The sequence below is a fragment of the Enterococcus sp. 7E2_DIV0204 genome, from assembly GCF_002140855.1.
Taxonomy (GTDB): domain Bacteria; phylum Bacillota; class Bacilli; order Lactobacillales; family Enterococcaceae; genus Enterococcus_L; species Enterococcus_L lemimoniae.
Genome location: NZ_NGKY01000001.1, coordinates 864,488 through 922,158 on the forward strand (window position 1 = coordinate 864,488; position 57,671 = coordinate 922,158).

50 protein-coding genes (1 of these 50 cut by a window edge) are annotated in these 57,671 nt (G+C 36.6%); 14 read left to right on the forward strand and 36 right to left on the reverse strand.

Annotation, left to right across the window (positions count from 1 at the left end):
* Positions 1-496: 496 nt before the first annotated feature.
* Positions 497-4,030 carry a transcription-repair coupling factor gene (gene mfd, locus A5819_RS04155; protein ID WP_086276930.1) on the reverse strand — a complete coding sequence of 1,178 codons (3,534 nt, stop codon included), beginning with the start codon at positions 4,028-4,030 and terminating at the stop codon, positions 497-499.
* Between the two features lie 393 nt (positions 4,031-4,423).
* The gene (gene pth, locus A5819_RS04160) at positions 4,424-4,990 is read right to left on the reverse strand and encodes an aminoacyl-tRNA hydrolase (protein ID WP_086276932.1); all 567 of its coding nucleotides are present in this window, start codon (positions 4,988-4,990) and stop codon (positions 4,424-4,426) included.
* A 338-nt stretch (positions 4,991-5,328) separates the two neighbouring features.
* Here pth and A5819_RS04165 point away from each other — a divergent pair, with 338 nt between their 5' ends.
* A complete protein-coding gene (locus A5819_RS04165; protein WP_025873392.1) occupies positions 5,329-6,309 on the forward strand; it encodes an L-lactate dehydrogenase in 981 nt (326 codons plus the stop codon).
* Positions 6,310-6,352: 43 nt separating this feature from the next.
* On the opposite strand, the gene A5819_RS04170 is transcribed toward A5819_RS04165, so the two are convergent.
* From A5819_RS04170 to A5819_RS04185, 4 genes are all read right to left on the reverse strand, one after another.
* Positions 6,353-7,849 (reverse strand): aldehyde dehydrogenase family protein, encoded by a 1,497-nt coding sequence (locus A5819_RS04170; protein ID WP_176271355.1) that lies wholly within the window; start codon positions 7,847-7,849, stop codon positions 6,353-6,355.
* A 274-nt stretch (positions 7,850-8,123) separates the two neighbouring features.
* Positions 8,124-8,642 carry a transcription repressor NadR gene (locus A5819_RS04175; protein ID WP_086276934.1) on the reverse strand — a complete coding sequence of 173 codons (519 nt, stop codon included), beginning with the start codon at positions 8,640-8,642 and terminating at the stop codon, positions 8,124-8,126.
* Positions 8,643-8,662: 20 nt separating this feature from the next.
* Positions 8,663-9,505 (reverse strand): chorismate mutase, encoded by an 843-nt coding sequence (locus tag A5819_RS04180; protein ID WP_086276936.1) that lies wholly within the window; start codon positions 9,503-9,505, stop codon positions 8,663-8,665.
* Position 9,506: 1 nt separating this feature from the next.
* Complete coding sequence (locus A5819_RS04185; protein WP_086276939.1) at positions 9,507-10,223, reverse strand: NAD-dependent protein deacylase; 717 nt, start codon at positions 10,221-10,223, stop codon at positions 9,507-9,509.
* A gap of 192 nt (positions 10,224-10,415) precedes the next feature.
* Between A5819_RS04185 and A5819_RS04190 the strand changes: the two genes are divergently transcribed.
* On the forward strand, positions 10,416-10,715 hold the full coding sequence (locus A5819_RS04190; RefSeq protein WP_086276943.1) for a hypothetical protein: 300 nt from the start codon (positions 10,416-10,418) through the stop codon (positions 10,713-10,715).
* A gap of 84 nt (positions 10,716-10,799) precedes the next feature.
* Here the strand turns inward: A5819_RS04190 and queG are convergent, their stop codons facing one another.
* Positions 10,800-11,945 (reverse strand): tRNA epoxyqueuosine(34) reductase QueG, encoded by a 1,146-nt coding sequence (gene queG, locus A5819_RS04195; RefSeq protein ID WP_086276946.1) that lies wholly within the window; start codon positions 11,943-11,945, stop codon positions 10,800-10,802.
* Positions 11,946-12,251: 306 nt separating this feature from the next.
* Here queG and A5819_RS04200 point away from each other — a divergent pair, with 306 nt between their 5' ends.
* On the forward strand, positions 12,252-14,216 hold the full coding sequence (locus A5819_RS04200; RefSeq protein WP_086276948.1) for a MucBP domain-containing protein: 1,965 nt from the start codon (positions 12,252-12,254) through the stop codon (positions 14,214-14,216).
* Between the two features lie 132 nt (positions 14,217-14,348).
* Here the strand turns inward: A5819_RS04200 and A5819_RS04205 are convergent, their stop codons facing one another.
* Positions 14,349-15,395, reverse strand: a complete 1,047-nt coding sequence (locus A5819_RS04205) for a zinc-binding alcohol dehydrogenase family protein (RefSeq protein ID WP_086276952.1) — start codon at positions 15,393-15,395, stop codon at positions 14,349-14,351.
* A gap of 225 nt (positions 15,396-15,620) precedes the next feature.
* On the opposite strand from A5819_RS04205, the gene A5819_RS04210 reads away from it, so the two are divergent.
* The 4 genes from A5819_RS04210 to A5819_RS04225 all read left to right on the forward strand — a co-directional run bounded on the left by A5819_RS04210 (position 15,621) and on the right by A5819_RS04225 (position 20,092).
* Entirely contained in the window at positions 15,621-16,562 is a 942-nt protein-coding gene (locus tag A5819_RS04210; protein WP_086276955.1) for a MoxR family ATPase, read from the forward strand.
* Between the two features lie 2 nt (positions 16,563-16,564).
* Entirely contained in the window at positions 16,565-17,641 is a 1,077-nt protein-coding gene (locus A5819_RS04215; RefSeq protein ID WP_086276958.1) for a DUF58 domain-containing protein, read from the forward strand.
* On the forward strand, positions 17,631-19,787 hold the full coding sequence (locus A5819_RS04220; RefSeq protein WP_086276962.1) for a transglutaminase family protein: 2,157 nt from the start codon (positions 17,631-17,633) through the stop codon (positions 19,785-19,787). The genes A5819_RS04215 and A5819_RS04220 overlap by 11 nt, the downstream gene beginning before the upstream one ends.
* Positions 19,788-19,987: 200 nt before the next feature.
* Positions 19,988-20,092 carry a putative holin-like toxin gene (locus tag A5819_RS04225; RefSeq protein ID WP_086276965.1) on the forward strand — a complete coding sequence of 35 codons (105 nt, stop codon included), beginning with the start codon at positions 19,988-19,990 and terminating at the stop codon, positions 20,090-20,092.
* Positions 20,093-20,441: 349 nt separating this feature from the next.
* Here the strand turns inward: A5819_RS04225 and A5819_RS04230 are convergent, their stop codons facing one another.
* The gene (locus A5819_RS04230) at positions 20,442-21,503 is read right to left on the reverse strand and encodes a C45 family peptidase (RefSeq protein WP_086276968.1); all 1,062 of its coding nucleotides are present in this window, start codon (positions 21,501-21,503) and stop codon (positions 20,442-20,444) included.
* Positions 21,504-21,532: 29 nt separating this feature from the next.
* The gene (locus A5819_RS04235; protein WP_086276971.1) at positions 21,533-23,179 is read right to left on the reverse strand and encodes a peptide ABC transporter substrate-binding protein; all 1,647 of its coding nucleotides are present in this window, start codon (positions 23,177-23,179) and stop codon (positions 21,533-21,535) included.
* A 234-nt stretch (positions 23,180-23,413) separates the two neighbouring features.
* Between A5819_RS04235 and A5819_RS04240 the strand changes: the two genes are divergently transcribed.
* Positions 23,414-24,514: an FAD-binding oxidoreductase gene (locus A5819_RS04240; protein ID WP_086276974.1), complete on the forward strand. Its 1,101-nt coding sequence runs from the start codon at positions 23,414-23,416 to the stop codon at positions 24,512-24,514.
* A 48-nt stretch (positions 24,515-24,562) separates the two neighbouring features.
* Here the strand turns inward: A5819_RS04240 and A5819_RS04245 are convergent, their stop codons facing one another.
* Positions 24,563-24,943, reverse strand: coding sequence for a YbgA family protein (locus tag A5819_RS04245; RefSeq protein WP_086276977.1), 381 nt, complete (start codon positions 24,941-24,943; stop codon positions 24,563-24,565).
* 212 nt (positions 24,944-25,155) lie between these two features.
* On the opposite strand from A5819_RS04245, the gene A5819_RS04250 reads away from it, so the two are divergent.
* Complete coding sequence (locus A5819_RS04250) at positions 25,156-26,625, forward strand: peptide MFS transporter (protein WP_086276980.1); 1,470 nt, start codon at positions 25,156-25,158, stop codon at positions 26,623-26,625.
* A 56-nt stretch (positions 26,626-26,681) separates the two neighbouring features.
* On the opposite strand, the gene A5819_RS04255 is transcribed toward A5819_RS04250, so the two are convergent.
* The 6 genes from A5819_RS04255 to fabF form a co-directional block, all read right to left on the reverse strand.
* Complete coding sequence (locus A5819_RS04255; RefSeq protein WP_086276984.1) at positions 26,682-27,845, reverse strand: cation:proton antiporter; 1,164 nt, start codon at positions 27,843-27,845, stop codon at positions 26,682-26,684.
* A 145-nt stretch (positions 27,846-27,990) separates the two neighbouring features.
* The gene (gene efp, locus A5819_RS04260) at positions 27,991-28,554 is read right to left on the reverse strand and encodes an elongation factor P (protein WP_086276987.1); all 564 of its coding nucleotides are present in this window, start codon (positions 28,552-28,554) and stop codon (positions 27,991-27,993) included.
* 359 nt (positions 28,555-28,913) lie between these two features.
* Entirely contained in the window at positions 28,914-29,237 is a 324-nt protein-coding gene (locus A5819_RS19685) for a cytosine permease (protein ID WP_254907215.1), read from the reverse strand.
* Between the two features lie 52 nt (positions 29,238-29,289).
* Positions 29,290-29,493, reverse strand: coding sequence for a hypothetical protein (locus A5819_RS19690; RefSeq protein WP_254907216.1), 204 nt, complete (start codon positions 29,491-29,493; stop codon positions 29,290-29,292).
* Positions 29,494-29,866: 373 nt separating this feature from the next.
* Positions 29,867-30,301 carry a 3-hydroxyacyl-ACP dehydratase FabZ gene (gene fabZ, locus A5819_RS04270; RefSeq protein WP_086276992.1) on the reverse strand — a complete coding sequence of 145 codons (435 nt, stop codon included), beginning with the start codon at positions 30,299-30,301 and terminating at the stop codon, positions 29,867-29,869.
* Positions 30,302-30,303: 2 nt separating this feature from the next.
* A complete protein-coding gene (fabF, locus tag A5819_RS04275; RefSeq protein WP_086276995.1) occupies positions 30,304-31,542 on the reverse strand; it encodes a beta-ketoacyl-ACP synthase II in 1,239 nt (412 codons plus the stop codon).
* 298 nt (positions 31,543-31,840) lie between these two features.
* Here fabF and fabI point away from each other — a divergent pair, with 298 nt between their 5' ends.
* Positions 31,841-32,593: an enoyl-ACP reductase FabI gene (fabI, locus tag A5819_RS04280; RefSeq protein ID WP_086276997.1), complete on the forward strand. Its 753-nt coding sequence runs from the start codon at positions 31,841-31,843 to the stop codon at positions 32,591-32,593.
* A gap of 69 nt (positions 32,594-32,662) precedes the next feature.
* Here the strand turns inward: fabI and A5819_RS04285 are convergent, their stop codons facing one another.
* The 11 genes from A5819_RS04285 to A5819_RS04330 form a co-directional block, all read right to left on the reverse strand.
* Complete coding sequence (locus tag A5819_RS04285) at positions 32,663-33,700, reverse strand: acyltransferase (RefSeq protein WP_254907297.1); 1,038 nt, start codon at positions 33,698-33,700, stop codon at positions 32,663-32,665.
* A gap of 263 nt (positions 33,701-33,963) precedes the next feature.
* Complete coding sequence (locus A5819_RS19175) at positions 33,964-34,119, reverse strand: hypothetical protein (protein WP_176271356.1); 156 nt, start codon at positions 34,117-34,119, stop codon at positions 33,964-33,966.
* Entirely contained in the window at positions 34,116-34,700 is a 585-nt protein-coding gene (locus A5819_RS04290; RefSeq protein ID WP_086277002.1) for a DUF1700 domain-containing protein, read from the reverse strand. The genes A5819_RS19175 and A5819_RS04290 overlap by 4 nt, the downstream gene beginning before the upstream one ends.
* Complete coding sequence (locus tag A5819_RS04295) at positions 34,693-35,010, reverse strand: PadR family transcriptional regulator (protein ID WP_086277005.1); 318 nt, start codon at positions 35,008-35,010, stop codon at positions 34,693-34,695. Before A5819_RS04295 ends, A5819_RS04290 begins: the two co-directional genes overlap by 8 nt.
* Before the next feature lie 116 nt (positions 35,011-35,126).
* Positions 35,127-35,936, reverse strand: coding sequence for a helix-turn-helix transcriptional regulator (locus A5819_RS04300; RefSeq protein ID WP_086277008.1), 810 nt, complete (start codon positions 35,934-35,936; stop codon positions 35,127-35,129).
* 177 nt (positions 35,937-36,113) lie between these two features.
* The gene (locus tag A5819_RS04305; RefSeq protein WP_086277011.1) at positions 36,114-36,941 is read right to left on the reverse strand and encodes an N-acetyltransferase; all 828 of its coding nucleotides are present in this window, start codon (positions 36,939-36,941) and stop codon (positions 36,114-36,116) included.
* A gap of 48 nt (positions 36,942-36,989) precedes the next feature.
* Complete coding sequence (locus A5819_RS04310) at positions 36,990-37,379, reverse strand: FAD-dependent oxidoreductase (RefSeq protein WP_086277014.1); 390 nt, start codon at positions 37,377-37,379, stop codon at positions 36,990-36,992.
* Between the two features lie 11 nt (positions 37,380-37,390).
* Positions 37,391-38,932: an ABC-F family ATP-binding cassette domain-containing protein gene (locus A5819_RS04315; protein ID WP_086277015.1), complete on the reverse strand. Its 1,542-nt coding sequence runs from the start codon at positions 38,930-38,932 to the stop codon at positions 37,391-37,393.
* Between the two features lie 785 nt (positions 38,933-39,717).
* Complete coding sequence (locus tag A5819_RS04320; RefSeq protein ID WP_086277017.1) at positions 39,718-41,145, reverse strand: helix-turn-helix domain-containing protein; 1,428 nt, start codon at positions 41,143-41,145, stop codon at positions 39,718-39,720.
* Complete coding sequence (locus tag A5819_RS04325; protein ID WP_086277020.1) at positions 41,146-41,751, reverse strand: hypothetical protein; 606 nt, start codon at positions 41,749-41,751, stop codon at positions 41,146-41,148. It abuts the gene before it with no gap.
* Positions 41,752-41,853: 102 nt separating this feature from the next.
* Positions 41,854-46,329: a bacterial Ig-like domain-containing protein gene (locus A5819_RS04330; RefSeq protein ID WP_086277024.1), complete on the reverse strand. Its 4,476-nt coding sequence runs from the start codon at positions 46,327-46,329 to the stop codon at positions 41,854-41,856.
* Positions 46,330-46,606: 277 nt separating this feature from the next.
* On the opposite strand from A5819_RS04330, the gene A5819_RS04335 reads away from it, so the two are divergent.
* Positions 46,607-47,278, forward strand: coding sequence for a hypothetical protein (locus A5819_RS04335; RefSeq protein ID WP_086277026.1), 672 nt, complete (start codon positions 46,607-46,609; stop codon positions 47,276-47,278).
* Entirely contained in the window at positions 47,278-48,168 is an 891-nt protein-coding gene (locus A5819_RS04340; protein WP_086277029.1) for a sce7725 family protein, read from the forward strand. The genes A5819_RS04335 and A5819_RS04340 overlap by 1 nt, the downstream gene beginning before the upstream one ends.
* A 45-nt stretch (positions 48,169-48,213) precedes the next feature.
* Here A5819_RS04340 and A5819_RS04345 read toward each other — a convergent pair whose 3' ends face one another.
* The gene (locus A5819_RS04345) at positions 48,214-49,410 is read right to left on the reverse strand and encodes a DUF998 domain-containing protein (RefSeq protein ID WP_086277033.1); all 1,197 of its coding nucleotides are present in this window, start codon (positions 49,408-49,410) and stop codon (positions 48,214-48,216) included.
* Between the two features lie 207 nt (positions 49,411-49,617).
* On the opposite strand from A5819_RS04345, the gene A5819_RS04350 reads away from it, so the two are divergent.
* Both A5819_RS04350 and A5819_RS04355 read left to right on the forward strand, forming a co-directional pair.
* Complete coding sequence (locus tag A5819_RS04350) at positions 49,618-49,935, forward strand: hypothetical protein (protein WP_176271357.1); 318 nt, start codon at positions 49,618-49,620, stop codon at positions 49,933-49,935.
* Positions 49,936-49,998: 63 nt separating this feature from the next.
* Positions 49,999-51,024, forward strand: a complete 1,026-nt coding sequence (locus A5819_RS04355) for a YdcF family protein (protein ID WP_086279648.1) — start codon at positions 49,999-50,001, stop codon at positions 51,022-51,024.
* 187 nt (positions 51,025-51,211) lie between these two features.
* On the opposite strand, the gene A5819_RS04360 is transcribed toward A5819_RS04355, so the two are convergent.
* The 7 genes from A5819_RS04360 to A5819_RS04390 form a co-directional block, all read right to left on the reverse strand.
* The gene (locus tag A5819_RS04360) at positions 51,212-51,679 is read right to left on the reverse strand and encodes a GNAT family N-acetyltransferase (RefSeq protein ID WP_086277036.1); all 468 of its coding nucleotides are present in this window, start codon (positions 51,677-51,679) and stop codon (positions 51,212-51,214) included.
* Positions 51,680-51,851: 172 nt separating this feature from the next.
* Positions 51,852-52,127, reverse strand: a complete 276-nt coding sequence (locus tag A5819_RS04365; RefSeq protein WP_086277038.1) for a hypothetical protein — start codon at positions 52,125-52,127, stop codon at positions 51,852-51,854.
* 309 nt (positions 52,128-52,436) lie between these two features.
* A complete protein-coding gene (locus tag A5819_RS04370; RefSeq protein ID WP_086277041.1) occupies positions 52,437-53,540 on the reverse strand; it encodes an NADH-dependent flavin oxidoreductase in 1,104 nt (367 codons plus the stop codon).
* An 87-nt stretch (positions 53,541-53,627) separates the two neighbouring features.
* Positions 53,628-53,996 carry a MarR family winged helix-turn-helix transcriptional regulator gene (locus tag A5819_RS04375; protein ID WP_086277044.1) on the reverse strand — a complete coding sequence of 123 codons (369 nt, stop codon included), beginning with the start codon at positions 53,994-53,996 and terminating at the stop codon, positions 53,628-53,630.
* Positions 53,997-54,134: 138 nt separating this feature from the next.
* The gene (locus A5819_RS04380; protein WP_086277047.1) at positions 54,135-55,448 is read right to left on the reverse strand and encodes an NCS2 family permease; all 1,314 of its coding nucleotides are present in this window, start codon (positions 55,446-55,448) and stop codon (positions 54,135-54,137) included.
* A 209-nt stretch (positions 55,449-55,657) separates the two neighbouring features.
* Positions 55,658-56,578 (reverse strand): phosphatase PAP2 family protein, encoded by a 921-nt coding sequence (locus A5819_RS04385; RefSeq protein WP_086277050.1) that lies wholly within the window; start codon positions 56,576-56,578, stop codon positions 55,658-55,660.
* Positions 56,579-57,192: 614 nt separating this feature from the next.
* Positions 57,193-57,671: the 3' portion of a DUF4767 domain-containing protein gene (locus A5819_RS04390; RefSeq protein ID WP_086277053.1), read on the reverse strand. The gene runs 445 nt beyond the window's last position; 479 of the gene's 924 nt are visible here — the last part of the coding sequence; its start codon lies beyond the right edge, outside the window — the gene reads right to left on this strand; it ends in the stop codon at positions 57,193-57,195.

Consider the following 57,671-nt stretch of genomic DNA (forward strand, 5'->3'; position numbering starts at 1 on the left):
CGATAAACTGCACTTAACACTTTGGCAATAAACGATGCGACCGTTAAAATCGCCGCCCCTTGCATCATCGACCGCATTTCTTTGTGCGCCATTGCATTACCTCCGATTCTAAAAGCTGAATGAGCCCGTTTAGTCTCGACTGAAAAATAGAAAAAATCGATTGAGGTGCTTTTGCCTCACTCTATTTTTATCTTTTTCCCGAGAGACTAGCTCATGAAGCTAGATAAGTTTAAAAGCTGAACAGGCTCGTTTAGCTCTGACTGGAAAATAGGAAAAATTGACTGTGACGCTCTTGGTCACATGCGATTTTTATCTTTTCCCCGAAGAGCTAGCCTGTGAAGCTGGATAAGTTTAAAAGCTGAATGAGCCCGTTTAGTCTTGACTGGAAAATAGGAAAAATCGATTGAGGTGCTTTTTGCCTCACTCTATTTTTATCTTTTTCCCGAGAGACTGGCTCATGAAGCTAGATAAGTCTAAAAGCGTAACAGCCCCGTTTTCATTTTGCCTTAACAGTTACAGTCTTATACTTTTCTTGTCTCAAAGCTGTCGTAAACAAGGCAACTTCTTGCAGCCAAGTAGCTTCTTTCATGTCTTTAGGCAATTTCAAACGAATCGACATTTTTTCATTATCAACAGCAAGATCTGCTTTTAACTGAGTGTGTGATAATGCTTCAAAAATTTGTTCTACATTATACGTTTTCGTCCCGATTTTACTCAAGGTAAACGTAATTTCTTGTTGCCTCTTACGGATTGTTTCCACTAAGGCGCGATCACCATCCATTTTAATTTGCCCAGTTGTTAATAAATGAGCGACTTCATCGGGATATTCGCCAAAACGATCAAGAAGATCTGCTTCAAGTTCATCATACATATCTCTATTTTCAAGTTGACGAATTCGTTTGTAAATTTCAATTTTTTGACGTTCATCCGAAATATAACTAGTTGGTAAATAAGCGTCAATTCCTAGATCGATCTCAACAGATGTTTTTTGATCTTGAATAGTTTTCCCTTGTTTACGGGCAACTGCTTCTGAAAGCATTTGTGAATACATGTCAAACCCAACTGAATCGATAAAGCCATGTTGTTGAGCACCTAATAAATTTCCTGCTCCACGAATCGATAAATCCCGCATCGCAATTTTAAAGCCTGATCCTAGTTCAGTGAAGTCTTTGATCGCCTCTAATCGTTTTTCACTAACTTCGTTTAAAATCTTTTGCTGTTCGTACATAAAATAGGCATACGCTACACGATTGCTTCGACCAACTCTACCACGCAATTGATACAAGGTTGATAAGCCCATGTAATCAGCATTTTCTACAAATAACGTATTCGCATTTGGAATATCAACACCCGTTTCAATAATTGTGGTCGTCACTAACACATCGTATTGCCGTTCAATAAAATCAAACAAGGTATTTTCAAGTTGAACCTCGGTCATTTGCCCATGTGCATAAGCAATTCTAGCCTCTGGAACCAAGGCTTGGATTTCTTCCACTTTTTGCTCAATCGTATCTACACGATTATAGAGATAAAAAACTTGTCCATCTCGCGCCATTTCTCTTTCAATCGCTTCTCTAATCGCACCTGGATTATGCTCCATTACATAAGTTTGGATCGGATAACGATTTTCCGGTGGCGTTTCAATGACAGATAAATCACGTACGCCAAGCATCGACATATGCAGAGTCCTTGGAATCGGTGTTGCGGTCAAGGTTAAAACATCCACTTGTGCCCGCAGTTGTTTTAAACGTTCTTTATGTTTTACACCAAAGCGTTGTTCTTCATCGATCACCAGTAAACCTAAATCGCTAAATTGCACATCTTGAGAAAGTAAACGATGTGTTCCTACAACAATATCCAATTGACCATGTTTGATTTTTTCGATGGTTTCACTTTGTTGTTTTTTCGTTCTAAAGCGGCTTAATAAGCCTACTTCCACCGGAAACCCTTCAAAGCGATCCAACATCGTTTCATAATGTTGCTGAGCTAAAATCGTGGTTGGAACTAGAAAGGCAACTTGTTTATTGTTATTGATAGCTTTAAAAGCCGCACGTAAAGCGACTTCTGTTTTCCCATACCCCACATCACCAACTAATAAACGATCCATTGGTCGCGTTTTTTCCATATCATGTTTAATTTCAGCCGTACTACGTAACTGATCATCTGTTTCACTATAGGGAAATGCATCTTCAAATTCTTTTTGATACGCATCATCTGGTGGAAAAGCATAGCCTTTTTCCGATTCTCTGGACGCATATAATTGAATCAAATCATCTGCAATATCTTCGATTTTAGACGTAACTTTCCGCTTAGTTTTACTCCATTCACTACCGCCTAGTTTATTGACTTTCGGCGATTTCGCTTCCGAAGCAACGAATTTCTGAATCAGGTTTAGCTGAGTAACTGGAATAAACAACTTATCATCGTTTTGATATAAAATCGTGATGTAATCTTGGTGAACGCCATCGACTTCCAATGTCTGCATCCCAATATACTTACCGATCCCATGATTCGCATGAACAACATAATCGCCGTTCTTCAAATCACTATAGCTTTTTAATCTCTCTGCATTAGAAACAGTTTGACGTCTGGCTCTTTTTTTAGTCGTTGTATGGAAAATTTCTTTTTCTGTGATTGCTACGATTTTTTCAACAGGCAATTCAAACCCTGATTGCAATGAGCCTTCAACAATTTGAATTTTCCCTTCTATTAAACTATCGGCTGCAGCTGTCACACTTGCAATGTCAAAATCCCGAAACAGTTCTTCAACTTTTTGGCTCCGTTCTTTAGTTGGTACGAATACTACAACCGTTTGATCTTGTTTTTGCCAACGATCCATTTCGGTTTTTAACAATGGCATTTGACCAAAAAATTGTTGCATTGAACGATATTGAACATTATGGATTGCTTGAAAACGGAGATTGCCCATGCCTTTTTGAAATAACGAAAAGAAGGTTGTTGCAAAAGTCAATTTCCGTACCTGCCCATGAAACTCTAAACCAAAAGTCTGTTCAGGAAAAATGCGCATTTCTTCTAATTTAAGAACTTGCCATTCATTTTCTTCACGAATTATCTCACGTTCTGCCTCTAAGATACGAGCATAGTCATCAATAAAGACCAAGCTATCTTCTGGTAGATAATCAAGCAAGGTTGTTTTCGTTTCATATAGAAGGTCCGTGTAGTAATGGGCTGTATCGGTAGGAATCCCTTGATTCCAGGATGTTGCCAACTGACCAAAATAATCTTGGAGAAAGTCTTTTTCAGCAGCGTCTTTCGCAATTGCCACTCGTCTTTCTAAAGCATTCGTTAATTGTTTTTCCCCATGACTCAAGTCTGCTTTTGAAAAGACTAAGTCTGTCATCGGTGAAAGCGTCACAGATTCAATAGTACCAACCGAGCGTTGTGTATCTGCTTCAAAATAACGCAGTGAATCAATTTCAATATCAAACAACTCTGCTCGAACTGGATATTCTGAATTCAACGGATAGACATCGACAATACTGCCTCGAATACTGAAATCACCAGGTTTGCCCACTAAGGACTCACGTTGATAGCCCATTAAGACCAATTGCTGCGCTAAGGTATCTAGCTCAATTTCACCACCAAGTTCCCAGTGAAGCTGAGCTTGTTCCCAAGTCTGTTTACTCGGCAAGTACTTTCTTAACCCAGCTACAGGCACCACGATGATTCCCGCTTGATCTGTCAAAAGAAAGTTTAGAGCTGCAACCCTCTCTGCCCTAGCTTCCGGCGAAGAAAAAGCCATTTCAGCTGATAAAACCTCATCTACAGGAAATAGGTACACTTCTTCATCTGATAAAATATTACGAAAATCTTCGATTAGCTGATTCCCATAATAAAGATTTGGAACAGCCACAACGACTTTTTTATTTTTTTGTTTAAACCCACTGGTCATAACCAATGTCTTGGCTGAGCCTGCTAAACCCGTAATCAATTGGCGGGTATTTCCAGCTAGTTGCATTTGCCAATCTCGGACCAACTCACTTGCACCAATTCGTTCAATGATGTTCACGTTAGACTCCTCCTTATTTTAAAAGCGTAGCGAAACGCTAAGTTCCTGAACAATTTTAGGAAATCAACTTAAAGACGCTTTTGGTCTTTCAGATGATTTATCTAATTGTTGAGGGAACTGTTTCGCGAAGCTAGATAATTTTAAAAGCGGAACAAATCGGTTAATCCTGTAGAAAATTAGGAAATTGGCGTTGAAACGTTCTTTGTTTCACTGACAATTTATCTATTTTCATAAGAATTGATTTGTGTAGCTAGATAGTTTAAAAGCATAGCGGGCTCGTTCAGCTCCGACTGGAAATAGGAAAAATCGATTGTGGTGTCCTTTACCACAAACTATTTTTATCTTTTTCCCGAGGAGCTAGCCCGTGCAGCTAGACAACCGTTACCATTCTATTTATTTCCCATTAAATTGATTCATCGTATCAACAAACGTATGACCTTCACACGTATAAATCGCTGCATCAGCTGCATTTTTCACGGCTAATAAAATCTCTTCATGCTTGTCTTTAGGAAACCCAGTCAGTACGTGATGAACGACTGTGTTACTCCCGATAGGACGACCAATGCCAATCTTGATTCTTGGAAACACATTTGTTCCCAGATGTGCAATCAAACTTTTAATGCCATTATGTCCGCCAGCACTACCTTTTTCACGTAACCGAATTTTCCCAATTTCCAAATCCAAGTCATCATAAATCACAATCAATTCTTCCTCTTCAACACCGTAATAGGTCATTAAAGGGCCAACAGAACGACCCGATTCATTCATAAAGGTCAGCGGTTTGACCAACATGACCTTTTCTGTTCCTATAAAAAACTCAGCAATATCTGCTTCAAACTGGCTTTTATTAAATGTGGCATTGTAGCGCTGAGCAATCTCGTCTACCGTGATAAAACCAATATTATGTTTTGTTTCTTGATACTTACTTCCTGGATTGCCTAATCCAACAATCATTTTCATCTATCTATATTCTCCTTAACGAACGGTGCTTTTACCACCATTATTCATTCTCCAACACAAAATACCCGAGCAGGAAAATCCTCTGCCCAGTTTTTTTACAATTATACCATAAAACAAACCTTTGCCGATGCTTTTAAATTCTTAAAAAAGCTGTAAGCTTCATTTTACAGAAAGAAACGCTGGCAAAATCACAAATAGTGAAATAACGCACATGAAAGAGTTTTCTTATGAAACACCTTGAAAAACTGTATTAATTTAAAAAACAAAAAACGTGACAAACCTCACAAACGGTGGTATTATCATTGTGATAAAACAATTATCTGAAAGGAATGATACACATGACTGCAGCAGTTGGGAACAAAGACCACCAAAAGGTAATTTTAGTTGGAGATGGCGCTGTCGGATCTAGTTATGCTTTTGCCTTAGTCACTCAAAATATTGCTCAAGAAGTTGGTATTATTGATATAGATACAAAGAAAACTGAAGGAGATGCCGCTGACTTATCTCATGCATTAGCTTTTACTTCTCCTAAAAAGATTTATGCCGCAACATATGACGACTGTCACGATGCTGACCTTGTTGTTTTAACAGCAGGTGCCGCTCAAAAACCTGGTGAAACACGGATCGATTTAGTCCATAAAAACTTGAAAATCAACAAACAAATTGTTACAGCAATCGTTGATTCTGGTTTTAGTGGAATTTTCTTAGTCGCTGCTAATCCAGTTGATATTTTAACCTATTCTACATGGAAGTTCTCAGGATTTCCAAAGGAACGCGTTATTGGTTCTGGAACTTCACTTGATTCAGCTCGTTTCCGTCAAGCAATCGCTGAATTGGTAGATGTAGATGCTCGTAACGTACATGCTTATATTTTAGGCGAACACGGCGACACTGAATTTCCAGTTTGGTCACACGCTAACGTTGCCGGCTTACAAATTTACGAATGGGTTAAAAACAATCCAGATGTCGATGAAGAAGCGATGGTCAACTTATTCTTTAACGTAAGAGATGCAGCGTATTCAATCATTGAGAAAAAAGGTGCGACATTCTATGGAATCGCTGCTGCCTTAGCACGTATCACAAAAGCGATTTTAGATGATGAAGATTCTGTTTTCCCACTTTCTGTTTATTTAGATGGTGAGTATGGACAAAATGATATCTACATCGGTGCTCCAGCAGTAATCAACCGCCAAGGGATTAAACAAGTCATTGAAATTCCGTTGACAGATTCGGAAAAAGATCGAATGAATGCATCTGCTAATGCATTGAAAGAAGTAATCAAATCTGCTTTTGAAAAATTTGAAGCTGAAAATAATTAATTGTAAAAAGCATCGCAGCTAATTGGTTGCGATGCTTTTTGTATTAATTGTATAATCCGTCTGGCTCCTCTTTGGTCACAATATAAATATTCTTCATTTGTGTATAGGCATCCAGCATTGATTTATGCGTTTCACGTCCAATACCTGATTTCTTATAACCACCAAACGGTGCACCTGCTGGTAATTGATTGTACGTATTAATCCACATCCGCCCCGTTCTAACTTTACGAGCAACACGCAGAGCTGTGTTGATATTTTGTGAGAATACGGCTCCACCTAACCCATAATCAGATTGATTCGCTAAAGCAATCACTTCTTCTTCTGATTTAAACTTGATCACAGTTGCTACTGGACCAAATATTTCTTCTTGTGCAATACACATCGCATTGTTAGCGTCTGCTAATAACGTAGGTTCCAAAAATGCGCCTTTATCTAAGTCATTCTCAGTGATCTTACGTCCACCTGTAACTAGTTTAGCCCCTTCTTTTGTGCCAACCTCAACATATTTTAAAATATCCTTTAATTGTTTCTCATTGATTTGCGCACCCATTTGTACACCCGTTTCCCACGGGAGACCGACTTTGATACTCTCAAATTTTTCTTTCAGAGCTTCTATAAATGTATCGTAGATCCCCTCTTGAACAAAAACACGAGAACCAGCACAACAAACCTGTCCTTGGTTAAATAAAATCCCTAATTGAACACCTTCTAGCGCTCGCTCCCAATTCGCATCGTCAAAAATAATATTGGCCGATTTTCCGCCTAATTCTAAGGTTGCTGGTATTAGTTTATCTGCTGCTGCTTTGGCAACTGTGTAGCCAACTTCTGTCGATCCTGTAAAAGCTAATTTATCAAAGCCTTGGTGTTCCAACATATAGTTTCCAGAATCAGACCCTCTACCTGTGATTAAATTAACAACACCTTTTGGCAAAACTTGATCCAATAACTTGAATAGCTCCAGTAAACTTAAAGAGGTTGTCGAAGATGGATGAATCACAACTGTATTACCCGCAGCAATAGCTGGTGCTAACTTCCAAGCACCCATCAATAGTGGGAAATTCCATGGAATGATTTGACCTACGACACCAATTGGTTCTTTGAGTACGATTGATAATGTATCTTGATCAAGGTCCTTTACAGAACCTTCTTCTGCTCTGATCACTCCTGCGAAGTAACGAAAATGATCCGCAGTAGCTGGAATATCGATCGACATTGTTTCACGTAGTGGTTTACCATTATCCAATGTTTCAACTAAAGCCAAATGTTCTGTATTTTCATCGATCAAGTCAGCAATTTCCAACAATAATTTACTCCGTGTCGCAACATCTACCTCTTTCCACATCTCGAATGCAGCTTGTGCCGCCGCAATTGCCTGATCAACATCTTCATGTGTCGCATCAACAAACTCTGCCAATTCTTCTCCATTACTTGGATTGTAACTGGTAATTTTTTGATTCCCTGAACCATTTGTCCATTTGCCGTCAATATACAATTGATATGTGTCTTCCACCGTGTTACGAATATCGATTGGTCTACTCACTAAAAAACATCCCTTCTTATTTTTGGTTACGCTTACATTTTATATCTATAAAGTAAAAAAGTAAATAGAGATTTGTCATTTTTATTTTACAAATAAATAATGGTCTAATTAACGATCCTTTAAAAATTATTCTAAAAAAAGAAAAGATATGTTGTATTATCGTATTACGATAGCTACATGTTCACTAAATAGTTAAGAAGAGATCAAAGAATTTCACACAAAAAAACAATGACCCGAGATAAACTAGACTAGTCTAATCTCAAATCATTGTTTTTTATCCTTTATATAAAATATCTTTTAGCTCAAGTGCTGCTTTGATTTGTTGAAAAGCCACTTCATCTTTACAGCGAATCGTATGCAGATGAACACCGTCTGTCAGCTCAGACAATAAAGTCGTGCTGTTTTTTTCATAATTTTCGACAAACTCTGTTATTGCTTTTTTGGTCTTGATATGCAAACCACCAGTCAACTCACCGTAAATAGGATGCTCAACAATAACATCGATAACTTCTCCACCTAATGAGATAATCGTCAACAATTCATCTTCGGTTTGTGCGGGTGAGTGTTGACACGCAATTTTCCGAATAATCCCTTGCTGATCTTCTGCCCTTTCAAGTAAGTACCCTCTAGCTGTTGCAATAATTTCATACCCTGCCGCTCTTAAAAGTGCAACATCTCCTACCACGATTTGACGGCTGACCTTGAATTCTTTGGCAAAACGACTGGCACTGATCGGTTTTTCAGTTGTTTCTAATTGTAGTAAAATGGCTTCTCGTCTTTTTATGCCATCCATTCAAACCTCTCCTGTCATCTTTAATCTAGTTGTTTTTGTTGAAAGTGTTTGGATGCATCCATGATTCCTTGATACGTTTCTTTGATGACTTCTTGATAGTCTTCGTTTTGGACGTACGTCGCGATTTTAGTTAAAACTTCTTGTTCCCTATTTGTGTCTAAAATTTGTGTAGCGGACATCTTTTTGATTGCTACGATTGCTTCGACAACTTCCATGCGTTCTTCTAATAAAGCGACGATTTTTTTGTCTAAAGTATCGATTTTATCTCGTTGGCTCATTAGTGGGGACTGTTTGTTATCATCTAATTCGATTTCCTTGATGATTTTCGCAGGATTGCCGCCAATCACACAATTATCTGGAAATGATTTCGTTACCACAGACCCCGCTGCAACGACTACATTATCGCCCAACGTAACCCCTGGAGTAATCACAACACCACCACCAAGCCAAACATTATCACCAATCGTGATTGGTTTACCGTATTCTAAGCCACTATTTCTTTTAACTGGATGTAGCGGATGCGTTGCTGAGTATAGTTGTGCATTAGGTCCAAACATACAGTTGTCCCCAATTGTAATCGGGCAAATATCTAAGAAAATGCTATTGAAATTGGCATAAAAATTTTTCCCAACATGAATATTGAACCCATAGTCAAAGCTGATTGTCGGTTCAATATGACTACCTGTTCCAGTCGTACCAAAGGTTTCTTCAACTAGCTGACGTCTGATTTGTGCATCTTCTTCTTGATTGATCAGTTTCATTTGTTCTCTGGCAAATTTGCGCGCTGTCGCTAATTCTGGATCTGCAGCAAAGTATAGCTCGCCATCGATCATTTTTTGTCGTTCTGATTTAATTTTTTCCATATTAAAGCTCCTCTGTCACTATATTTTCAAAGACCTTCACTGCATCTTCTTTTAAGAAATAAGCCTCTCTGTTTAACTGAATCGGTGTTTGATTAATCACTAAAACGGTTGCCGTAGCTTTCGCGTAATGAATCAAATCACAAAATGGATGCACTTGAAAGCTAGTACCCATGATTACGATCAAATCAGCCTTTGCTACAGCTTCAATCGACACGGTTATCGCTTGTTCATCTAAGCCTTCTTCATATAAAACGATATTCGGCCGAATTTGTCCACCGCATTGCTCATGGTGATCAGAAACTAAATATACTTCTGCTGAAACAGCTTGACCACACTTCCTACAATAACAATCATACAAGTTCCCATGAAAATTAACTAATTGCTGTGTTTTTGCTTTTGCATGTAGGCCATCGATATTTTGAGAAATGACCCATGTATTTTTTATTTTTGCTATGTTGGCTATTTTCAAGTGGATACTATTCGGTTTCGCATTAGGATGATATAACGTTTGCACAAATGAATAAAATTTTTCTGGCTCCTCACGCATGCAGGTCTGGCTTAATAAGTATTCAGGGCGTTCGATCCCGTGATAAATACCAGATAGCGAGCGATAATCGGGTATGCCAGATGCTGTTGAAACACCTGCACCTGTTAAAAAGGTGATTTGTTCCGCCTGTTTGATTAAAGTGCGTGCTTTCGTTTCATCGATTGTTTGCATCGTCTCATCTCCTAATAGGTTTATTATAACGTAAAGATGGAGTGGAGAGAAAACATATTCGCACAAAAATAAAATTGCTGTCTTTCCTGCTAATTGAACTCGTTAAGAATGTTCCCTTTTTCACTGTCTTTTCATGACAAACAAAAGAGAACGTGATAGAATACATAATGTATAAAAGTGAGGTGAAACTTCGTGGTAGCATTTATTATTTATTGGGCAGCTATTTTAGTCTGTATCGCTTGGGGTGTTTTAAGCATCTGGTTTTCGATCTACTATCTTTCACGTAAAGAGAACGGAAATCTATGGGCGTTTGCATTCTTCAACGTTCTTGCAGCTATTGTTTTAGCAATTGTTTTAGTTATTTACAAAACGTGGGATTTCGATATTACAACTTATTCAAGCTTGATTTACACAATCTTAGCTTCATATGGTGTCTTAACAGTCTTACAAGCAATTTTAGGCCGCGAACCAAAAGAAGCTGCGAAAGCTTAATTCTTATTTGATGATTAAAAAGCACTGAAAAGGAATTCTTTTCAGTGCTTTTTTCGTTGGAATGAACTGTATAACAAACGTTGCTTAGCTCTCTAATCGTTTAATAGCATTTCTGATTTCCACAAGTACCTCTTCTTCTGGTTCTACTTCCAATAATTCATTCAAAACACCTAGCCATTTTTCCGCTTCTTTATTTCCTAGTTTTCCAATTGCCCAGATAGCCGTCCCTCTGATTACAGGACGCACGTCTTCTGTTGCACATCTGTAAATCTCTGGCAACGCACTGCGGTCACCTAAATTGGCTAATGCAATCAAGGCATTTCTTTGCAATGGCTTTTTCCCCCGCCAGGATCCTGAAAGATGCCCAAAGGTTTCTTTAAATTCTTTATTGGAAATGCTAAGCATCGGCTTTAGTTTAGGATAAACAGTATCAACCTCTGGTTCCATTTCTTTATGAAAATGAAAATCCTTCCCGCGATTATAAGGACAAACAAGCTGACAAATATCACAACCGTAGATAACATTATGCATTTTTTTTCGATATTCTTCCGGCATCATCTCTTTGGTTTGGGTTTGATAAGACAAGCATTTTTTGGCGTTCATACTACCATTCCCTAAAAGTGCTTGTGTAGGACAAGCTGTTACACACCGCGTACAATCGCCACAGCCAAATGCAACTGGTTTATCTACTTCAAAATCAATATTTGTTACGATCTCTCCTAAGTAAACAAAGGAGCCAAACTCTTCTGTGATCAACAAACCATTTCTTCCGATAAACCCTAACCCAGCACGTTGAGCAACCGCTACATCGACTAATTCTCCAGTATCAACTTGAGGTGCAAACCGCCATGCCTTAGTTTCTTCAAGACTTTCGGCTTGTGATTGAATAAAATCTATCAATTTCGCTAACCGATCTCGCAACACATCATGATAATCAATCCCCCATGATGCTCGGGCAAACATGCCTCTTTTTTCATCTCTTGGTACTTTTCCTTCTATTTTAGTAGGATAAGCTAACGCAATCGAAATAATTGTTTTTGGTTTCTCAAATGTTTTTTCAGGATAAATTCGCTCTTCAATCACTTGATGTTCAAAGCCTGAATTAAAGCCAAGTTCCCTTTGTTCTTTTAATGACTCTTCTAGTTCATAGAAAGGTTCCGCTGAGGCAAATCCAATCTTATCGATCCCTAGCCGCTTACTTTCTGCTATGATTTTTTGTTTTAATGACATGAGATACTCCCTACTTAAGATAGTACCTTCATTATAAGCTACCGCCTCAAAACTTGTCACCCTTTTGCTTTTATCTTTAATTTTCTATTTATTTCAAAATACAAAAAAGGGTAATTAAATTTTTTTCTCATCTAAAAAAAGATTAGAAGCGCCTAATTTCCAGTTTTCCCAAACTTTTTATTAATTTTATGTTATTTTTCATAAAAAAAATTTAATTTTATTTGTATTTTTATGATAAAATGATTTGTGATAATACATTTTTTATTATCTTCACACACTTTATTCTGAACTATGGAGGAACTACATATGAAAAACAGAACTATTACACCACTACATAAGAAAAGATCCGTCCGCACAGTTATGGTCCTAGCTCTTTTATCACCGACTTTGCTCACCACTTCTCATGTTTTCGCTGAAGATAGTCCCGCTGAAACTGAGCAAACCACGCCTGCAGTATCACAAGAAAGCGCTGAAACAAAAGAAGCAACACTTGAGTCTGCTACTGTTGAAAGTTCTAGCACAGAAGCAATCCCGGCAACAACAATTCCTGCGGAAAATGAAACAACGATGTCAACGACAGAATCTACCACAGAAAACGAAGCTGTACCAACATCGATCGCACCTAGAGCAGATACTATTGAAGTCGCTGATCCTGTTTTAAAACAAGCAATCGTTTCGTCAGTAGGTCTTCCTGCTGGCAGTGAACTGACACAAGCAGACATGGATCGTTTAACGAACCTTAATCTTAGTTCAACTCTAATCACTAGTCTTTCTGGATTAGAACACGCAACCAATTTAAGCTCTATTTACATGAATGTTAATAATAGCATAACCGACTTCAGTCCATTAGAACAGCTATCTTTGTTAACTTATGTTACGCTTCAAACCAAAAGTTTAACTAGCGCTAATTTCCCTGATCTAAGTAAAAATACCGGGTTGACCAATCTTAGTATAGCCGCTACAAGTATTGACAATGATGTCTTGCCTAAGATTGCTCAGTTAACCTCACTAACACGTATTTACATGGACACAAATATGAACATCACGTCTATTGCCCCTTTTAAAGCACTGCCTAATCTGACATCACTTTCTGTTCAGTTTTGTGGCATCACGGATTTTACTGTAATCAATGAATTCCCTGTGCTTAATAATTTGGCAGCATTCGGACAAAATACAGGTCGTACCGATCTGCCAACTACACTTGGCCGTTCTGCTTTAGACTATGACTTTGATCAAGAAACTTTATTTTTACCATTTTCAATGATGCCAAACCGAATGACGAACTTCGATGGTTATGTTCCACCGTTTACAACATCAAATTCTGCTAGTAATACGTACCTTGATTTCAACGGTACACAATTACCTGCAAATCGTCTCCAGATCACTGATTTAGGTATTACAGTTTCTGGGGTGACAGAAGATGAGTTTAAAAACCTTGCAAGTTTTGAATACAATGCACGGCTAAATAATCCAGCTGGAACTTATGCACAACCGGATGGTTTCACTTTCTATGCTATTTCATCAGGAACTTATTTACACCAATTCACTATTCTTGATGACGGCCAACCAGTTACCATTCATTATCAAGATGAAGCTGGAAAAGAGTTGTTAACTAGCGAAACGCGTTCTGGTTTAGTTGGGCAAACATTTGAGATCACAGCTCCAGAAATTACTGGTTATGAGTTAACAGAATTACCTGCCAATGCATCAGGTAGTTTCACTGATCAAGAACAAACAGTGACCTTTGTTTACAAAAAAACTTCTGAACCAATCATTGAAGGAACCGTGACTGCTTATTATGTTGACACAACGGGTACCGAGCTGAAAAAAATCGAGCAGACCGAAGCAGTTGGAACTCCATTTACAACAGAACAGCTAGCCTTCAATGGCTACACATTTAAAGAAGTAACAGGCAACCAAACAGGTCTATTTACGAAAGAAGCTCAGACAGTAACGTATGTTTATACGAAAGATAAAGATACAACAGAGCCAACTACATCGACTGATTCTTCTGAATCAAGTGAATCGACTGAAACAACTACGTCAAATACTGACAATAGTGAAACAAACGATTCCGCTAACCAGGTTCCAAATACTGCTAACGGAAACACGCCTTCACCAAAAGCAAGTGCAAAAGCGAATACAGCGGCTAAAAAGAATTTACCTGCTACAGGTGAACAATCAAGTTACGCTTGGTTATTCCTTGGTTTACTTGTCATTGGCTTCGTCAACTATCAATATGTTTTAAAAAAGGTAAAACAAAAAAAATAACCCTTAATTAAATAAAAAATACAAGAGTGAACAAAAGTGAATCCAATCTTTTGCCAGCTCTTGTGTTTTTTTGTTGTCCGGATAAACTAACGGCCTTGCTTGTCTCTTGATTTACAACATCACTTACGATTATTAGTTAGGTTCCCCGTTAAACCGTCCGCTGATTACGACCTTCCCATTCATATGCCCTGTTTCCACATCTGCAGTAGCTTTTTTCAAATTGGCGGCATTGATCCCATTAGAATAGACTTTACCTACAGTCGCCATAATTTCCCCTGCTTCTATCAGTTGCGCTATCAGGGCTAGTATTTGACCTTGTGTTTCAATTCGATCCTGATAATCTGTTTTAGCAAACATATATTCCCAATCAAAACTAACTGACTTGTTTTTCAAAAGACTTATGTCTAAAGGCTCTTCCACACCTACGATCGTTCCAACATGCCCGAAAGGTTTGATCACTTCAGCTACTGTGGCAAAGTACGAACTGATATCAAATAAAACCGCTACATAATCCACCTGCTGAACCGCCAATTCTGCTAAACTCTGTTTTAAATTTTCGTGATAGTCAAGAGGATACGTTACGCCATTTCTCTTTAACCTATCAAAATTTCTAGGACTAGCCGTAGCGTAAACCGTCAGACCAGCCCAAGCAGCCAATTGCGTCAATATCGAACCCACACCACCTGCTCCGTTGATGACTAAAATCGTTTTGCCCTGATTAGCCTGTTTTTTTGGAATCAAGCCGAATTTTTCAACTAATAATTCATAGGCTGTCAAAGAAGTAAGGGGGAGCGATGCCGCTTCTTCATCGTTTAAATTGCTAGGAGCTAATGCCGCAATTGCTTCATGTACTAATTGAAATTCTTGATTACTACCAGCTCGTTTCGTTGTCCCTGCATAATACACACGATCACCTATAGAGAATTTTTTGACATCCTTACCCACAGCGACAACTTCGCCGACCCCATCAAAACCTAAAACATTTAAAGTCGTTTGTTTCTTTGTTGTTTGTCTTAGCTTTATATCGACAGGGTTAACAGAGATAGCCTTAACATTGACCAGAATGTCTTGGCCTGCTGGGATCGGAATCGGTTTGTCTTTATCAATAAAGCTTGCCTCATTCGTAATAGGGAATCCTTCAAAAAAACCGACTGCTTTCATTTGAGTTTTTTTATCCATTCGTTTCGTTCCTCCAATTAACTATTTATTCATTAGTATGAACTCAATCGTTTAAGATGAACATTGATTTGTCTCATTCCTTTGTCTTTTTATGTACTATATTAAGAAACTCTTATGACATCTTGCAACAGACGAATGTTATCTATACAATAAAATAAAATACATCTATTATCAAGCTTGGCTGATCTATTTTGCTTAACTTTTACAATAAGGAGATTACACAATATGCTTGAATCCGCACACACACAAATCACATCATTGATCGATGAAATGGAAAAAGTTATTTTAGGAAAACGTGAGATCTTACAATTAACTGTGACCGCTTTCTTAGCTGGCGGTCATGTTTTACTTGAGGACATACCCGGTGTTGGTAAAACGATGATGGTCAAGACTTTAGCAAAAGCTACACATGGTAAATTTAATCGAATTCAATTTACCCCTGATTTACTGCCTAGTGATATTTTAGGTGTTTCTATTTACAATACAGCTGAACACCGATTTGAATTTCATCAAGGGCCAGTCTTTACAACCGTTCTATTAGCGGATGAAATCAATCGAACAACGCCTAGAACTCAAGCAGCTTTGTTGGAAGCTATGTCTGAAAAACATGTAACGATCGATAATCACACGTATCCATTAGATGAGCACTTCTTTGTCTTAGCAACTCAAAACCCGTTAGATTATGAAGGAACTTATCCTTTACCAGAAGCTCAGCTAGATCGCTTTTTATTTAAACTACAGATTGGCTATCCTGAATTTACAGATGAACTTAATTTAATTTTGAATCAAACTGGGCATGAGCTAAATCGAGTACGACAAATCTTGAATGCTTCTGAAATCAGTCAGTTAAAAAGGATTGTTGACGATATCTATGTAGATCCTGTAGTTGCTAGATATGCTTTGCAATTAGTTCATGTTACTCGAAATCATGACGGAATAGCTCTCGGAATCAGTCCACGCGGATCCGTTTCATTTATACAAGCAGCTAAGGCATTTGCGTTAACCGAAGGAAGAAATTACGTTACGCCTAGTGATTTACAACAAATTTTACCTGCAACTTTTGGTCATCGCTTGCTATTAAAAAGTGGAGAACCAGCCACACCAAAACAATTAGAAGCTATTTTTGAGCAGTTACTTAAACAAGTACCCGTTCCAGTTAGGAAATAGTTATGAAACGATATTTGATCAATAATCTTATCCGAGCTATCGGTATCGCTCTTTTTTACACTGCTGTTTTTCTATATGCAATTATTTTTAACAATCCAACTGGTTGGTTACTGTTTTTCTTTTTGCTATTTTTATTGTTGCTAGATATTTTGACTTTGCTGCCTTCTCTAAAAAAAATTAAGGTTGAATCAATAGAAAAAACGATTTACAGAGTCGATCAATCAAGTAACATTCAAGTAGAACTCTTTCGCTATCGTCCAACACTGTTGCCAATTCCAACACTCATGATTTTTTTAAGCGAAGATAGCGCAACAAACAACCACTATTTAGGTCTATATTCAGGACAGCGAAAAGATCTGACTTTTGAGTGGCGCCCTTCCCAAAGAGGCATTTTTCAAGAGCTTTCATTTGTCCTTGTCAGTACTGACTTATTTCGACTATTCTCTAAACAATATGTGGTCAAGGCGACAGGTCCATTTGTGGTCATGCCTACGTTGCAGATAGATGTAGCAGAACAACTTTATCACCAACTAGTGAGCTCAATGGTAAATTTTACTACCCCTTTTGGGAATCAAACTTTTTCGATTCGAAGTTTCCGCAACTATCAAGTAGGAGATCCGTTCAATTTAGTTGATTGGAAACTATCTGGAAAAAGAAATGAATTGATCGTGAAAGAATACGAACAAGAAGCCGAAACAGAAACTCATTTTGTATTTTATGGTTTGGCTCATGAAAAATTTGAAGAACTTGTTTCTATCTATTATTCATTTATTCACTTCGTTGAGCATAAACTATCGTTTCAACAAACGATTCTAGCTGACATTCCTGATGCTGCACTAAAAGAATTTACCATGGCCACCGTAGCTCCTTTGTCACAGGAGTGTGCTCTACCTTCTTATTCAAATAAAAAATTAGTGATTTTTACGCCTTGTAAGACACCTCAGTTAGCTGAACAATTAAATCATTTAGCGAAGACAAATGAGCTCTGTTTAATGACGTTCGAGGAAGGGGTTCTCGCTTTTCTTCGGAAAGATCAAGTAAGCTCGCTCCATAAAGGAGGTCCTATTTTTGAAAAATAGTCTAAAAGAAAGATGGCCTTTTGCACTGCTCAGTTTTTTTATCTTAATAACAACTGCTCTGCCTTTTTTAAAAGTCTATAATCTAGCCCAGGCAAACACATTCTTTTTCGTTGGGATGTTGGCATTGGTTTGTTCTATGACTTTACTTGTCAAAAACCAATTAGTTATTTTACCGTTTTATATGCTTAGTTATTCGTTCACACTTTACTATTATTTCCCTTTTTCTCGATCATTCGGCTTTTCTTGGTTCGGTGTTTTTGTTCAGAAAATGCTCGTCACCTATCCAAAAATGATTAGCGGGGAAATTAATTACTTACCTGATTTTTTTGCTTTGGCGATTATTTTGTTTTTACTGATTTTATTAAATGTACTCTTGATCCGTTATGAGCGGTGGCTACTCGGCACTTTGTTGTTGATTGGTTATTTGCTTATGTTGTCGGTGTTTAATCGTTTAAATTTAGGGCTTCACGTTATTTTGATCACAAGTTTTGCCATTCTTTTTTATGGATTGAAACACACGCCGAATTGGTTGGCTAAACAAGTCAAATTGAAGCTATTTTTATTAAGTAGTACTGCGCTGTTCCTGATTGCTGTCGGCTCGTATTTCTTTCCTGTGCTATTTCCTCGATCACAGATTTTTTTAATTACGCAAACTGCAAGCATTCGTGATTACGTAAATCAACAAGGAATCTATCAAAAAATTGAGGGTTATGGCAGTGACTCTTTGGCTACAGCTGGTTTTAGTGAAAATAACGCTCAATTAGGCGGACCTTTGTCAGATGATCGATCGGTACTTTTCACTGCCAAACAGACCAGTGAGCATTATTGGCGTGTGGAAACCAAAAATTACTATACTGGAAAAGGTTGGAAGAATACTTCTGAAATAGTCACAACAGCTGTAGAACAACCCTTGATTCTCGCTACAAATCCTGAATATCAAGGGACTTTAGCTGCTGAAACAAGCATCACATTGACTTTTAACGCACCAAAAGACTATTTGCCTTATCCTTACGGAACAATTTCACTCCAACTTAACGAGCTTGGAAAGGTAGAACAAATCAAAGATAAACAACGGATCAATCTTATGTCGAAGCCTAAATCGATTCAGTTTACTTGGCAAAAACCTACATTTACACAAGAATCGTTGATGCAAGTACCTTATCAAATTTCTCTGGATGAACAGAATAGTCAAATTCCCGTGACTACACCCAGTCGTATCAAAGAATTAGCTATTTCAATTACTGAAAATCAAGTCACTCTTTACGATAAGGTCAAAGCCGTTGAACACTATCTAAAGCAAGAGGGTGGTTATCGCTATTCAAAAACGGATACACCTTTTACTCCACAAAATGAGGATTATGTTGATCACTTTCTTTTTGAGTCAAAAGTTGGTTATTGTGATAATTTCTCCAGTGCTATGATAATCTTACTTCGGTCAATCGGTATTTCTAGTCGTTGGACAAAGGGATTTTCACCTGGGGAACTCACGCGCTCTGAAAATGCGGGATATCAAGAATATGCCATTAAAAATAGCGATGCTCATTCTTGGCCGGAAGTTTACTTTGAAGGATATGGTTGGATCCCGTTTGAACCCACACCAAGTTTTACCAACGAAGTTAGTCAAACTACAACGACAACTACTTCTAACTCAGAAAAGACAATTGAAAGCTCAGCAGAAACCACTGTATCTTCTGAAACAAAAAATCAAACTGAAGCTACTTCTAGTAATTCAGAGCCTGTCACTAAAAAAAGCACACAAGATTCTGTAAGTAGCCCATGGCTTCAAGTTTTACGTAATATAGCTATTGGCTTATTAATTATCTTATTAGTAGTCGGCAGTTTCTTTTTGAAAAAGTACTTTTTCTTGCTACGTTTTAGCCTGACTCTAAAGCTTTATCCAAAGCAGTTTGCTAAAGCTTACTCGCTATTATTACGCAAAGCAGAACATATTTTACCGCGACAGCTCGATGAACCCTTAACTAGTTATACTCAACGGTTTGAGCATGCGTATGTACAATTTCACGGTAGTTTCATCCAATTGACGGAGTTATATGAGCAGGATTTATATGGCGATGTAAAAGCTAAAAAAGTAAATTATGCAGGGCTATTGAAGCATACAGCTCGATTGTTGACTCGTTTGAAGTAACATAGCATTTAAACATATAACGCTACTATACAAACAGGACTATGAGAAAATATACTCGTATTAAGTCAAAGTAAAAACAACTTAAATAGCCTATTGTATGATATACTAAACATTGTAGAAAAGTTATGACGGTGGCTACTTCCGAAGGGTGGTGGTGCTTATGAAAGTAAGTACTAAAATCTACGAAAGGAGAAAGCCTTTTGTCTGCATTAGAAACAATTCAATTGATTCTAAGTTTTGGTATGTTTACCATGGCTTTGATTAAATTGATTGTAGATATGCTAAAAAAAGACAAAAAAAAATAACCGTCTTATCTTTAGCAGGATAACGGTTATTTTTAACCTATAAAAAAATGCTACCGTCTTACACGGTTCTACATAAGAGGGATATAGGCTAACATATCCCTCTTTTCATTGTCATTATATCACTATTTTATAAAATTAGCTAATTTTATAATAGATCAAAATTTCCAAAAATCACCAGTAAAACTAAATTATCATTACTATAGAATTATAATTTTACATTTTGTTTTTTGGTATTTAACCAATGCTCAAAATCACTTAGTCCACAAAGTCAGTTCTTTAACCTAGATAACTTGCATTATCCAGTCTTAAATAGCCATTAGTCCCCTCTAGAAAAAGTACCTGAGTTTTCTTATCCAAACCATTGTTTAAACTGATACGTATGAAATGGCTGTTCACATGCATTCCCAAAGGCTAAATGCATATTTCCTTTTCCTAAATCAAAAACCATCGAAGCTAATGATTTGGATAGCGGGTGCTCTGGCGAAGGATGATTACAAACACTTTTAGGAAAATTCCGATGATTGGCTAAGAACTGTTTCCCTAACTCCATATCAATAATTCCAACATTTTCATTTACGATTGCTTCCATTGCTTCAAAACGAGAATGAGAGGTTTTAGAGCCGCCTTCTTCTGGTTCTTCTAGGGCAATACTATTATGATTGGCGTGAATCATAACATCCGCTGGTGCATGCTCATAAATTTTGTTTGGAAAACACTCAAAACTTGCGATTCCTTCAGTTGAATGTGATAGGCTAAACTGATTCGGCACAGCATGAGGAATGCTGTACAGATACTCACGCGCTTCTTTTAAGCTTCTCTTGTTGAGCAACTCTCTGATGATACCTGCGGTCGGCAGACCAGCCTGCCGCTGTCCATTATCGATATAGGTCCACATCACCGCTAAGCCGTAATTATTCATACCCATATAGGCTGGAATGCCTGGATGACTGTAAATCAACGCTTCAAAATCAGTCTCGCTATCAATATGATGGACGACGCAATCAACTTCTGAGCGGTATTCGTCCAATCTTTCATCATTAGTTTGCCCACAAATCACGGAGCCATCGAGAGTCGCATTTCCTTTAGCAGCAAATGAGGTACATTTATCACTGATCAATTCATCAAAAAATGAGCGTTCATAAATAGTGTACAGATACAAAATCTCTTGAAAATCTATGCCACTTCCTTGGGCTACGCCTTCCATTTCTGCTACTACGTTCGGTGCGAATTTTTCTGTGTAATCAAGATACGTTTGTGCTTTTGCCAACCATTTATCCACGATTTCAGTTGGATCTTTATAAAATAATTTTTGACTGGATAAATTCGTTTGAATCTGCATTTTTAATATTTTACCGATTTCAACTCCGCGTTCAAAGGCTGAGCCTGTTACTTGAATATATCGGTGAATCATCTAATCCACTCCTTCTCAACTTTCAATTGCTACTCAATAAATGTCCATTTATAATCATACTCTGGTCCAGAAGGCAAAATACCTTTGACTTTAGGATTTCGTAAATGGGCCTCAGCTTTTTGATAGACTGGACAAACACCCATTGTATCCATTAAAACCTTTTCTGCTTCAAGTAAATCTGTCCACCGTGCTTTTGGATTCCCTGCATCAGTCATAGCAGATGCTTTCAAATACTTATCGAATTCTTTGTTATTATATTTACCACTATTATTGATATTATCAGATGCAAATAGTTCTAAAAATACACTAGGATCATTATATTCTGCACCCCAACCGACTAAGATCATATCAAAATCACCTTGATTGCCACGCTCTAGTCGAACGGAAAGCGGTACAGAAGAAACTTCTACCGTGACCCCTTTCAAGGTTCCTTGAATTGCACCTTGCATGTATTCTACCACTTTTTTAGCTGAATCAGCATCGGATGAAAGTAAATTGATTTTAAGCGTGTCGATCCCCAGCTCTTTTTGGGCTTTTTCCCAGGATGCTTTGGCTTTTTCTGGATCATATTTCAAATGATTACCAGAATCTTTCACAAAATCAGCTTCGGTTTCAGGATTGAAGGACATATTTTTAGGGACTAATCCTGTTGCTGCAATCGAGCCATCACCTAATACTTGATCAACTAACGTTTGACGATCTAAAGCATATGAAATAGCTTTACGGATATTTTCATTTTGAAATTCTTTTTTGGTTTGGTTATATTCAACATAGGTTGCATTCGACATATCTTGTGAGAAGAATGCTGGATCATCAACCATTTGTTGAGCTAATTCGCCTGTTACAACGATGTCGTCTGTTTGACCATCCTGAAACAGATTTAAAGCAGTCGCATCTTCTTTGACTACATCAAAATTGATTTTCTTCATCTTAACGTTGGCTTGATCCCAATATTTTTCATTTTTCACATAGCTCCATTTGGTATCCGTTCCTGCCCCTTCAAAATCGCTTAGGACAAAAGGGCCGTTGTAAACCATATGTTCACTTGAGCTGGCATATTTTTCCCCACTTTTATTGATTGTTTTTTCATTTTGCGGGAAAAATGGCGGTAGTGACAGTAGCGATTCCATATAAGGAACAGGCGCTTCCAGTGTCACCTCTAGCTCATAATCATTTAACACTTTTATGCCTAAATCTTCTGCTGGTGCTTTACCGTCCATGATTGCTTGATAATTTTTGATTGATTCAAATAGATAAGCAACCTCAGAAGCAGTTTTGGGTGCTACCGTCCTTTGCCATCCATAAACATAATCTGCTGCGACTACTGGATCACCATTTGACCATACTGCATCTTCTCGTAATTTAATGGTGTAAGTTAAACCGTCTTCACTGATTTTAGGTGATTCAGCGGCACCTGCTGGAATTAATTTTCCATTCTTATCAGCACGGAATAATCCCTCACTGGTATTTTTCAATACACCCCACCCAACGACATCATTTGTAACCGATGCATCGATTGACGGAATTTCTTGTTTAGCAACAACAGAAAATGTTTGTTCATTGTTTGCTGATTTTTGACCAGAATCACCAGTCTTTGCTCCACTAGAACCGCATCCATTCAATAAAATGGTCAAGCTTACAGCCGTTAGCAAATACCCTAATGTTGTTTTTCTCATTTCGTAACCTCCTATATATTTAAGCTGTATTGCAACTAACAATAACACTCATTATCATACCATAATAAAAAAGGCTTTTCTCATTAAATTCCTGTTATTCTTTTATCAAATTTTCTCCATAGACTTACTATCGCAATTAGAACAGCCGCTTACTCTTCAGATTGACTTGCATCTAAGTCGATCTTATGTAACAATAAATTACTTAATTCTAGATGTATACAAAAGGAGCAACTTATGAAAAAATTAGTGATTATCGGCGGCGGGATCATTGGGATGACTTTAGCCAACTATATTGATCTAAAAAAATACAGTGTAACGATTTACGACAATCCTGTTGGACAAGCAACCAAGGCAAGCGCAGGAATTATTTCCCCTTGGTTGTCTAAGCGACGCAATAAACAATGGTATCAACTAGCAAAAGATGGGGCAGCGTTCTATCCTAAACTAGTACAAGATTTTGATTTGGCCGCCAATGTTTATCGACAAACTGGAACATTGATCCTTAGAAAAGATGGAGAACTTGAGCCGTTAATGGCTTTGGCCAAAGAACGGAAGCAGGCAGCACCTGAAATTGGGGATATTCAATTATTGACCGGTGAAAAAGTCACAGAAAAGCTGCCGTTATTAAAAACAGCATCTGCCTTATTTATTACAGGCGGTGGAAAGTTGGATGGTGCCAGTTACTTAGAAACATTACGACAACGAGCAATTGCTCAGGGCATAACTTTAAAAACAGCTTTCGTCCAACTCAATCAACAAAACGATCACTGGCTCGTTAATACTCAAAATGAAACAGAAGCTTTTGATGCTATTGCATTATGTGCAGGACCGGGATTGCCTCATTTATTACAACCCTTGGGATTTACTACAGATATTAGACCTCAAAAAGGACAACTATTAGCCTTTGATACACCTTATAAAAAGAGTGGCAGCTGGCCAGTTGCCATGCTAGATGGCGAGAGCGATCTGATTCCTTTTGAAAACGGACAAATTTTAATCGGTGCAACACATGAAAATGACGGTGGCTATGATCTAACACCAACAACGGAAGCTTTTTCTCAACTGAAAGAAAAATCAGTGCCTTTTCTGACAGAATTATCTTTTTTTGAAAAATATCCAGCAAACTATCGTGTGGGAACCCGTGCCTATACCTCCGATTTTGCTCCTTTTTTCAACTGCTTACCAAATAATCCAACAGCTGTCGTTGCAAGTGGTTTAGGTTCTTCTGGTTTGACAACTGGTCCTTATATTGGCTATTTATTAGCTGATTACTTTAATTCTGGACAACAAGATTGGTTGAACTACCAAAAAACAATCAATCATTATTTGAAATAACATCTAAAAAAACAGTTAGTCGTCGAAGACAAACTAACTGTTTTTTTATCACGCTTTCGGAAAAAGCAATACGGATTGAAGTAAATATGGCTCCTGATACTTAACTGTTAATTTTTTTAGAAAAGGCAATACTTCATCCTCATTGATAGAAAAGTTTTCTATTAATGATTGATAATGTTGACGTTCCTCATCTGTTGCTTTCGTTTTAAAGTATCCCCAGACATGTTGATAGGCGTTTAGCAGATCTCCTTTTTTAGTTGGTTGGGCTAACGCATGTTGAAGATACTTACGAAATGCCCATTCTTTTTCAGTATCCCAATTATTATCTGCAAATAGTTTTCTGATTGCCTTGTAGTCAGGTTGGGATTTTGCTAAAACCAGATATTTCAATGAAGCCCATTCTTTTTGGCGTTCGGCTATTTTTTTCAAAAAAAACTCTTCCTTTCTATTTTAGTCCATTTCTTTAGCAACTCCTTACTATTAAATTTGAATGAATAAACCAGCTATTTTTCTTATAGTCTATTCATGAAACTTTATGAAGTTTAAAAGAGTAACAGTTTACAATATATCGTATATATTTTTTCAGAAATTCTAGGTTAAATGAATTTTCTGAATATTAAAAAGAATTGAGGTTATTTTTTATGGATGAGCAGCAGTTAGACAAGTCGTTCTTGGGGCAACCCAAAGGATTGTCTACACTCTTCTTTACTGAGATGTGGGAAAGATTTAGTTACTATGGTATGCGAGCAATTTTACTGTATTATATCTATGATACGGTCGCAAACGGCGGATTGGGCTTACCGAAAGAAACAGCTTTAGCCATCATGTCGATTTACGGCTCATTAGTTTTTATGTCCAGTATTGTTGGTGGTTGGATCTCTGACCGGGTATTGGGTGCTAGAAAAACGGTTTTCTTCGGCGGAGTATTCATCATGGTCGGACATATTGTTTTAGCAACACCGTTTGGAATTGGCGCATTATTTCTTTCGATTCTTTTGATTGTGATTGGAACTGGAATGTTGAAACCGAATGTTTCTGGTATGGTGGGACATCTTTATTCAAAAACAGATACACGTCGTGATGCTGGTTTTTCTATTTTTTATATGGGCATCAATATTGGTGCGTTGTTAGCACCCTTAGTTGTCGGAACATTAGGCCAAACATATAATTATCATGTCGGCTTTTCTGTTGCTGCATTTGGGATGTTTTTCGGTTTACTACAGTATTACTTGCAAGGGAAAAAATCATTAGCAGGTATTGGCTTAAAACCAACCAACCCAATTGGAACAGAGGAACGAAAAAAGTTTATTCGATCATTAGTGATTGCGCTTCTCTTTATTATCGTTCTTTTTGGTGGAGCCTTTTTACTAGGTCATTTGACCATCGGTTTTTTCATCAACAGTGTTAGTATTTTAGGGATCTTGTTGCCAGTTTATTATTTCACCAAGATGTTGACTTCTAAGAATGTTACTGCAGAAGAAAAACCAAGAGTACTTGGCTACATCCCTTTATTTTTAGCTGGTATCGTTTTTTGGTCATTAGAAGAACAAGGCTCTTCAATTTTAGCATTATTTGCGAGTGAACGGACGAATGACACCCTATTCGGCTTTTCCATCGCCCCAAGTTGGTTTCAATCTTTAAATCCAATTTTCGTTGTGATCCTAACACCTGTTTTTGTAACGTTATGGACGCGATTAGGGAAAAGACAACCATCTACTGTGGTTAAATTTTCATTTGGCTTAGTTTTTGCGGGTCTGTCTTTCGTATTGTTGATGTTTCCGGGATTGTTATATGGGACGAATACCAGAGTTAGTCCGTTATGGTTGTTCTTTAGCTTCTTTATTATGATCATAGCTGAGATGTGTATTTCTCCTGTTGGTCTATCAATTACAACAAAACTTGCTCCTAAGGCTTTTGAATCGCAAACAGTTGCTATTTGGCTATTAGCGGATGCCGCTTCACAAGCAATCAATGCTCAGATCGCACGTTTTTATACTCCCCAAACGGAATCAGCGTATTTCGGTATCATAGGGATCATCGCTGTAGTGGCGGGTATCTTGCTACTCTTTTGTAAAAATCCAATTAAAAAATTAATGGGTTCTATTCATTAAAATAAAAAAGTTTCTGCCAAAGTCGCTTTTAATGCGTTTCGGCAGAAACTTTTTTTCTAGTAATTAAGTTGTTTTTCTTGTTTCATGATCGTGGCTTTCAATAACAAAGGCGCAATGATCGTTGTGGCAATAATAACAATGATCACAGAAGAATAATACTCTTCTGAAAGGAAACTTGACGTTAGACCAACTTGTGCAATGATCAATGCCATTTCCCCTCTAGATACCATTCCCGAACCAATGATCAAGGTTGAAACCCCTTTGAAGCCAGTCGCACGTGCACCTAAAGCACCACCTAACAATTTAGACAAGACTGCTACAACGGTTAAGACGATAATAAAAAGAAAATGCTTTGACATACCTGCAAAAGTCATATTCAACCCAATCGAAACAAAAAACATTGGAATAAATACAGTGTAGCCTATCGTCTCTAATTTCTCATCAACTGCTTTACGGTAATCCGTCTGTGCAATGGCCACACCTGCAAAGAACGCGCCAATGATCGCGCCCATATCCAACATTTCTGCAAAATAAGCAAACCCTAAACATATAACTAAAGAAACCGCCGATACAGCCTCAATTGCAATCAGCTTTTTACTTAAATTCAATAACCAAGGAACCAACCACTTACTAGCAGCAAAAATCACAACAAAGAAGAAGACTTTTAAGAGTAACACTTCCCACATTGGTAAGCCTTCACCTGGTGCAGAGCGATTCATCAAGCTCAACATAACACCTAAAATCAAAACGACCACAATATCATCGACAACTGCTGCACCTAGGATGGTTGCACCTTCTTCGGTATCTATTTTTTTCAGGTCTTTTAATACTTGAACAGAAATACTAACAGAAGTTGCACTAAACAAAACGCCTAGGAAAATTGAATTCTGTACAGAAAACTGAAACATCTCCCCCACACCAAAGCCCATCGCAGCTGGAAAGACGATTCCTAAAAGCGCAACTGCTAGTGCTGGCCGCCAATATTTTTTCAATAATTCCAGATCACTTTCTAAGCCTGCAATAAACATCAAAATAATAACACCAATTTCAGAAAAATAATGCATAAAATCATCTGGTTTAATCCAACCTAACAACGCTGGTCCAATTAAAATCCCTACCAGTAATTCGCCGATCACAGAAGGGATCCCTACCCGATTACAAAAATGTCCAGCAAGTTTAGTAAATAATAAGACAAGACATAATGTTAATAAAAAACCCATATTTCTCTCCCTTTCTACTCTAAAACATATATTCCATTGTAACATGTCAACTGACTTTAGTAGTGATGAAAGGTTTCTTACAGCTTGCTAAAACAAAAAAACAACTAATCGATCACTTACTCATCGGTCAGTTGTCTTCTTTCATTTATTTTGATGCACGTTTTAAATACGTACCTTCTTGCGTATTGATTTCTAACGCTTCATCTACTTCAATAAAGTCAGGAACGTTGACAACTAAGCCTGTTTCCATCACAGCTGGTTTACCTGATCCTGAGACTGTTGCGCCTTTGATCGATGGTTGTGTTTCTTTAACTTTTAAAACAACCGTAGTAGGCAATGTGATTCCGATTACTTCTGATCCGTAAAATTGGATTTTTACTTCCATGTTTTCTAAAAGATATTTCAATTCATATTCGATCACAGAAGTTGGGATTTCATATTGTTCGTACGTTTCAAGGTCCATAAAGTTCGCTGTATCATCTTGGCTGTAAAGATATTGAACAGGTTTACTTTCGATAAAAGCTTTTTTGACTTTATCATCAGGACGCATAGTTGTGTCCGTTGTAGCCCCAGTACGAACATCTTTTAATTTCATACGCATAACGGTATTCCCTTTACCTGGTTTATGGTGGCTTGCTTCCATTACACGGATTAATTTGCCGTCTTGTTCAAAAGTCATGCCTGCTTTAAGATCACTTACTGCTATCATGTTATTATTCTCCTATTCTTTAAGATCCGACCAGCAACTCTGATCGAAACGTTAGTATAATGCCGCTATATCTAGGTTGCTTCGCTTCTTAGGATAGAGGCGTTTCTTAAAAAAAATCTTCTCAATCATTGTAGCAGATTACTAGCGGATATTCTAGAGAATACACAGTTTAGATTTATATTTTGAGGAAAAATAATGTAAAATCTAATTTTTGAAGCGAAAATAACTGGGTCATAACTCTGCGAGTTACAACCCAGTCAATCACTTATAATCCAAATAAACGGTGTGATGGACTGTGGTCCTGACTTTTTAAACGTCTATTCAGTCCCCACTTTAAAATCAATTAATACCAACTGATTCTATTTGTACAATGAAGACATTTGCAACCCTGCTGGGAATAAATTCCCAAATACAACGAAAGCCAGCACCCCCATATTCAAGGCTAGAATCAATACAAAAACCGCAAAGGTATTATCGATTTTATCAAAGGCATTAACAATATTAAAAATCGGTTCTCCAAAAGCAATTTGAGTCCCGACAATCAAGCCTACACATGTAACTGCAAACAAAATGTAAGAAAGGATAAACCTTGATGGTAACTCGATGATCATCGCTTTCGGTGTTTTCGCCTTTTGAGTAAAGTCACCAATATTTGCAATTGGTCCTGCCCAGTTTGAAACCAAGGTACTCACACAAGTAATGAAAAACAAGTGGACTGATTGTAGCATTCGCTGGTTAATAAGCTAAAATCGGGTCAAAACCGCTAGCAATTTGAATCGGCCAAACAGCCGCTCCAATGATGAAAACATATACAATTGGTGATGACCAATTACCGAATTTGTCCAAGACTTTGGTTCCACCTAAAAACAAAGCAACTGTAACACACCAAACGATCAAATAGCTAAGCATCGCTGGAGCAGGCATTACTAAAATCGTCATTTCACTGCCAGTGGATTTGGGACAGGAGAAAAATATTTTTACATTACAATTGGCGTTGAAATTATATGAGTTGTATCATTAAAATAAAAAAAGAGTGTAGGACAAAAGTAAAAAAAACACTTTTGTTTCACACTCTAAATACGAATAAACGGAGTAACAGAAGCAATCCATTCGGAAATAAGTCGGAATTGCTGTAAAATACAACGAGGAACGAGTTGATGTTGCACAGTACCTACCTGGTCATAAAAATTTGAAGAACACCAAGTAGATACCAATCACCATCAGTTCGTAAACTCACTGTGATTCTTGACAATTTTCGTGAATTACTCCTTATTTCTCGGGATTAAACACTTCTGGCTCAGCTCTTTTTTATTTATCTACCTACGATAAACGTTAATTCACATTCACAAACTTTTTTATCTTCAACGTAAGCAGTTGCTTTCCCAATTCCTACATAATCTCTGATTTTCACGATTTCAAAATGTAATTTCAATACATCACCTGGCACTACTTTTTGACGGAATTTTGCTTTGTTAATACCGCCAATATAGGCTGTTTCGCCGTTAAATTGTTCCATTTTTAAAATCAAGATCGAACCCACTTGCGCTAATGCTTCAATAATTAGAACACCTGGCATTGTAGGATTTCCAGGGAAATGACCTTGGAAAAATTCTTCATTGATCGTAACGTTTTTTGTTGCGATGATTTTTTTCTCCGGAATAATTTCATCCACATAGTCGATAAAACAAATTGGGTAACGGTTTGGAATCATTTCCATAATTTCTGTTGCATTCATTAATCTTGTCATTGTTAATTTTCCTCCCATTTCTTCATACAAATAACGCCGTTATGACCACCAAAGCCAAATGAATTGCTGATTGCATATTCTGCAGCTACTTTGCGTGAGCCATCTGTTATATAATCTAAATCGCAATCTGGATCGGCCACTTGGTAACCGACAGTCGGATGCGCAACACCTTCTTGTAGCGTCTTCACACACGCGATTGCTTCAATTCCTCCGCCAGCGCCTAGAAGGTGTCCTGTCATACTTTTAGTGCTGGAAATTGGAATATCATACGCACGTTTGCCAAACACTCGTTTTAAAGCAGCCGTTTCAGCCGCGTCATTAGCTGGCGTTGCTGTTCCGTGTGCATTAACATAACCAATTTCAGAAGCCGCGATTGCCGCTTCTGCCAAAGCTAATTCAATTGCGTCAGCAGCGCCGCTACCATCTTTTAATGGTGCTGTCATATGACTAGCATCGCAATTACTACCGTAACCAACGATTTCACCTAGAATGGTTGCTCCACGTTTTTGAGCATGTTCAAGTTCTTCTAGCATCAACATGCCAGCTCCCTCACCCATCACAAATCCGTGTCTTTCTTTATCAAAAGGAATCGAGGCTCTAGTTGGATCATCTGTTGTATTCAACGCACTCAACGCAGCAAAACCAGCAATCCCAATTTCACAAACCGTCGCTTCTGTTCCACCAGTGATCATCATATCAGCTAAGCCATATTTGATTGTTCTGAAGGCTTCACCAATGGCATTGGTTGCTGAGGTACAAGCTGTAACGATCGTTTGAGAGGGACCTTTTGCACCTAATTTGATGGAAATATTTCCTGATGCCATATTTGCGATTACCATCGGTACAAAGAACGGTGTTACCCGTTTAGGTCCTTTTTTATCCATTACTCTTACTTGATCTTGCAGAGTAGTCATACCACCGATTCCACTACCTACGATCACACCAAAACGCTTTGGATCAATCTCTTCCTTCGTTAAGCCGCTCATATTCCAAGCTTCCATCGCTGCCACTATACCGTATTGTGAAAATAGATCCATCCGTTTTTGTTCTTTACGATCAAGAACCTCACTTGGGTCAAAGTTCTTTACCTCACCTGCAAGTGCAACACCTGTATCTTCTGAATCAAATTTCGTAATTTTAGCGATTCCTAATTTTCCATTGATTAGATTTTGCCAATACTCTTTTACCGTATTTCCTAAAGGAGTCACAGCTCCCATTCCGGTTATTACAACTCGTTTCATCGTGCACCTCCGCTATTGTTTTGACACTCAAATTAAAAAAACTTGCTTAACCAACACTTTTTTTGTTTAAATTTAAGTAAAATAGTTTGACTTTCAAAGTATTTTGGTTAATAATTCAGACATCCGATAAAATGTCTGTATGGGGGTCGTATCCGTTAGAGAATTTTATTAGCTTTCTCAAACAGATAATACCAGTTGCAATTTTATCCGTCAACTTAAATAAAATTAGATATTTAGATTTTATTAAGAAGTGAGACCTTTTCACAGACTAAAATAATTTTAAAAGGGGAAAATCAATATGTTTCTAAAAAATAAAAAAGTCGTCGTAATGGGCGTAGCAAACAAGAGAAGTATCGCTTGGGGATGTGCCAAAGCATTGAAAGAGCAAGGTGCTGACATTATCTACACGTACCAAAACGAGCGCATGAAAAAACAATTATTAAAATTAGCTGAACCAACAGACTTACTTGTTGAATGTGATGTTTCATCAGATGAATCAATCGCACAAGCCTTTACGATTATTCAAGAAAAATTTGATAAAATCGACGGTTTAGTTCATGCGATTGCCTTTGCAAATAAAGAAGAACTAGATGGCAATGTTAGTGACATCACACGTTCAGGCTACTTATTAGCGCAAGACATCAGCAGTTACTCTCTATTAGCTGTGGCTCATTATGCTAAACCATTATTAAACCCAGGATCTGGAATCGTGACAATGACTTACCTAGGCTCTGAAAGAGCAATTCCAAATTACAATATGATGGGCATTGCCAAAGCTTCTTTAGAAACTGCGGTAAAATATTTAGCCTATGAATTTGCAGTTGATAAGATTCGTGTAAATGGTATTTCAGCAGGTGCTATTAAAACCCTTGCAGTGACTGGCGTAAAAGATTACGATCAATTGATCAAGCTCTCAGAAGATCGTACACCGGATAAAGCAGGTGTTACAATCGAAGAAGTAGGGAATACTTGTGCCTTTTTAGTCAGCGAATTAGCGGCTGGTATCGTAGGCGATATTATTTATGTGGATAAAGGCGTTCACTTGACTTAAATAGAAAAGCTGAGACAAAACTTATTTCGTTTTGTCTCAGTCTTATCTTTTCGTGCTAAACATCCACTTCTAAACCAATTTTTGGATATAACTTCGATTGACTCTAAGCATCAATTGCAAATCGAAATAGTAATACGGAAGTTGCTGGTTAAATATAATCACGAGTGAGCTCAATAAATGAGTAGCTACAATTGTGACAATTAGCTGCAGCCAAGCATTTGCAAAAAAATCATAGCTGTTAACTAAATTGGCTGTCCACAAAATACATAATGGATGGATGAAAAAATAATATTTCCCTAATTCCCTCAAATGCTTAAAGTCCGTCTTAAGTTTTACTTGCCACGTTAAACTCCAACAAAAGAAGACTGCTGTAAATGGTATTAGTGACCACATAAAGTTTTTGTCGATCCCCATATTAGCGTAAACAATCAACCCTTCCCACACTAAAATTAGCCCAGTAAAAATCACTAGAAAATTAAACTGCTTGTGAAACCTAGCTATTTTTTCATGATAATCCCATAGGAAATATCCCACTGCCACAAATACTAAGGCAAAAAACAAACCATTGCGAGTTGTAATAAAAATAGTCAGATACTGATCAAAAAATAATTGCAACTGTTCATTATTGATATAGCCATAGTACGTTTCTAATGAACCAAAAAGATATAATATAAACGTTAATATGAATAACGGAAAATAGCCTGTTTTCTTGATTAGCCAGTGAGCGATGACCATACCAAAGATCATAGCTGGTACGTACCAAAGATGATAGTAAGTCCCTGTATACAGCAAGCCTGTTAGCAATGCTACAGGATATAATTCAGGTCCAAGCGTATAATTTTCTTGAATCCACATAAAACCAATCGGCAGATAAATCAAGCTCCAAAACAAATATGATTTAATAGATGATTGCAAATAACGTTTCAGATAACTCGACGAACCATTTTGTCCTCGTCTAACAAAGTAACTAGATGAAATAAAGAAAAATGGTACAGCAATCCGACATAATACATTTTTAAACAAATGGTGCACCATTGGATCTTGAATTACTCGTTCACAGTGAAAACAAATAATTAAAATCGCCGCAGCGTACTTTATTAAATCGATTCCATTGTTGCTTATGGCTTGTTCTTTGACTTGCTTGTTCTTTGACTTGCTTATTCATACCACTCACCCCTACTCCCCATAAAAAAAGATTCATTAAACAAACTTGCTCTTATTCATGTTAATTATAACAAAGCAACCGCTTCATTTTATCGGCTTAAAGTCTGAGTTTTTCTCACTGCTTTAGGACTACTTTTTGATTGATAAAAAAAAGAAACATTCGTCAGAGATTTCTCCATCCAATGTTTCAGCTTCTTATTAAAATATCATAGTTCAAAATAGAATGTACGATACCATGAATGTTCTTCAAATTTATATTTATCAACTTGCCCACCAGATAGAGCAAAACCGATCATAGCGATCGCAAAACCTAAAATAGTTAAACTAAGCCCAATTTTAAATAATGATTTTTTATTCGTCATAACGATAATCCCCTTCCCTCAAACAGACCAAATATTTTTCCTGAGAATCGCTTCGATGCTTTGATAAAATGATTGGCTAGATTCAAGGTTGCTAAACCACTAAGCAACGCTAAGCCTAAAACAAAAATACTGATACCCATTTGTGTAACTGCAATGTAGACTCCATCTTGTATAGCGAAAAAACTAGCACAGACACTAAATATGGATGCTCCTAAGCCGAGTACCGCAAACATTCCTGTTGTAAAAGGTAGACACCAAATAATAATATAGGCGGATAAAATAAGTAAAATAGCTGTTAACAAAATACTGCCCCATAAAGGAAAACCAATAATCAGTAAAACCACCATCAACGGACTTAGTTTTTTCTTTTGAAAACTCCGCTCTTCAAACGCTTCTTCTAAAATCTTACTTGCGATTCTTGAAGGTTTTCCCAACTTGCTTACCGCCTCTGCTTCGCTGGCTCCATCTTCTAGGTAGTCTTCAATCAATTCATCATAATAAAGAATAAATTGATTTTTTTCTGATTCATTCAAGCGAATCAAACCTTCTTCTAATTGATACAAAAATTCTTGTTTATTCATTTTGCTCCCCCTTTTCAATAAAATGATACACTTGCATCACTTCATCCCATTCTTGAATAAAGGACTTTATTTTGTCCCTACCAACATCAGTAATTCGATAGTATTTTCTTAAGCGGCTATTATGTTCCATTGAATATGTTTCCAACTCTTCTTTCGTTTCTAAACGTTTCAAGATTGGATATAATGTTGATTCGGAAATTGTTATCACGTTAGACAAATCTTTGATGATTTGATAGCCATAGGAATTTGATTTCTTTAAAATGGCTAAAATACAATATTCCAACAACCCTTTTTTTAATTGTGAATCCATAATATACCTCCTGACACATATTACTATACATTGCATAGTATGATGTGTCAAGGAGTATTTTTAAAGTAAAAAAAGAGACCAAAAATTGGTTCTCTTTTCTAGGATTCACAATATAACTACACCTTCCCATAAAACAACTGAATATTATCAGCTTCGCTACGAATTGCCGCAACGGCTTCATCTTCGTTTGAGAGGTTTAACGCTTTTTGAAATGGCTTGTCAAGATTGAGTTTGATTGATGTAAATTTCTCATGATGCCAGATAGCATGGGCAATTTTTAGCGATTCTACCCAAAAATAATAGGTTTTATCTGGAGTCACGATATCAATCAATGTTACAAAATTACCACCCACATTTCTAAAATATTTTCCAAATTGTAAGTTTATCTCCAAAATATCATGTAGAGAAAAGGATGCTATCGGTTGCTCCACAGGTATATTTACAGCAAGCTTGAATTTCCCGATTTGATCAATAGATACTTCATCACCACTAAAACTACACAAACAATTAGCATATCCCATCAATTTTGAAAAAGTTACTTGTGGAAAAATTGCTGCTTCGATTTTGATAAATGTGTTTACCCGTTTGTTCGCTGCTAATAATGGTTGAATTTCTGGTGCATAAGCACTATAAAATGCTGCGTTATTAGTTGTCTTGCTATTTTGATCCATAAGACTTTGCCTTCTTTCTTTTCCGCCAAACAAACTTTCAAAGAAACTAGGTTTCTTACGCCCAATTAAAACATCGACACTGATATTGAAATAGTCGGCAATTCTTACAACATTTTCGATATCAGGAAGACTTTTTCCTAACTCCCATTTTGAAATTGTTTGACGAGAGATCGTTAAATAGTTAGCTAGTTCCTGTTGTGAAATTTCTTGTTCTTCACGGAGTTTTTTAATTTGTTTACCAATTTCTACAGTCACTATAATTCACCCATTTCCTAACGTCTAGTATTTTCGCCGCATAAATACGTTGCTTTCATCTATTATACAATAAAGGCAGTTGCAACGGTGCGTTGCTTAATGATTTAACAGTGTTTTAATAGAAAAATCCAGCGGTATTCGTTCGCTAAAACAAGTACCGCTGAATAGATTTACTATTTAAATTTTTTTAGCTAATTGTAATTGTGTCAGTTGTAACGTAATACCTATTTTTTCTAGTTCAGTATATTCTGGTGTTGCCTTATCAAAATTAGTGAATTTGATGGTATCAAGATTTTCTTGTTCTTTTAAAGTGAGCAAGATAGCTGTTATTAACGGGTAATTTTTTTGTTCAACCAGCTGTAATTGTTTAAGAATCAAATTTTTTCCAGAAGCTTCTTCAACTAGATTAAAACTGATTGACCCAACTTTTATTTCTTCGTGATAAATATCATAGTTTTGATCAGAAAAAATACTACGATTTTGCCAAGGTATCCATTTTGTTTCGCTTAAAGCTCGCTCTTCTAATGAAATAGCTTTGAAGTCAGTACTCTCATTTTTACTTGTTATAGTTGGTAAAACAATTGAACCAACTGCCAACTCATTGATAAGTTGGAACCCTTTTTCTTGATATAATCGCTTCGCCCGCTCATTCTCTTTGATCACTTCCAAAATTAGATACTCACATTGATTTTCTTTTGCCAATTGTTCTGCGTAATTCATCAATTTAGAAGCGACTTTGTCCCTACGATACTTCGGAACGACCGCCATACTACCGACCCACATCACTTTCGTTCCTTGAAAGGTTTGCACGCCTAACAGGATAATGCCAGCAGATTCTCCCTTGATGGAATAGATAGCCGAGAGTTTCTTTGACAGTTTTAACGATTCGATTCTATGCTCTAACGCTTTTTGATCGACAGTAATTGGTAATAGATAATCGCTAAAGCCTTGATTCCAGGTTTCTACAGCCTGTTGAAAATTTACTTTCTCAATTGTTGTAAACATTCTTTTGCTCCATTCATTTTAGCTTTATTCCTTTAACTATAAACGAAATTAAAAATATTTATAGCCTTTAGGAGCAATAATGTTATCAATAGCTAGGTACAGCTGAAATCCTTCTTTATTACAAAGGCAAACCTGCTCTTTTTCACTATCAATAACAACCGTTTCTAAATAAAATGTAACCAGCAATTTTTCTAAGCTTCTCATAAGTTGAGCCCTAATTGGAGAATTTAGACAATCTGACAGTAGCTCATCCGAGCGTTCAATGATCATAACTTCTTTGCTTTTGTTCGCTAACTCAATCGCCGTTTGGCATTCTAAAACGCCGCTACCAATAATCAAGATTCGATCAGCCAACTTATCTTCTAATACTCTTTTTAGTTCTCGCTCCATCCACGAAAATTGGTAGACTTGGCGGTTTTCATCTCCAGTAAAATCCATTATCGGTCACCTTATTGTTTCAGAAGATGTTTATCTGCAACAGCATACACATGATCCGCTACACCTGAATAAAACTGTTCATCATTTGAAATCAACAACACACTTCCTCTAAACGCTTTTATAGCATCTTGCAAGGCTTTTCTTGAATCTACATCTAAATGATTGGTTGGTTCATCTAAAATCAAGAAATTGCTTGGTTGCATCGTCAGATCACATAATTTCACTTTTGATTGTTCACCACCACTCAGCATGAAAATATTTTTTGAAGCAATTTCTCGTTTCAACCCGCATTTTGCCAATTCTCGACGGACATCTTCATAAGTAAGTCTTGTATATTTATTTGCTAATGCTTCAATTGGTGTCCATTCAGTATTTTCCCACTCAATTTCTTGAGAGTAATAACCAGTGACCACTTGTGGTGAAAATTGTGCTTTACCAGAAATTGCTGGTACCAGTGACAGCAGTGTTTTTACTAATGTTGATTTGCCTAAACCATCTGCGCTAGTGATCACGACTTTTTCCCCTTTTTTTACTTGCACATCACGTACCATAAGCAACGGCTCTTTATAACCTACCGTCAGCTCATCGATCGTCATGACATTGGGTGAACTTTGAGGCATTAGTTTAAAGGAAAAATTAGATTTCACCTTTTTCTCTGGTTCTTTCAAACGATCCATTTTTTCTAGATGTTTTCGTCTCCCTTGCGCCATTTTTGTTTTGACCCCTGCAATATTTTTCTGGATGAAGGCTTCTGTTTCTTTGATTTTTCGTTGTTGTGCTACAAATTGACTTTGATACGCTTCAGCTAAGTGCGCTTTTTGTTTTAAGAAATCAGTATAGTTGCTATGGTATTTTTTGATCGAGCCAAAATCAATATCACAGATACAGGTTGCGATATTACTTAAAAATTCTGTATCATGGGAAACGATGATAAACGCATTCTCAAATGCATTTAGATAATCTGTCAGCCATTCGATATGTTCTTGGTCTAAATAGTTGGTTGGTTCGTCTAAGATCAAAACAGCTGGTTTTTCCAATAGTAATTTAGCCAATATGACCTTGATTTGATCTCCGCGATTTAATGCAGCTAGTGTTTGATCAGCATCACTGATGCCAAGACCTGTAACGGCTTTGCTGATATCATTTTCAACTTCATAAAAGCCCTTCATTTCCAAATTTTCTTGATAGGTTGCCGCTCTTGTTAACAATTGGTCGTCGCCCGTTTCACCATATGTCTCATAAAGTTTCAACATTTCTTGTTCTGTGGCAAATAATTCTTGATAAGCTGATCTTAAAAATTCGTTAATCGTCAGTGATTGATCCATATCCACATATTGGTCTAAATACCCTAATGTAGCGACTGGATTCCATATGATTGCTCCTGCATCAGGTAAAACGTTCCCTAAAAGCATCTTCAACAATGTACTTTTTCCTGCACCATTTTTACTTACGATGCCCATGTGTTCGTGACTTCTTAACGTAAATGAACTGTTTTCATAAAGCTGTTTATCAGGTACTGCATAAGTTAAATCTTTGACTTGTAATAATTCCATTTTAATTTCCTCTTTCATGTGGTTTCCTAGATTTTTACTAAAGAACATACAAAAAAGACCCATAGACAAAATGTCTAGGGCCTTTTAATCTATATATCCTTCAGTGAATAAGCAGACTAAATACATAGCAAGCATGTGCTATTTTTTAGTATACTAAATTTACTGATGAATAAGAAAAGCTCTTAAGCTTCTCGATTAAGCTCCATACAACACTTCATCAAAAATAAGTTGTAGGGAGCTAAGAGTTGAAATATATAATACGTACATTTGAAACACCTTTCTCAGGTGTTCCTCTACCATTTTGGAAAAAAAATAGTCAAATTCAGATAAAACGAATAAAGATTCTCATTATTATTCCCCATTTAAGTAAGTTATAAGTCAATAAGAAAAACGATGACTAAATTACCAAACATCGACAGACCTGCGATAAATACACTTGAAGCAATTCGCTGCTTGGATAAAGTTACCTTTTCAAAAATGTAATTAAAGAACACACTTTATCGATGTTCTTTTATTCGGGATTACTCTATTATTAAGATATAAATAAAGGAGGCTTACAATGAATCAAGAAAAAACTGCTAAAAAATTTAAAAAACACGGAAATGTATATGCCTGGGTAACAACGATAATCTCTGAAATCGTGGATCGTATTATCTTCTAGATCCTTATTCATATAGAAACCAAGAGTAGAACAAAGCTCCCCTTTCTACTCAATCCACTGACACCAAATAAGAGGATGGAACAGCAGCAGACGCTACTATTCCATCCTCTTATAATTATTGATACTACTTTCTTTTTTTATTCAATTGTAGCTCTCTATTGATTCGGACAATCTCATTACCAAAGTTACGCCAATCACTGGCTCTTGGCGGCGCCAGCCAAATCAGATTTCGTGCTGAAAAAGTTACTTGGGGAAGATAATCAGAGACAATCAAATCTGTATCTGGTCGTATGAGTGGCTGAAAATGTATGCTAAAAGAGTCAAAAATTTGAATCTGATTTTTAATGAATCGATTGTATTTTTCACCTTGGGTAAAGTTCACATAAATGTTGATTGTATTTTTATCGGTTTCTTCGTCATATTGCTGAGATAACACCAGTAACAAATTGAAAAACAATGATTTTTTGCTAAATTTGAATTCATCTTCTTTCAATTGATAAATAAATGTATGGCACATCTCGAATATGATTGGATAACGTTCATGAAAAAACTCCAAGTCGATTGCTCGTAGCGTAAGATCTATCAGCGGTGTAATAAATTGGTGCTGATAAATGGTCATCTTCACACTTGTACAAAATTCAGGACCTATATCACTTAACTGCATGTTCATCTGAAATTGTTGCTTTAATCGCTCAGTATATTTTGTGACCACATCATTTTCAAGATCACAAAATTCAAGTCTGTACACTGATAACTGGCTGATAATACCTCTTATTTCTACTTCTATTTCTCGATTTGTTCCCTTCAAAGTACGTTCACTCCACTGAGCAACGGTTTGATAGATTTTATTCTTTTGATCAAATTCAACCGACTTAAAACTATTAGGTAAAAAATAGTGCTGTTTTCTTTTGATTCTTTCTAACGTGATCAGTAGATAATGTTTAAACAGGTATAACGTGTTTACTTTTTCACAATATAATTTAATCTCAGAAAATAATTCTTGGACCGCTAGGATATCTGATTGATTGTATAGTTCATCCGAGTCTTTATAAATTCGATAATAGAGCATATTAAAATACTGACGAATCTTCCATTCATTCCCAACTAGCTGAAAGTTTTTCGATAACTTTATCTCATATTGTGCTAGCTCTTTTCGAATTCTATCAACAATTTTATAAACTACAGTTCGGCTCATCCCATGTTTTTCTCCATATTTTTTAATTGACGTAAACTGATTAAAAAATAGGGTTTGCAACAATGTAAACTCCAGTGAGTATTTTAAATATTTTTCCTCCACAACACTGGATGATACTTGTGCATCTTGGAAAAGAATGATTTCACTGCTTTGCTCGATCAACTCCATATCATCGATCAATTCAAATTGTTTCAAGTCTTCATTTATTTCTGTGACGCTACGTTCTAATAAGTATTGGGAGATATTTAGTTCTTCACATAAAACATCTTTGCGCTCCGAAAATGAATACTGTTGCTCTAACTTTCGGATGATGGATAGTTTTAAATTCGTTCGATCGTCTAATAGCAGAAAATCCATTTATACTCTCCTTGTTCCATACAGAAGCGTACCTGATAGGAAACTCAACATATTTCCAAAATCTGTGGAACCCTGCTGATCCGCTCCTCCAGATGTGTTTGTGTTCATCGTTATTTTGCTTGGTTGTTCTTTTAATAGTTCGTCATTCAACATGATTTTTGTTTTAGAGTCATTTGGGGAAGTCTGATCCACTCTTCTTTTTTTCGAGTCTGAACTAGTAAAAGGATTGACCGTTACTTTTGCTATTGCAACCTCATCTTCATATGAAAATCTGACAAAATAAGTCCCTATTTCTTGTGTATTGACATTATTTTTGATCATTAGTTGATTCAAGTTTAGTGGTTGTCCGTCTTTTCCTTTCAGCGAAACCACATTATCTATTGGAGACCATTTTGCATTTTGTTTGATGATAATGTCTTTCAAGAGAAGCTCTGTTTGATTTTCTTTGACTTCAACTATGACCGTCTCAACTTTGCCATCTACCTCATAGGTCATTTTATATTTCCCAGGAGTCGTTGCTTCTTTTCCGTAAAGTGTTTCTGCTTGTAAAAAAAATGCTGACGAAAATAGTAGTGCTGTACCTAATATCAATGGTTTATTTTTCACTTATGCTTACGCCTCCACCCGTTTCATCCCAGTGAATAAAGGCTAAACAGAAGCATATAATGTACTGCTTCTGTTCAAGCCTTAATTTACCTTAGCGTTCAATTAATCTGTTCTTCGTTTCCTTAACCGCATCACACCAACGAGTGTGAGCGATACAGATAAGAGGCCGATCAAACTTAGATAATGGTTGATTTTCTCACCAGTTTTAGGGTAATTTCCTTGTTTATCTGGCTTAGAAATATGCGTTTGATTCTTCGTCGTTTGATTGGTTTTTGGTGTATTTTTTTCAAGTACTGTAATCGTTGCTGTAGCCGTTAATTTCTTTTCAGTTTGGTTCATTTGGTTCGCTTGTTTGGTCTTAGTTTGTTTTACTTCTTGATTGGTTTGAACAGTGTAAGCTACTTGTTGCTCGCCTTTTTCTTTAGTTTCAACGGTTCCACTTACTTCTACTTCTTCAAAGGCAATCGCTTTTCCGTCACGATCTGTGGCTGATACAAAGTTATCCGCGCTCTTCCAATCATCCCCTACATAAATCGTCGAATCTTTTACAACTAGCGATGATTGGTCAGCTTTTACTGTGATTTTTGCCCTTTCTTTTAAGCTTCCTGATCCATAAACAACTTCATAAATACCTGCTTTTGTTGTATCTACATTTCCTGTGACAGTGATATTTTGAATTGAAATTGTTTTGCCTGATTCATCTGTTGCGGCTATAAAATTGTCAGCTGCCTGCCAAGTATCTCCCACATATATGGTTGAATCTTTCACGGCAAGTGTTGCTTGTTCCGCAACAACATGGACTACGATGGTATCTTCTTTTCCTTGGTTTTTATATGTGACGTTATAATCGCCAATTTTAGCTGTATCAACACTTCCAGTGACCGTAATTTGGTCAAATGCAACAGGTTTTCCTGTTTTATCTGTTGCTTCAACGAAGTTATCGGCTGGGGTCCAGTTTGTTCCAACAGAGATTGTTGAATCTTTTCCTTGAACAGTTGTTTGATTGGCTAGTACAGTGATTTTAGCGGTTTCCTTTAATTCATTGAAACTGTATGTTACTTCATAAGTACCTGCTGTCTTCGTATCGACTGTTCCAGAAACAGTTAGCTTTTCAAACGGAACGTCTTGACCCTTTTCATCTGTCGCAGATACAAAATTATCTATCGCTTGCCATGTATCTCCCACATATATGGTAGAATCTTTGACAGCTAGCGTTTCATCTTTCGCAATAACAGAAATGATGGCTTGGGCTTCTTTGTCCTGATTATGATAGGTTACTTCATAATCACCAATTTTTGTGGTATCGACTGTTCCACTTACCGTAATTTGATCAAATGCAACGGCATTTCCGTCTTGATCTTTAGCTCCGATAAAGTTATCTTCTGCATTCCAATTTGTCCCAACATAAATAGTTGAATTTTTTGCGCTGACACTTGTTTGATCGACTTTCTTTTCCGCTAGAGGAACTTCGATCTGATTCGCGTCTTTGTTTATTTTGATATTTTTCCCATCGAGATATTCCTGTGCCATCGTATAGCCTTCTGGAATATCCACTACCTTTAAGGTATATTCTCCAGACATGATCGCATCAAAATTATATTTGCCATCTTCATCTGTGGTAAATTCACTGCGATTTTGCGTCACGTTATCAATTAATTCAAATGAAACATGAGGAATGTTTATCGCTTGATTCCCTTCATTATACGTGTGAAATTGTGCTTGAGCCAAATATACGACTCCTTCTGCATCTCCATCAGAAAATCTCAAAACAAGTGGCGTTGTTGTAGCTGTTCTACGAGTTTCAGTCATTTGATCTAGATTATCCGCTTTGATAATGGTTTCCGTATAAATTTGTCCAGCATTTTTAGAAACTGTATTGTAAGTAATAGTAATATCTTGTGTTAACGTATAATCCGCAAAAATAATTTGAGCGCCTGTTGCTGTTTGCTTGATAGTATAGGCATCTTGTGGAACATCTGCTATCGTGATTGAATTTAAATCGATACCAGCATTGGTCGTCCCTTTGGTTGTAATATCAAAGGTTGGATTTTTAACTTTACGTGTTCCATTATTAATATTTTTTGTTTTCACTTCATTTTTTGTTACATTTTTTAATGATTCATGGCTTGTCTGATTGGCAGATAGAATTTCTGCGCCTTCATTGTTTACTGAAACTGAGGCTGTCATTTCTTGATTTCCATATAATGGTTCTGCCGCGCTTCCAGTCACATTGATCGTTTTGGTATCGATCCAGCCATTGGCATATTTATATTCAATGATATAGCGTTTCGATGTTTTACCGAAATCAAATTGATAACTGTTTGCAGCTTCGTCAAAGGTAATTTTTGGATACGCTGCGCTGGTAGGATCTAATGGTTTATCAAAGTAGTACCCACGATCCCAATATTGTGGATAAATAGAATCCACTTGATCATTTGAAACATCATAAATATCAAACACGACATCTGCTCCAGCAGGAATCTTCGTTGAGATACTTAAGGAGTCAAACGAATCATTTCTTGCATTGACTAAAAATTGATTTTTGCTTGCTTGTAACGTTCGTTCTGAATACATTTTTCTACCAGTTCTAATAGTTGTATTAACTGTTTCATAGTCATCGGCACTTAACACAACTGGAAGCGTATCGATTGGAATACTTTTACTTTTTTCTAGACTATCAGGCACATAATTAAACCCTAGATCCAGATTGAATGAATGAGTGACTGGTGTTGAAAATTTTATCAAGCTACCGCCTTCAACTGCTGTTATCGTGTAATCTTTATCCAGTTTGTAATAAGAATACTCACCTTTAGGTGCTCGTAACTGTAAGTAATTTGGATGTTCGATTTTGATTGTCGCATTTTTTACAGGTGTTTTGCTGCTACCAGCGATTGCGATCGTTGTATCGCCAAAATAAGCACCATTACCGTCATAATTCCCCCAGGCCGTTTCCGCATTATTCGGATTAATGATCGAAATTGGCTGCAAGTATTGGTCAGATATAAACATTATCTCCTTACCGCTATTGACAACAGGTGTACTCAGCACAATATCAATATCTTTTTGATCAAATGGAATCATTAGCTTATTTACACTGATTTTCAAAACACTATCTTTCGTTGCAGTTAATGTTAATTTATTATTTTCTTTCTTGATGTCAAAATAATCCGTGATTTGAACTGTTTGGTAATCAGCCGTATACGCTGAAAATGTATAATCATTGATTGTTTGGCCATTTTTACTTTCTAAAACAATTTGTTCCCCCACTTTAGTTTGTGTAGGAATATTGTAAATATAAAGATAATAATTTCCTTTTTCTTGGAAATTAGCTCCTTGTAACGATCCTAGACTTAGTTCTTTTAATGATTTTTGGTCTTTACTCGTTTTTGCCGTAAACTCTAGACCACCATATGGCGCAGTTGAGCGGTTTAAACTGACAGAGCCTAATTTAGTTGTAGGATATTGATTGTAAAAACTATACGAATAATTTGAGACATTTTCTAAAGCCATCGTGCGGTCCACAGACAGAGCATAGGCTTTTTGTTGGTCCATATTTGTAATGGTGATTGAGCTTCGATTAGCGACGTCCTCATTGATCGTGTAGTCTACATCTTTCGTTAAGAGCTGCTTTGACTCTAGCAGTACATTTCCGTTGATATCAACATCATATGAGAAAACACCAATTTGCTCTTTAGAAGTATTATAAAATTTTGCTCCAGGTATATCTGATGTCGCTAATTCTAAATTTTGACTGCCAGATAAAGCTCTATCTAGATTGTAATAGATGTTCCCTTTGATTCCGAAATTATTCGTTGTTTCTTCATATCTGATTGGCGCGACTTCTTCATACAAGTCAAAATTATATTTATTTGCCGTTTGACCAGCTGTTTGGATCGTCACTAAGGGGTTTTTCTCAGTGAATACATAGCTTTTCAACTCTAAATTAAATTGAGTATCCGTAACACGTTGATTAAAGGTAATCGTCAGTGTTTGACTTTGGGCATCAACTGCCCAAGTTGCGCCAACGTTTGCTACTTCTCCACTAACATTTGAATACCCTAAGTGATCAGGTAAGGTCATCGTATAAACTGAACCAGGCGCATAGTCCTTGTCTTTTATCACAAAATTCAATTTTGCCGTTACAGGCGTTGTATTCAACACTCGGTTTAAGGTACTTTGACTATATTCCACACCTTCCATATTGGTAATGGTCATATTTGCTAAGATTTCATCCTCAATCGTTGCAGCAACCGTAGTAGCTTTTGTTTTGGGAATTGCTGCGCTCTCTGTTGTTGGCTGTTCAGTTGGAGCAGGCGAGCTATTCTCTTGCTCTCCATCACTTTCATTTGTTTTAGTAGCTTCTTCAGTGTTTTTATCAAGATTTTCAATTGGTGGTTCTGCAGATTCACTTGATACATTAGTTTTTGGGGGTTCTTCTACAGGTGTGTCAGTTGATTGTCCGGTCGGGGAATTTTGATCTATGTTAGTAGTCGTTGTTGCAAAAGCACTTACGGTTGAACCAAAGCTTTGTGTAAGCAGCACTGCAAGCATAAATATATGTAACTTTCTTTTCTTCATGAACAAACTCCTTTTTCTTACTATTTTTGTATATTTATATAATATACTTTTTTAAACTTTATTATGATTATTTTTTTATATTTTAACAAAAAATAAAAACATATGTGCTGTTATCATTAGTAAAAAAATATTTTCTATAAAATCAAAAATTGAAATTGGGATAAACTTTCCATATTACTGATTTGATTTTCTGCTTTTTAAAGAGTCGAAAAGAAAAAACACTTTATTTTTACGAACATACGTTTTATAGTATAAGAAAAGAATAAAGGAGTTAACAATGAAAACATCATTAACCACCCAAATGGAAGAGGTTCTTTATTATTATTGTCGGGAAAATGGAGATATCGTGGTAGAAGAAGTAACTATGCCGGACGATCAAGGAATTGTTGATATGCTCAGTTGCCGTTTGACTGCAGAAAAACAATTTGAATGGCGTTGTTACGAGTTAAAAGTTAGCACAGCCGATTTCCGCTCAAAGGCCAAACTTTCATTTATTGGCAACTATAACTATTTTGTCTTACCAGAAGCTCTTTTTGCAAAAATTAAAGAAGATATCCCTAAGCATGTCGGCGTGATGGTTTATCATCAATACCTTTCAACAGAAGATCAAATGCTACCTGGCTATTTTACGATCGAAAAAAAACCGCAACGGCAAGAACTTTTGGTCAAGGAACAAGAACTACTTTTCCGCTTGATTACAGCCCAAGCTCGTGAAGTTGGCAAAGCCAAACAAACTGCTCGAGGTTTACGAGTATTCTCAACAGATAAACTCTATAAAGAGCTGAAAAAAAGACAACCAGATTATGACTTATTCGGCGGAGGGATAAATTTCTATGATCGCTTCGTTGATGATATTTGTGATCAAGCAGTCGAAGCGTTAAAAAATGAATTGGATGCAACTCGTGAGGCTTATTTTGAGCTAGAACAGCGTCTTTTGGAGGGAAAATAATGTATTATCCTTATTTCCGCGGTAAGCAATTTGATTTATTGGCTTTGACAACCTTGGTAGAGCAACATCGTTTATCTACTAAGATCTTACCAATCATTGAACCGGTCAAAAACTCTAACGCGTTAAAAAAATTTATTCACTTGTTTCAAAAAGAAAATCACCCTTTTTATCTTATTCAAAATCCTCAAGCAGGTGATTTCTTGACCGAAGACGGACTGCTCTATCTAAATTCTTTGTCCTTAGATAAAGCGATGATCGTAGAACAGCCTATCGAAACCTTACACACAGAATCCCAATTATTTGTGATCAACAATTCAACTCCAGCACTTCAAAGTGATTGGCAATCAAATCAAATCAAGGTTCTGCTACCAAAAGAATTTCGTTTACTGCAAAAAATCAAAGGTGATAAAATTCTCTCACAAGATGTTTTTACTAGACTACCTAAAACAAGTTTTTATCAAGAATGTCCAGATGAACTTTTTTCTGATACTCATTTGACCTTTCAAAAAAGTGGTTTTATTGGATTTAGTGATTTTTCTATTGATAGTCGCATTTATTATGAACATAGTTATCCTTCAAAAATCTTAAGCCTCCATCTCGTCTATTTTAAACAAAAGCAATTGCGCATCCATCATTTTCTTTCAAGCGAAGACGCTCCGAGTCAAAAAGATCAGTTCTTTGAACTCATGGCTGAGGTGAGTGACTGGGGGAATACCTTATATGGTGAGAACGTAACATTTGGGATTGAATTATTACTTGAATCAGTTTCAAAAGAAAAATTCCCTGGTATGGGTGTGATGAGAAAAGCGACTGTAATGCACCATATGGAACTGATGTCTCGTTACCTGGATCAACATACCGATGAGACAGAAGCGTTTATTCGCACTTAAGGTCCAAGACAAAAGTAAATACTACTTTTGTCTCAGACCCTTTTTTCACTCTTGCTCTTCTTGTTTTTCTGAAGCTAGTTTCACCTTCACTTCAAAGGTATTATTGATATTTTGTGCCATTTTCTGTAGATTTTGGAGTAATAAAACGATCCAGCTAAATGCCAACATAAATGATAATAACTCAAATGCTGTCAATGAGAGATAACTCGTCCATTGAAATAGCACAACAACCACAACTAAGGTCGCTGCGATCATATAAGAAATCGACAAAAACTCTTTCGTTACATTTGGTAATAGCCATTTGATCCCTACAATCAAAATGACGATCAAATACACTAAATAACCAGCTACTTGATTATGAACGCCTTGAAAAGGACCCGTTTCAGTATAAGGAAATAATCCGACAGCCCCAAGATCTAGCGCTGTTAACGTTAGTAAAACTCTTAAGATCGTCAATTGTTTACTATGGGGAATCGCTTTTTGCAACTCTACAAATAATCCATCAATCAAAGCTACCATCAGTAAGGAAGAAAACATCAGCGTTAAATTAAATTGCCAACTACTTTTCGCTTCAATCGTTCCTAAAAAACTAAAATTAAATTGCCACCATTGATAATCTTTATTTGTAATCATCGCCAGTAGAACACCACCAATAATCACGAAAATCAATAGATTTGTCAGTTTAGCCGGCGTGATCGACAACGCTGAATAAATCATAAAATAATTGACTAAACCAACAAAGACAAAAAATAGTAGTGTTGCTGTATAACGGTCAAATGTTGCACCGATAAAAACAAGTCCAATCACTTTGAAAAAAACGAGTAATGCAAAAACTAAAATAACAATAAATGACAGTAAGATCGTAGGAAAATTCCGCCAGTAAATATCCTTTGATTTTGTTGTGACTTGAGCTCTTTTTCCTTTAATAAAAAAGAGTAAGAAGCTAAATACGCCACTTAACACCCCAAATGACAGCACAAAGTTCGCAATTGAATATGCCCCTACTAACGCAATTTGGGTTTTGTCAGTATAAAATAAGTACCCTAAAAATAAAAGGCTGATCACCAATGTCGGAATCAAAAACCATCTTAATGAAAGGGTTTGATTCCCTGGTGCTTTCTTTTTTGGTTCAATCACTATTTTTTGATCCTTGATACTTACCGTCACTTCATCTTCGTTTTCTAAATGAAATTCTTCTACTATTTTTTCAGGTATCGTTATACTAAATGTATTTTTTCCCACACCCGTTCCCCCTATTCTTAAGTTAATACCTCATAAATATTATAGATTTATTGTGTTTAAAAGCAAGCTATAGACATTCTTTAGACTATTTAATGGCAAAAAATTCTGCTTGTCTTTCAGTATTGTTCGTTTTTATTCACATTAATCGATGATAGAAATTTTGTTTTTTTATATACTAACGTTAAATAGTATTCAAAGGAGCTTTTTATGTTAAAAAAAATCTTAATTTCTTTTTTAGGTCTAATTATTCTATCTGTAGTGGGGATTTTACTCTACAATCATGTTAAACATAAACCTGTTCACGGAATCATTGTGTTAGATAAAGATGAAAAAAGAGTAACTGATGCAATCGATTCACAAAAAGGAGATATTGAGAAGTCCATCGTTGTAAATGGTAAATGGGTCAAAAATTCGAACACCCTTGTTTTAAATACAACTGATGCTAAAAAAATAGCAACACTTAATGGCTTTCAAAAAGTAACTAGTAAAAAAATGAGTATACATTTCTCGAAAAAAATTCTATAGAAGATGGAAAAAATGAATGATTTTTTTCCATCCTATTTATTTGGAGAAGGAGAGTTCTATTTCATGCCACTAGTTATTATATCGTGTGTTTTTATTGTGATTGGAGTACTTATTTTACTAAAAGAACGGCGCAGTTTTTTAGGGGGAATGAGTTTTGCCTTTGGCGGTTTGTTCCTTACATTTACCTTGTTAATCATGGGGTTATTAAAGATAGGAGAAATTTCTGCAAGCAGTTCGACATTGGCTACCATGATTGTCTATGAATTGTTTCCACTGCTATTTTTAGGTGTCTGTTCCTTTTTTATTTTTAATACACATACAATGCAAACCAAAGAAGGTCGCATTGTTACTGCAAAACTTTCCGCGTTGTTGGGTATCAATCTACTCATTGCCGTACCAGCTTTTTTCTATTTATTGTCTATGGGATCAAGTAATATTCCGGTCTGGCTTTTTTCAATTTTAATTTTTTTATTATTATGTGATTTGCTCTTTTCTTTTCTGTTCACTTGTTATTTATTTTATTCATGGATGTATCAAATGATTCCAATCAAAAAGAAAGTTGATTACATCATCGCCTTAGGTTCTGGTATCAGAAGTGAGGAAGTTCCCCCACTGCTTAAAAGTAGATTGGATAAAGCAATTGAGGATTATCATAAAAATTCAACTGCTAAAATTGTTGTTAGTAGTGGCCAAGGAGCAGATGAACCGGTTTCGGAAGCCTTTGCCATGAAAAAGTATTTGCTATCACAGCAAATACCAGATGTTCAGATTTTAATGGAGGATCAATCAACAACAACCTTTGAAAATATGACTTTTTCAAAAGAAATTATTTTTGAAGACTGGAATAATAAAGACCAAATTCCGACGATTCTCTTCTCAACAAATAATTATCATGTTTTAAGAGGAGCCTTATATGTTAGAAAAGCTCATTTAAAAGCAGAAGGCGTGGGTGCCCCAACTGCTCTATATTTTCTTCCTACTGCTCTTATTCGCGAATATATTGCTTTATTAACTCAATATAAGTGGTTTACAGTCTCTATGATCTTAGTTTGTTTAGCCTTCGTTATCATTAGTGCATTGCCTTACTAAACTTACTAACGTCTAGCAAGATTGGCTATTCAATATAATTAGCCTATTTAAAAAGAGGGTAAAAAAGGCGTTAAGCCCTGATAAATAAGAAAGTGCTGCCTCTATTTCCACCGTCTATTCGAATTTTAAGTGACTGGGTTATAGCTCCTAGAGTGATAGCCCAGTCACTTTTTTTCTGCTCATCTTCTTACTTAGCTGTTTTTATTGTTTTCTTCATACAAATACATAACTCGTCACCAATAAACTCACCATAATTTGGAATGATGTGATAGCCGTGTCGTTCATAGAATCGAATAGCACCTGACATATCTTTACCCGTTTCTAAAACAGCTTGCTGATAGCCTTTTTCTAGTATATCTGCCTCTAATGCTTGGATGATTTCACTTGCTGCCCCGTTACCGCGGCTCGTTTGTTGTACATACATTCGTTTAATTTCTGGTGTCTGTTCATCCAACAGTTTCCAACAGCCGCAGCCAACTGCAACTTGATCATCATAAGCCACCACCGCGCATACCATTTCAGCTATATTGTGATGATTTTGATATCCTTGAGCGACCTCTGTCCCCCATTCTTCATTGAAAAAATCATTTAATTCCTGAATTAAATTCAATAAATCTGGATGGGTCATGGATACTTTTTCTATTTTGATTGTCATTATGAGCCACCTCCACTTTTTTATTTTGTCTTCTGGCTTTATTTTACCTATTCTTGTATTTCAAAGTAAAGAACAATAGAAAACCACTTGGCATTATCGCAAGTAGTTTTCTATTGTTTTATTATGTGATTTGTAAGAAGACGTAATTAAACGCTTTCATTTCCATCTATCGTTATAATCCACCTAAACTTGCTAAATAAAAATCTAATGTATAGAAACGATAGTCGCTTTTAGAATACTTCGATTTTTTATCTTGTAATTGATCGATCAGTGTTAAACGCTCTGGTTCTTCAACTTCTGCCCAATCTTGTTCGCCCATTCTACAATACAGGCGAAAAGGTAATTCAACATCCATATGAACTTCCAAAAATCCCTCTGGCTCTCCTAATCCATGGTATTCCACATCTGTAATGATTTCGCCTACATAATTTAGATATTTTTTACTCATTACGCTCGACCTCCTAATAATTTTTAAGACCAAAAAAATATTTTTCTTTATACTGAAATTGTACTAAACATTTCGAGAATAAACAACTAATTTTTGATTTTCTAAATTAAAATAAAAACCTGATCGGCTAGACAAAAGGTGTGAAACAAAAGTAAAAAATACTTTTGGTTCACACCTTAAATACAAATAAACGGTGGGAGTAAATGGTCCTCGATGCTTCGAGGATCGAAGTGAAACGAGAACTGTAGATGCAGAAGCAACTCTTTCTGTCCCAACCGCTCTAATCTTTCAGTTTTTTGGCTCTACTCTTTATTTAAGGCGTTCAGGCATCATTCCTTCTAAAAAGCCCCAAACACCATTACTGATGTGTAATTCATCTCGATCATAGTGAGAAAGTTCTGTCCTGATAAGATGATCTTGATCATCTAACACTTTCTGTGCCCAATGAGGATCGATCAAAATTGCTCGCCCAATAGCAGCTAAGTCTGCTGTTGCTAATACTTCTTTAACATCTTGGCCATTTCTAATATCTCCAACACCGATCAGTGGTAAGCGCCCGTTGATTGTTTCATTTATATATTCTATGATCGGCTTTGCTTTAAACTCATCACTGACAGAATGATTTCTATAATTACTCATTGATAAATGGAGATAGTCTAACGGTTTATCAGCCAACCGATCAACTAGAAATAAAGTATCGCTTAAGCGAATACCTGGATTTTCATATTCTTCAGGTGAAAAACGATAACCAACAATAAAATCTTTTACGCCCGATTGATCGACAACAGCTGTTACACCATCAACTAAATCATCAATAAATTTAACTCTTTTTTCTAAGGGACCGCCCCAATCATCCGTCCGGCGATTAGAATGCTGCGAGAAAAACTGTTGGATCAAATACGTATTGGCACCATGAAGCTCTACACCATCGAATCCTGCTTTAATGGCACGTTCAGTTGCTTGTTTAAAGCTTTCTAAGATTTCGATTATCTCTTCTTCTACTAAAGCTCTTGGCGTTTCAGCAGCTGGTCGCTCAGCAGCTATAGCACTAGGAGCAACTGGTTGAGCACCTTGTAAAACTTTAGAATCTGTCATTCGTCCACCATGAAAGAGCTGTAAAATTGCTTTTGTATGATTCTTTTTAATAGCCGCTGCTAGTTTGGATAACCCTGGAATAAAGCGATCATCATAGACTCCTAACTCACCATCCCAACCTTTACCACCTTTATGAACATTGGCGGCCGCAGTGATAAACGCACCCACTTCACCTGTTCGTAAGGCATAGTAGTCAATTTCATCATTTGTTACAATACCATCAAAAAATGACATTTTTGTCGTCATGGGTGCAACAACCAGTCTATTTTTTAAACGTAGGCCTCTTTTAAACGTTAAACCTTCAGCTAAATTACTCATTATAATTTTCCCCTCCATTAATATGCATGTGCATGCAACTAATTAAATAATAAAGAATAAAAGACTAAAAAGCAACTTATTAGTCTTTTAAACAAAATATTCTTTTAAAATAGCATCCACTTCTTGCTCGACTGAGGTCAACAATTGCGCACCTTCATCCGTCAAATCAACATAGACACCACGTTTATCATCTGAACAGATTCTTCTTTCAATAACGGATGACTTTCTATCTTCCAAGCGTTTGATTAAACGCGACAGCGCACTTTGGCTCAAACACAAATAGTTGCCTAAATCGTTCAGCCGCATATGACAACCATTTTGTCTAAGTTGATATAAAGCATAATACTCACTCGTAGTAAGTTGGCTATTTTTCTGCAACATTTCTTCTAATTTTTTTTCAACTATGGACTGTTTCTTTGTATAATCCAGCCATTGTGACATAAGTGGTGTTTCCATTTAATCATCCCTTGTCGATTATTCTCTTCAACTAGTTATAGTTTGCTTGTTTTTAGCATAAAAGTCAAAGTTTTAAGAAATTAAAAAGGAGATCAGACAAAATACAGATAAACGGTAGGTGAAAAAGTAATCTCTTCACTACTTAACATTTAAAATCCACATAAATCCTACAAAAACAAAGAATAAGCCGTACATAATTGGCGAAACTTCTTTCCCACGTTTAGCCGCAATCATTGTGATTGGATAAAAGATAAAGCCAAGCGCGATTCCATCGGAAATACTGTAAGTTAATGGCATACCTAACAAAATCAAGAAAGATGGAATGGCGATTTCCATTTCTTTCCACTTTATTTGGCTAAGTGATTGCGCCATTAAAACGCCCACAACAATTAGCGCTGGCGCCGTTACTTGAGACGTTACCACTGAAAGTAATGGTGAGAAAAACAGACCAACAATGAAGAAAAGACCTGTTGTCACTGCGGTCAGTCCGGAACGTCCGCCAACGGCAATCCCTGCAGATGATTCTACATATGCACCAACAGGAGAAGTACCCAACAGTGAACCTGCCAACATCGCAGTGGAATCTGCTGCTAATGCTTTTCCAACACGCGGCATTTTATTGTCTTTCATAAAACCTGCTTGATTGGCTAATCCTACCAATGTTCCCGCCGTATCAAAGAATGTTACTAATAGAAAGGTCAAAACAACAACCCATAACTGGATTGAATTGATGTCTCCTACATGTTTTAGTGCAACTAAAAAAGTTGGCTTAAGACTTGGCGCAGCTGAAATAATCTGAGTTGGTGCTTGAATCAAACCAGTTACTAAACCTAAAATAGTTGTAGCTGTCATCCCAATAAAAATCCCACCTGGAACACGACGCACCATCATAATAGCTGTAATCGCTAGACCAAAAATAGTCAGCCATGTTGTTCCAACATTTAAAGGCCCTAAAGCAACCAATGTTGATTCATTCGCTACGATGATCCCACCTTCACTCAATCCTAAAAAGGCGATAAATAAGCCAATTCCTCCAGAAATAGCATACTTTAAATCCGCTGGTATTGCATCAATGATCAACTCACGTAATTTGAATATCGTGATCAAAATAAAAATCAATGAAGCAACAAACACGCCAGCTAACGCTGTTTCCCACGGAACACCCATACCGACACAAACAGAATAAGCAAAAAAGGCATTGATTCCCAATGCAGGCGCTGTTGCGATCGGATATTTCGCAAAAATTCCCATCAAAATACAGCCTAATGCACTAGCTAGTGCTGTCGCAGTAAAAACAGCTCCCTCGTCCATTCCAGAAGCACCCAAAACAGTTGGGTTTACAAATAGAATATACGCCATTGAAATAAATGTTGTAAATCCCGCTAAAAATTCACGTTTAACAGTTGTATTTAATTGCTCAATCTCAAAATAAGAAATAATTCTTTCTTTCACTTGATATCCTCCTAAAATCTGAATAATAAAAATTTGTAAAATTGCGTTATACTACTTAAACAACGTGTTTAATCATATAATAAAGAACAAAATAAGTAAATACAAAGGATACAATCTGCATCGTCGTTACGTTATTTTACTGCAAACAAAAATAGTGAGATTCCCTGTACCAAGAAATCTCACCATTTCACTATTAAACAACGACCTTATTAAGATAATATTTCTCCATCTAAGCGTTGATTTAAAAGACGACTCACCACATAAATCACCATTATTGCAATAATAGAACCGACCGCAACATCGCTCAAAAAATGTGCGCCAATCCGAACTCTCGACCATGCAACCAAACAACCAAATAGACTTGCTAAAAGTACGATTCTCTGTCGTTTCTTTTTCTTCAAAGGCTCAACAAATAGTGGTAAATATAACCCTAACCAGGCTTGCTCTGAATGTCCGGAAGGAAACGACTTATGACCGTTCGCTCCATTGATTTGCCACCAACTTGTATAATCCGACCAGTTACTTTGCAATTCATAAGGACGGAATCTGCCCCAAAATCCTTTCATCACATCTACGAGTGTATTGGCAGTATAAACAACAATAATTGCACCTAACCCTACCATGAGCAGTCCTCGCATTTCCTGATGCGTTTTCTCTTTCAACCAATAACTGCATAGTCCACAACCGATAATAAAGACTAGTAAAGATAGGATTACAAGTGCTGGGAAAAACCATTGCGGAAAATTAATTGTAGCAGAACCGTCATTATTAGCAGCTCCAATTGGCTGATTATTTTGTTTATTATTCAATGACGTCACGGTATAAAAAAGCATGATTTTGATCATTTGCCAGATTTGATAGAAACCAGCAATAATAGCAATAAAATAAATACTTCCCTTAGCGAAACTTGGCAAATTACTTTGTTTAGCGTAATAAATAAAAATCTGAGTCGACAAAAAAATAATGATTCCTGGAAAAATCAAGCCGTAATTTTGAAAAAATGTTCCAAACAATGACCCCTGATACATTATTCCTTGACTGATTTGCTTATCCCAAACCCCACCAATTAGTAACAAAAGACCTAAACATACAAGTGTAACTATTTCTCTTTTTTCTTTTACAAAGTTCATTTATAAGCCTCCTCTCTATACTAAATTGTAAGAGAGAATTGTTGCATTTTTGTATTATCCTCGTATAGATTCAGTTAAGATTGAGTAAACACTTCAACCTTAACTGTTTTTACAATAAAAAAAAGTTCTGGGTGTGGGACAAAAGTCAAAAGCACTTTTGTTTCACACCCTAAATACGAATAAACGGTGGGATCAAACGGTCCTCCATGCTTCGAGGATCGGAGTGAAACGAGAACCGTAGATGCAGAAGCAACCACTACACTACACTTCGTTTCGATCTCATTAACTTCTACGCATGAAACATGCTAGAGTTAAAGGCCTCCGCTTCGATCACATCAAACTCTAAGTGCTAAAGCACTAAGATTTGAAGGCTTCGGAAATAAGCTGAAATTGTTGTAAAACACAATGAGGAACGAGTTGATGTTGCACAGTACCTACCTGGTCACAAAAATTTGAAGAGCACCGAGTAGGTACCAATCATCAGTTCGTAAACTCACTGTGATTCTTGGCAATTTTCGTGAATTCCTTCTTATTTCTCGGGGATAAACACTCCTGTCCCAACCTCAGAACTTATATAATTTTCTTTTGACAGATTTAATAACAAATTATCCTTATCAATTGCCAACAATTTCAGCAAAGCCATTGTTTAAGTCGGCATTTTGTGACTGTTCAAAGTAAATCATATTTTCAGCATTCCCTTGATTTTGCATGGTCACCAAAACTACAGGCTGACCGTTTAGAATCGTAAAAAGATATAAATGTCTATCCATTTTAGTCGTTGTAGCAATATCCGAATAGATAGCAACAACATTATAGATATCACTAACGGTACCCATTTCAGACCACTGAAGGATTACTTGATTTCCTCCTACAGCTATATTATTTCTAGTTAATGTACTTGGGAAACTATAACCATACCAGTTTGCTTCAAAACTAGGAGAATACTCTATATAAGATTGCCCCATCACATCGCCCCAACTTTGCATAAACGCAAGCAACTCAGATCTTTTTTGAAGATTCCATACTGTATCTGTTGTCGCTGTTGGCGGAGCTGAAGGTGGTGTTGGTTTAGATGGTTCAGTTGTTTCTTTTT

Coding starts and splice junctions, on each gene's coding strand:
- A5819_RS19175 (WP_176271356.1), bottom strand. CDS start 34,119: ATGACGAATAAAAAATCATTATTTAAAATTGGGCTTAGTTTAACTATT.
- A5819_RS04375 (WP_086277044.1), bottom strand. CDS start 53,996: ATGGAAACACCACTTATGTCACAATGGCTGGATTATACAAAGAAACAG.
- A5819_RS04200 (WP_086276948.1), top strand. CDS start 12,252: ATGAAAAACAGAACTATTACACCACTACATAAGAAAAGATCCGTCCGC.
- A5819_RS04310 (WP_086277014.1), bottom strand. CDS start 37,379: ATGGATTTTACTGGAGATGAAAACCGCCAAGTCTACCAATTTTCGTGG.
- A5819_RS04360 (WP_086277036.1), bottom strand. CDS start 51,679: ATGACAATCAAAATAGAAAAAGTATCCATGACCCATCCAGATTTATTG.
- fabF (WP_086276995.1), bottom strand. CDS start 31,542: ATGAAACGAGTTGTAATAACCGGAATGGGAGCTGTGACTCCTTTAGGA.
- A5819_RS04335 (WP_086277026.1), top strand. CDS start 46,607: ATGAAAACATCATTAACCACCCAAATGGAAGAGGTTCTTTATTATTAT.
- A5819_RS04250 (WP_086276980.1), top strand. CDS start 25,156: ATGGATGAGCAGCAGTTAGACAAGTCGTTCTTGGGGCAACCCAAAGGA.
- A5819_RS04185 (WP_086276939.1), bottom strand. CDS start 10,223: ATGCAAACAATCGATGAAACGAAAGCACGCACTTTAATCAAACAGGCG.
- A5819_RS04235 (WP_086276971.1), bottom strand. CDS start 23,179: ATGAGAAAAACAACATTAGGGTATTTGCTAACGGCTGTAAGCTTGACC.
- A5819_RS04350 (WP_176271357.1), top strand. CDS start 49,618: ATGTTAAAAAAAATCTTAATTTCTTTTTTAGGTCTAATTATTCTATCT.
- A5819_RS04340 (WP_086277029.1), top strand. CDS start 47,278: ATGTATTATCCTTATTTCCGCGGTAAGCAATTTGATTTATTGGCTTTG.
- A5819_RS04385 (WP_086277050.1), bottom strand. CDS start 56,578: ATGAACTTTGTAAAAGAAAAAAGAGAAATAGTTACACTTGTATGTTTA.
- A5819_RS04370 (WP_086277041.1), bottom strand. CDS start 53,540: ATGAGTAATTTAGCTGAAGGTTTAACGTTTAAAAGAGGCCTACGTTTA.
- A5819_RS04205 (WP_086276952.1), bottom strand. CDS start 15,395: ATGGATAAAAAAACTCAAATGAAAGCAGTCGGTTTTTTTGAAGGATTC.
- A5819_RS04175 (WP_086276934.1), bottom strand. CDS start 8,642: ATGGATGGCATAAAAAGACGAGAAGCCATTTTACTACAATTAGAAACA.
- A5819_RS04165 (WP_025873392.1), top strand. CDS start 5,329: ATGACTGCAGCAGTTGGGAACAAAGACCACCAAAAGGTAATTTTAGTT.
- A5819_RS04255 (WP_086276984.1), bottom strand. CDS start 27,845: ATGGGTTTTTTATTAACATTATGTCTTGTCTTATTATTTACTAAACTT.
- A5819_RS04290 (WP_086277002.1), bottom strand. CDS start 34,700: ATGAATAAACAAGAATTTTTGTATCAATTAGAAGAAGGTTTGATTCGC.
- fabI (WP_086276997.1), top strand. CDS start 31,841: ATGTTTCTAAAAAATAAAAAAGTCGTCGTAATGGGCGTAGCAAACAAG.
- A5819_RS04315 (WP_086277015.1), bottom strand. CDS start 38,932: ATGGAATTATTACAAGTCAAAGATTTAACTTATGCAGTACCTGATAAA.
- A5819_RS04215 (WP_086276958.1), top strand. CDS start 16,565: ATGAAACGATATTTGATCAATAATCTTATCCGAGCTATCGGTATCGCT.
- A5819_RS04295 (WP_086277005.1), bottom strand. CDS start 35,010: ATGGATTCACAATTAAAAAAAGGGTTGTTGGAATATTGTATTTTAGCC.
- efp (WP_086276987.1), bottom strand. CDS start 28,554: ATGATAGCAGTAAGTGATCTTAAAGCAGGCATGACTTTTGAACAAGAC.
- fabZ (WP_086276992.1), bottom strand. CDS start 30,301: ATGACAAGATTAATGAATGCAACAGAAATTATGGAAATGATTCCAAAC.
- A5819_RS04320 (WP_086277017.1), bottom strand. CDS start 41,145: ATGGATTTTCTGCTATTAGACGATCGAACGAATTTAAAACTATCCATC.
- A5819_RS04330 (WP_086277024.1), bottom strand. CDS start 46,329: ATGAAGAAAAGAAAGTTACATATATTTATGCTTGCAGTGCTGCTTACA.
- A5819_RS04305 (WP_086277011.1), bottom strand. CDS start 36,941: ATGTTTACAACAATTGAGAAAGTAAATTTTCAACAGGCTGTAGAAACC.
- A5819_RS04240 (WP_086276974.1), top strand. CDS start 23,414: ATGAAAAAATTAGTGATTATCGGCGGCGGGATCATTGGGATGACTTTA.
- A5819_RS04355 (WP_086279648.1), top strand. CDS start 49,999: ATGCCACTAGTTATTATATCGTGTGTTTTTATTGTGATTGGAGTACTT.
- pth (WP_086276932.1), bottom strand. CDS start 4,990: ATGAAAATGATTGTTGGATTAGGCAATCCAGGAAGTAAGTATCAAGAA.
- A5819_RS04180 (WP_086276936.1), bottom strand. CDS start 9,505: ATGGAAAAAATTAAATCAGAACGACAAAAAATGATCGATGGCGAGCTA.
- A5819_RS04210 (WP_086276955.1), top strand. CDS start 15,621: ATGCTTGAATCCGCACACACACAAATCACATCATTGATCGATGAAATG.
- A5819_RS04365 (WP_086277038.1), bottom strand. CDS start 52,127: ATGAGTAAAAAATATCTAAATTATGTAGGCGAAATCATTACAGATGTG.
- A5819_RS19690 (WP_254907216.1), bottom strand. CDS start 29,493: ATGACGATTTTAGTAATGCCTGCTCCAGCGATGCTTAGCTATTTGATC.
- A5819_RS04230 (WP_086276968.1), bottom strand. CDS start 21,503: ATGATTCACCGATATATTCAAGTAACAGGCTCAGCCTTTGAACGCGGA.
- queG (WP_086276946.1), bottom strand. CDS start 11,945: ATGTCATTAAAACAAAAAATCATAGCAGAAAGTAAGCGGCTAGGGATC.